This is a genomic window from Erythrobacter litoralis (genome assembly GCF_029760855.1).
GTDB classification, from domain to species: Bacteria; Pseudomonadota; Alphaproteobacteria; order Sphingomonadales; family Sphingomonadaceae; genus Qipengyuania; species Qipengyuania litoralis_A.
This window is the reverse complement of the sequence record NZ_SOSI01000003.1, coordinates 227,817-283,930: the sequence shown is the minus strand read 5'-3', so window position 1 is coordinate 283,930 and position 56,114 is coordinate 227,817. Positions and strand designations below refer to the sequence as shown.

The 56,114-nt window shown below is 59.3% G+C and carries 57 protein-coding genes, 1 tRNA gene, 1 pseudogene and 1 riboswitch (2 of these 60 cut by a window edge); of the genes and pseudogenes, 29 read left to right on the top strand and 30 right to left on the bottom strand.

The annotated features are described in order from the left end of the window. The 10 genes from E3U23_RS14340 to E3U23_RS07055 all read left to right on the top strand — a co-directional run. On the top strand, positions 1–531 hold the 3' portion of the coding sequence (locus E3U23_RS14340; RefSeq protein WP_431732666.1) for an NTP transferase domain-containing protein. The gene continues 273 nt to the left of window position 1, outside the view; 531 of the gene's 804 nt are visible here — the last part of the coding sequence; its start codon lies off the left edge, out of view; the stop codon is at positions 529–531. A 216-nt stretch (positions 532–747) separates the two neighbouring features. Next, positions 748–1,641, top strand: a complete 894-nt coding sequence (locus E3U23_RS07095; protein WP_279350530.1) for a sugar-transfer associated ATP-grasp domain-containing protein — start codon at positions 748–750, stop codon at positions 1,639–1,641. After that, positions 1,638–2,738, top strand: a complete 1,101-nt coding sequence (locus E3U23_RS07090; RefSeq protein WP_279350529.1) for a glycosyltransferase — start codon at positions 1,638–1,640, stop codon at positions 2,736–2,738. The genes E3U23_RS07095 and E3U23_RS07090 overlap by 4 nt, the downstream gene beginning before the upstream one ends. A gap of 1 nt (position 2,739) precedes the next feature. After that, a complete protein-coding gene (locus tag E3U23_RS07085) occupies positions 2,740–3,969 on the top strand; it encodes a lipopolysaccharide biosynthesis protein (protein WP_279350528.1) in 1,230 nt (409 codons plus the stop codon). Positions 3,970–4,122: 153 nt separating this feature from the next. After that, entirely contained in the window at positions 4,123–6,972 is a 2,850-nt protein-coding gene (locus E3U23_RS07080; protein WP_279350527.1) for a TonB-dependent receptor, read from the top strand. Continuing rightward, entirely contained in the window at positions 6,936–7,991 is a 1,056-nt protein-coding gene (locus E3U23_RS07075) for a phytase (protein ID WP_279350526.1), read from the top strand. Before E3U23_RS07080 ends, E3U23_RS07075 begins: the two co-directional genes overlap by 37 nt. Before the next feature lie 201 nt (positions 7,992–8,192). Further along, positions 8,193–12,818: an endonuclease/exonuclease/phosphatase family protein gene (locus E3U23_RS07070; protein WP_279350525.1), complete on the top strand. Its 4,626-nt coding sequence runs from the start codon at positions 8,193–8,195 to the stop codon at positions 12,816–12,818. A gap of 978 nt (positions 12,819–13,796) precedes the next feature. Further along, positions 13,797–14,030 (top strand): DUF3489 domain-containing protein, encoded by a 234-nt coding sequence (locus E3U23_RS07065; RefSeq protein ID WP_279350524.1) that lies wholly within the window; start codon positions 13,797–13,799, stop codon positions 14,028–14,030. 2 nt (positions 14,031–14,032) lie between these two features. Further along, complete coding sequence (locus tag E3U23_RS07060) at positions 14,033–14,449, top strand: DUF2924 domain-containing protein (protein ID WP_279350523.1); 417 nt, start codon at positions 14,033–14,035, stop codon at positions 14,447–14,449. Further along, complete coding sequence (locus E3U23_RS07055; RefSeq protein ID WP_279350522.1) at positions 14,446–16,110, top strand: recombinase family protein; 1,665 nt, start codon at positions 14,446–14,448, stop codon at positions 16,108–16,110. Before E3U23_RS07060 ends, E3U23_RS07055 begins: the two co-directional genes overlap by 4 nt. Positions 16,111–16,344: 234 nt before the next feature. Here E3U23_RS07055 and E3U23_RS07050 read toward each other — a convergent pair. Further along, positions 16,345–16,436 (bottom strand) — tRNA-Ser (locus E3U23_RS07050). A gap of 213 nt (positions 16,437–16,649) precedes the next feature. Here E3U23_RS07050 and E3U23_RS07045 point away from each other — a divergent pair. From E3U23_RS07045 to thiC, 4 genes are all read left to right on the top strand, one after another. Next, positions 16,650–17,429 (top strand): DUF1134 domain-containing protein, encoded by a 780-nt coding sequence (locus E3U23_RS07045; RefSeq protein ID WP_279350521.1) that lies wholly within the window; start codon positions 16,650–16,652, stop codon positions 17,427–17,429. 73 nt (positions 17,430–17,502) lie between these two features. After that, positions 17,503–18,681, top strand: a complete 1,179-nt coding sequence (locus tag E3U23_RS07040; RefSeq protein ID WP_279350520.1) for an aromatic amino acid transaminase — start codon at positions 17,503–17,505, stop codon at positions 18,679–18,681. A gap of 225 nt (positions 18,682–18,906) precedes the next feature. Then, positions 18,907–22,179 carry a calcium-binding protein gene (locus E3U23_RS07035; protein WP_279350519.1) on the top strand — a complete coding sequence of 1,091 codons (3,273 nt, stop codon included), beginning with the start codon at positions 18,907–18,909 and terminating at the stop codon, positions 22,177–22,179. A gap of 103 nt (positions 22,180–22,282) precedes the next feature. Continuing rightward, positions 22,283–22,392: riboswitch (TPP riboswitch) on the top strand. 38 nt (positions 22,393–22,430) lie between these two features. Then, positions 22,431–24,320, top strand: a complete 1,890-nt coding sequence (gene thiC, locus E3U23_RS07030) for a phosphomethylpyrimidine synthase ThiC (protein WP_279350518.1) — start codon at positions 22,431–22,433, stop codon at positions 24,318–24,320. 197 nt (positions 24,321–24,517) lie between these two features. Here the strand turns inward: thiC and E3U23_RS07025 are convergent, their stop codons facing one another. From E3U23_RS07025 to E3U23_RS07015, 3 genes are read right to left on the bottom strand one after another with little or no spacing between them, the layout of a single operon-like run. Beyond that, the gene (locus E3U23_RS07025) at positions 24,518–25,492 is read right to left on the bottom strand and encodes a hypothetical protein (protein WP_279350517.1); all 975 of its coding nucleotides are present in this window, start codon (positions 25,490–25,492) and stop codon (positions 24,518–24,520) included. A 32-nt stretch (positions 25,493–25,524) separates the two neighbouring features. Continuing rightward, on the bottom strand, positions 25,525–25,956 hold the full coding sequence (locus E3U23_RS07020; protein ID WP_279350516.1) for a hypothetical protein: 432 nt from the start codon (positions 25,954–25,956) through the stop codon (positions 25,525–25,527). Between the two features lie 53 nt (positions 25,957–26,009). Then, positions 26,010–26,687 carry a DUF2726 domain-containing protein gene (locus E3U23_RS07015; protein ID WP_279350515.1) on the bottom strand — a complete coding sequence of 226 codons (678 nt, stop codon included), beginning with the start codon at positions 26,685–26,687 and terminating at the stop codon, positions 26,010–26,012. 27 nt (positions 26,688–26,714) lie between these two features. On the opposite strand from E3U23_RS07015, the gene E3U23_RS07010 reads away from it, so the two are divergent. Next, positions 26,715–26,894, top strand: coding sequence for a hypothetical protein (locus E3U23_RS07010; RefSeq protein ID WP_279350514.1), 180 nt, complete (start codon positions 26,715–26,717; stop codon positions 26,892–26,894). A gap of 4 nt (positions 26,895–26,898) precedes the next feature. Here E3U23_RS07010 and E3U23_RS07005 read toward each other — a convergent pair whose 3' ends face one another. The 3 genes and pseudogenes from E3U23_RS07005 to E3U23_RS06995 form a co-directional block, all read right to left on the bottom strand. Then, positions 26,899–27,030, bottom strand: a complete 132-nt coding sequence (locus E3U23_RS07005; protein WP_279350513.1) for a hypothetical protein — start codon at positions 27,028–27,030, stop codon at positions 26,899–26,901. A gap of 85 nt (positions 27,031–27,115) precedes the next feature. Continuing rightward, a pseudogene (locus E3U23_RS07000) lies at positions 27,116–27,351 on the bottom strand (DUF188 domain-containing protein); the annotation flags it as partial. 29 nt (positions 27,352–27,380) lie between these two features. Beyond that, positions 27,381–29,270: a CshA/CshB family fibrillar adhesin-related protein gene (locus tag E3U23_RS06995; protein ID WP_279350512.1), complete on the bottom strand. Its 1,890-nt coding sequence runs from the start codon at positions 29,268–29,270 to the stop codon at positions 27,381–27,383. 209 nt (positions 29,271–29,479) lie between these two features. Between E3U23_RS06995 and E3U23_RS06990 the strand changes: the two genes are divergently transcribed. After that, positions 29,480–29,770: a hypothetical protein gene (locus E3U23_RS06990; RefSeq protein WP_279350511.1), complete on the top strand. Its 291-nt coding sequence runs from the start codon at positions 29,480–29,482 to the stop codon at positions 29,768–29,770. Between the two features lie 214 nt (positions 29,771–29,984). Here E3U23_RS06990 and E3U23_RS06985 read toward each other — a convergent pair whose 3' ends face one another. The 3 genes from E3U23_RS06985 to E3U23_RS06975 are packed head-to-tail and all read right to left on the bottom strand — an operon-like array spanning position 29,985 to position 31,293. Continuing rightward, complete coding sequence (locus E3U23_RS06985) at positions 29,985–30,410, bottom strand: hypothetical protein (RefSeq protein WP_279350510.1); 426 nt, start codon at positions 30,408–30,410, stop codon at positions 29,985–29,987. A gap of 3 nt (positions 30,411–30,413) precedes the next feature. Next, positions 30,414–30,761, bottom strand: coding sequence for a hypothetical protein (locus E3U23_RS06980; protein ID WP_279350509.1), 348 nt, complete (start codon positions 30,759–30,761; stop codon positions 30,414–30,416). A 52-nt stretch (positions 30,762–30,813) separates the two neighbouring features. After that, entirely contained in the window at positions 30,814–31,293 is a 480-nt protein-coding gene (locus E3U23_RS06975) for a response regulator transcription factor (protein ID WP_279350508.1), read from the bottom strand. A 175-nt stretch (positions 31,294–31,468) separates the two neighbouring features. On the opposite strand from E3U23_RS06975, the gene E3U23_RS06970 reads away from it, so the two are divergent. Then, positions 31,469–31,810, top strand: a complete 342-nt coding sequence (locus E3U23_RS06970) for an HPF/RaiA family ribosome-associated protein (RefSeq protein WP_279350507.1) — start codon at positions 31,469–31,471, stop codon at positions 31,808–31,810. A 21-nt stretch (positions 31,811–31,831) separates the two neighbouring features. On the opposite strand, the gene E3U23_RS06965 is transcribed toward E3U23_RS06970, so the two are convergent. Next, on the bottom strand, positions 31,832–32,281 hold the full coding sequence (locus tag E3U23_RS06965; RefSeq protein ID WP_279350506.1) for a pyridoxamine 5'-phosphate oxidase family protein: 450 nt from the start codon (positions 32,279–32,281) through the stop codon (positions 31,832–31,834). A gap of 803 nt (positions 32,282–33,084) precedes the next feature. On the opposite strand from E3U23_RS06965, the gene E3U23_RS06960 reads away from it, so the two are divergent. The 3 genes from E3U23_RS06960 to E3U23_RS06950 all read left to right on the top strand — a co-directional run bounded on the left by E3U23_RS06960 (position 33,085) and on the right by E3U23_RS06950 (position 35,148). Then, positions 33,085–33,537: a DUF3429 domain-containing protein gene (locus E3U23_RS06960; protein ID WP_279350505.1), complete on the top strand. Its 453-nt coding sequence runs from the start codon at positions 33,085–33,087 to the stop codon at positions 33,535–33,537. Between the two features lie 133 nt (positions 33,538–33,670). Further along, positions 33,671–34,738, top strand: a complete 1,068-nt coding sequence (locus E3U23_RS06955; RefSeq protein ID WP_279350504.1) for a PAS domain-containing protein — start codon at positions 33,671–33,673, stop codon at positions 34,736–34,738. A 2-nt stretch (positions 34,739–34,740) separates the two neighbouring features. Continuing rightward, positions 34,741–35,148, top strand: coding sequence for a response regulator (locus tag E3U23_RS06950; protein ID WP_279350503.1), 408 nt, complete (start codon positions 34,741–34,743; stop codon positions 35,146–35,148). Between the two features lie 6 nt (positions 35,149–35,154). On the opposite strand, the gene E3U23_RS06945 is transcribed toward E3U23_RS06950, so the two are convergent. Further along, positions 35,155–36,609 (bottom strand): S41 family peptidase, encoded by a 1,455-nt coding sequence (locus tag E3U23_RS06945; protein ID WP_279350502.1) that lies wholly within the window; start codon positions 36,607–36,609, stop codon positions 35,155–35,157. A 244-nt stretch (positions 36,610–36,853) separates the two neighbouring features. On the opposite strand from E3U23_RS06945, the gene E3U23_RS06940 reads away from it, so the two are divergent. Beyond that, on the top strand, positions 36,854–37,438 hold the full coding sequence (locus E3U23_RS06940; RefSeq protein ID WP_279350501.1) for a YbhB/YbcL family Raf kinase inhibitor-like protein: 585 nt from the start codon (positions 36,854–36,856) through the stop codon (positions 37,436–37,438). 27 nt (positions 37,439–37,465) lie between these two features. Further along, positions 37,466–37,723: an SWIB/MDM2 domain-containing protein gene (locus E3U23_RS06935; RefSeq protein WP_279350500.1), complete on the top strand. Its 258-nt coding sequence runs from the start codon at positions 37,466–37,468 to the stop codon at positions 37,721–37,723. Between the two features lie 5 nt (positions 37,724–37,728). On the opposite strand, the gene E3U23_RS06930 is transcribed toward E3U23_RS06935, so the two are convergent. The 14 genes from E3U23_RS06930 to E3U23_RS06865 all read right to left on the bottom strand — a co-directional run bounded on the left by E3U23_RS06930 (position 37,729) and on the right by E3U23_RS06865 (position 47,127). Beyond that, on the bottom strand, positions 37,729–38,130 hold the full coding sequence (locus E3U23_RS06930; protein WP_279350499.1) for a DoxX family protein: 402 nt from the start codon (positions 38,128–38,130) through the stop codon (positions 37,729–37,731). After that, on the bottom strand, positions 38,130–38,363 hold the full coding sequence (locus tag E3U23_RS06925) for a DUF3253 domain-containing protein (protein ID WP_279350498.1): 234 nt from the start codon (positions 38,361–38,363) through the stop codon (positions 38,130–38,132). Before E3U23_RS06925 ends, E3U23_RS06930 begins: the two co-directional genes overlap by 1 nt. Further along, positions 38,360–38,650 carry a DUF427 domain-containing protein gene (locus E3U23_RS06920; protein ID WP_279350497.1) on the bottom strand — a complete coding sequence of 97 codons (291 nt, stop codon included), beginning with the start codon at positions 38,648–38,650 and terminating at the stop codon, positions 38,360–38,362. Before E3U23_RS06920 ends, E3U23_RS06925 begins: the two co-directional genes overlap by 4 nt. After that, entirely contained in the window at positions 38,647–39,096 is a 450-nt protein-coding gene (locus E3U23_RS06915) for a DUF1810 domain-containing protein (RefSeq protein WP_279350496.1), read from the bottom strand. Before E3U23_RS06915 ends, E3U23_RS06920 begins: the two co-directional genes overlap by 4 nt. Further along, complete coding sequence (locus E3U23_RS06910; RefSeq protein WP_279350495.1) at positions 39,089–39,427, bottom strand: DUF3140 domain-containing protein; 339 nt, start codon at positions 39,425–39,427, stop codon at positions 39,089–39,091. Before E3U23_RS06910 ends, E3U23_RS06915 begins: the two co-directional genes overlap by 8 nt. Further along, a complete protein-coding gene (locus E3U23_RS06905) occupies positions 39,427–39,618 on the bottom strand; it encodes a DUF3008 family protein (RefSeq protein WP_279350494.1) in 192 nt (63 codons plus the stop codon). The genes E3U23_RS06910 and E3U23_RS06905 overlap by 1 nt, the downstream gene beginning before the upstream one ends. Continuing rightward, positions 39,618–39,848: a DUF2945 domain-containing protein gene (locus tag E3U23_RS06900; RefSeq protein WP_279350493.1), complete on the bottom strand. Its 231-nt coding sequence runs from the start codon at positions 39,846–39,848 to the stop codon at positions 39,618–39,620. Before E3U23_RS06900 ends, E3U23_RS06905 begins: the two co-directional genes overlap by 1 nt. A gap of 22 nt (positions 39,849–39,870) precedes the next feature. Then, positions 39,871–40,188, bottom strand: a complete 318-nt coding sequence (locus E3U23_RS06895) for a hypothetical protein (RefSeq protein WP_279350492.1) — start codon at positions 40,186–40,188, stop codon at positions 39,871–39,873. A 72-nt stretch (positions 40,189–40,260) separates the two neighbouring features. Next, the gene (gene dapD / locus E3U23_RS06890; RefSeq protein WP_279350491.1) at positions 40,261–41,085 is read right to left on the bottom strand and encodes a 2,3,4,5-tetrahydropyridine-2,6-dicarboxylate N-succinyltransferase; all 825 of its coding nucleotides are present in this window, start codon (positions 41,083–41,085) and stop codon (positions 40,261–40,263) included. Positions 41,086–41,133: 48 nt separating this feature from the next. Next, complete coding sequence (locus E3U23_RS06885) at positions 41,134–42,204, bottom strand: phosphotransferase family protein (RefSeq protein ID WP_279350490.1); 1,071 nt, start codon at positions 42,202–42,204, stop codon at positions 41,134–41,136. Further along, positions 42,204–43,292 (bottom strand): Zn-dependent alcohol dehydrogenase, encoded by a 1,089-nt coding sequence (locus tag E3U23_RS06880; RefSeq protein ID WP_279350489.1) that lies wholly within the window; start codon positions 43,290–43,292, stop codon positions 42,204–42,206. The genes E3U23_RS06885 and E3U23_RS06880 overlap by 1 nt, the downstream gene beginning before the upstream one ends. Before the next feature lie 125 nt (positions 43,293–43,417). Beyond that, positions 43,418–44,743 carry an acyl-CoA dehydrogenase family protein gene (locus E3U23_RS06875; protein ID WP_279350488.1) on the bottom strand — a complete coding sequence of 442 codons (1,326 nt, stop codon included), beginning with the start codon at positions 44,741–44,743 and terminating at the stop codon, positions 43,418–43,420. Positions 44,744–44,788: 45 nt separating this feature from the next. Beyond that, on the bottom strand, positions 44,789–46,264 hold the full coding sequence (locus tag E3U23_RS06870) for an MFS transporter (RefSeq protein WP_279350487.1): 1,476 nt from the start codon (positions 46,262–46,264) through the stop codon (positions 44,789–44,791). Then, a complete protein-coding gene (locus E3U23_RS06865; protein WP_279350787.1) occupies positions 46,264–47,127 on the bottom strand; it encodes an SDR family NAD(P)-dependent oxidoreductase in 864 nt (287 codons plus the stop codon). The genes E3U23_RS06870 and E3U23_RS06865 overlap by 1 nt, the downstream gene beginning before the upstream one ends. Positions 47,128–47,306: 179 nt before the next feature. Here E3U23_RS06865 and E3U23_RS06860 point away from each other — a divergent pair, with 179 nt between their 5' ends. The 4 genes from E3U23_RS06860 (at position 47,307) to E3U23_RS06845 (ending at position 51,664) form a co-directional block, all read left to right on the top strand. Further along, positions 47,307–48,491, top strand: a complete 1,185-nt coding sequence (locus E3U23_RS06860; protein ID WP_279350486.1) for an acyl-CoA dehydrogenase family protein — start codon at positions 47,307–47,309, stop codon at positions 48,489–48,491. Between the two features lie 112 nt (positions 48,492–48,603). Then, positions 48,604–49,743 carry an acyl-CoA dehydrogenase family protein gene (locus E3U23_RS06855; RefSeq protein ID WP_279350485.1) on the top strand — a complete coding sequence of 380 codons (1,140 nt, stop codon included), beginning with the start codon at positions 48,604–48,606 and terminating at the stop codon, positions 49,741–49,743. A gap of 46 nt (positions 49,744–49,789) precedes the next feature. Continuing rightward, complete coding sequence (locus E3U23_RS06850) at positions 49,790–50,596, top strand: SDR family oxidoreductase (RefSeq protein ID WP_279350484.1); 807 nt, start codon at positions 49,790–49,792, stop codon at positions 50,594–50,596. A 108-nt stretch (positions 50,597–50,704) separates the two neighbouring features. Next, complete coding sequence (locus E3U23_RS06845; RefSeq protein WP_279350483.1) at positions 50,705–51,664, top strand: hypothetical protein; 960 nt, start codon at positions 50,705–50,707, stop codon at positions 51,662–51,664. A 100-nt stretch (positions 51,665–51,764) separates the two neighbouring features. Here E3U23_RS06845 and E3U23_RS06840 read toward each other — a convergent pair whose 3' ends face one another. The 4 genes from E3U23_RS06840 to E3U23_RS06825 are packed head-to-tail and all read right to left on the bottom strand — an operon-like array spanning position 51,765 to position 54,184. After that, positions 51,765–52,532, bottom strand: a complete 768-nt coding sequence (locus E3U23_RS06840) for a helix-turn-helix domain-containing protein (protein WP_279350482.1) — start codon at positions 52,530–52,532, stop codon at positions 51,765–51,767. Continuing rightward, positions 52,532–53,191 (bottom strand): guanylate kinase, encoded by a 660-nt coding sequence (gene gmk / locus E3U23_RS06835; protein ID WP_279350481.1) that lies wholly within the window; start codon positions 53,189–53,191, stop codon positions 52,532–52,534. The genes E3U23_RS06840 and gmk overlap by 1 nt, the downstream gene beginning before the upstream one ends. 36 nt (positions 53,192–53,227) lie before the next feature. Then, complete coding sequence (locus E3U23_RS06830) at positions 53,228–53,641, bottom strand: hypothetical protein (RefSeq protein WP_279350480.1); 414 nt, start codon at positions 53,639–53,641, stop codon at positions 53,228–53,230. 39 nt (positions 53,642–53,680) lie between these two features. Further along, on the bottom strand, positions 53,681–54,184 hold the full coding sequence (locus E3U23_RS06825) for an SspB family protein (protein ID WP_279350479.1): 504 nt from the start codon (positions 54,182–54,184) through the stop codon (positions 53,681–53,683). A 104-nt stretch (positions 54,185–54,288) separates the two neighbouring features. Between E3U23_RS06825 and hisB the strand changes: the two genes are divergently transcribed. The 3 genes in view from hisB to hisA are tightly spaced (each overlapping or abutting the next) and all read left to right on the top strand, a layout consistent with a single transcriptional unit that may run on beyond the window. Continuing rightward, entirely contained in the window at positions 54,289–54,882 is a 594-nt protein-coding gene (gene hisB, locus E3U23_RS06820; protein ID WP_279350478.1) for an imidazoleglycerol-phosphate dehydratase HisB, read from the top strand. Next, positions 54,875–55,501, top strand: coding sequence for an imidazole glycerol phosphate synthase subunit HisH (gene hisH, locus E3U23_RS06815; protein WP_279350477.1), 627 nt, complete (start codon positions 54,875–54,877; stop codon positions 55,499–55,501). The genes hisB and hisH overlap by 8 nt, the downstream gene beginning before the upstream one ends. Further along, positions 55,498–56,114 carry the 5' portion of a 1-(5-phosphoribosyl)-5-[(5-phosphoribosylamino)methylideneamino]imidazole-4-carboxamide isomerase gene (gene hisA, locus E3U23_RS06810; RefSeq protein ID WP_279350476.1) on the top strand. Its footprint extends 112 nt past the window's final position, so only the first 617 of its 729 coding nucleotides appear in the window; the start codon lies at positions 55,498–55,500; its stop codon lies beyond the right edge, outside the window. Before hisH ends, hisA begins: the two co-directional genes overlap by 4 nt.

Sequence of the window (56,114 nt, the reverse complement as noted above, 5' to 3'; positions counted from 1 at the left end):
AGCGTGTTCCGCGGATGTATAGAGGGCGGGTTCCCGGCAATCGTAACGACCGCCGATAACGTTCTCCTTAGCCCTGCGAGCGTCAAGGAGTTCGTAGCGCGAACAGCAAGCATACCCGAGCCTGCGGCAGCCGTTGCGATGGTGCGGCGGGAAGCCGTGCTCGCTGTGCACCCTCAGGGCCAACGACGCTTTTATGAATTTTCCGACGGAGCATACTCCAACTGCAACCTCTACTGGATCGGTGACAAAGCTGCCTTGCGCGCCGCGGAAAGCTTTCGCGATGGTGGTCAATTCGTAAAATTCCCCCTGCGAATTGTCCGGGCTTTCGGGTTGGTGAATTTACTGCGTTTCCGGTTCGGAATCGGATCGACCGACCGTATCTTTTCCGGTATCTCTCGCCGAATGCGGGTCAATGTACGGATGATAGAGATCAGTGATGGGGCCTGCGCGATCGACGTCGATCATGAGCGATCCCACAGTGTCGCATCAGATGTCCTTGCTAAACGCAAAGGACAACCCACCGCAGCCTGATATTCGATAGCATTCTTGTTGACATTACGCCCGTTGCCGCCCCCATCCACTAAGGGGCAGAACGCTCTACTGACGCAGTATTTCGACGGCTTGCGTCGGAATTGGTCCCAGTCGGAAATGGCATTCGGCAGAGCATTGGACCTGGCGGGAAGCGGTCGTTGGTCGTGCGATGAAAAGCGAATGCTTTCACCTGACATTCGTCGGCACGGCGTCAGCATGGCAGACCGGCGCGGCATTCATCGCTTGTTGAACCCTGCAGCCATTCCCATGCGGACCAATGCCCTTCGCAACAAACAAGCATTTGCGCGGATCATGCGGGAATACGGCTTGCCAATCCCGTCGACCTTTTTCGAACCGAGGGCCAATTTGCCTGATTGGCTGAGCGAACGAACCCGCCTGATTGCCAAGCCCAGCTTCAGTTCCAAAGGGACAGGCGTAATTGCCTTCGAACGAAGGTCGGACGGATGGTACGATGGGCGCGTCCTCTTAAATGAGGAAGAACTTCTTACGGTCCTCGACCGTATCCTGCACAGGGGTGGGATCGTACAGGACCGCGCAACTACGCATCCCGAGTTTCGAGGCATTTCGCCAGGTGCGCTTCCAACCGTACGGGTAATGAGCTTCGCTTACCGTACCGGAGAGATCGTCGCCTTTGCACCTGTTGTGCGTTTGTCGAGAGATCAAACCGGCGCTGTCGACAATTTCAACGCCGGCAACCTTGTCAGTGCTATCAGCCCCGACAATCGGCTCGATGCCGCATGGGGTATAAGTTCCGGCCGGATCGAACGATTCTCGAACCATCCTCTTACCGGGCGACCGATTGCCGATTGCAAAGTGCCTTCCTTAGGGCAAATTCTGGAACTGGCGCGCCGCGCGCATGAACCTTTTGCGGCGGGTTTCGGAATGATCGGTTGGGATATCGGTTTGACCGACATGGGGCCATCAATCATCGAGGGAAACTGGAACCCTGGAACCGACATCATTCAACTGGCAATGCAGACCGGACTGGATGCGCTTCAAATCGGAGAGTGTTACCGTACCCTGCTGGACACCTTACCCGAGGAAGCCTGGCGCAATGCCAAACCGATCCAGTTCGACATTCTGAAATGATCGCAATCTACGTCCATCAGATCGGGGCGACTGGAGTAGCACGGCAGACATTATCACTCGTCGACTATTTGCGGAGCCGCGGTAGAGACGTGACTTTGGTCACGACCTTGCCTGGCGGCAATGCTGGCCCGGGAGCGTCTCACGTTGTCTTGCTGCCAAAACCGATGGGATCGCGCCTTGCTGAGAAAGCTCTCGGAGCGATCCGTCTGAGAAAATGGCTGTCTCGTACTATTCCTGACGTAATCATATCCATGGGCAATCACGGACATGCAACCGTCTTGAGCGCTGCGAATATGTGTTGCCCAAAGCCCAAAGTCGTAGTCCGGATCAGCAATGAACTTACTCGATCGAACGACCCTTCGACGTGGATCAGAAAGGTAGTCCGCGATTTCGGGGTGCGCATTATCGCACGTAGTGCGGACCGGATCGTCGCAGTCGCGGCCGATCTTCTGGGGCATCCGGCTTTTGAAAAGCTTCAAAGCCAGCGGCTATGGGTTATCGCGAATGGAGTCGATGTTTTCGATGCTCGTTCACGCGCGCAGGGTTTCGCGTCTCATCCGTGGTTCTTGAAAGATTTTCCGGTAGTACTCTCGGTCGGTCGCTTGGCAGCACAGAAAAATTTCGAACGGCTGCTCGAAGCGATGGCTATAGTGATGGACCGCAGTGACGCCCGTTTGATCGTTGTAGGCGCATCTCGCGATGGGAAATTACGAGAGCTGAAATCTTTGTCCGAAAAGCTGGATATTGCGGACCGCGTATCCTTTGTCGGAGAGACCGATAGCATATTTCCGTGGTACTCCCATGCCAATTGCTTCGTTCTTCCATCGCTTTGGGAGGGGGCTCCGAACGTTGTCTTAGAAGCTTTAGCTGTCGGTACGCCTGTCGCTGTATCGCGAACAGCGGGAAATGCTTGCGAAATGATCGATCACGGTCGGTTCGGAAGGGTTTTCGATCCGCGCGATGCCGATGATATGGCCAAGGCAATATGCGCGCAACTCGATCATTCGACGACAATTCGGCCAAAGGATCGCGCCCTGGCTTACGACAGCCGCCGAACGTTAAGCGAATGGGATCACGTGCTCAACGGTATAGTTTAGTATGCGCATTTGGCAGAACGCAGGGTGGTTGATCGGAGGAAAGTCGGTCAACGCCCTGCTAAGTTTAGGCTACCTGGCGCTGGCGACGCGGGCACTCGGACTGGAAGGGTTCGGCCAATTGGCTCTGATTGTCGCGCTGGGTCAGGGCATCAGCCAGTTGGTCAGTTTTCAAACCTGGCAGTTGGTTGTTCAATGGGGCGACGATACAAAAGCGGGGGCGGCGCTTGGCTTCGCTATCGCGCTCGATATCGCCAGCGCGGCTGTCGGCATCGCTCTTGCCGGTGCGGCATTCCTACTTCTGCCGAGCACGTTCGGTGTATTGTCTGATCTTGCTTGGCCGGCCTTTCTTTTCTGCGTCGTTTCGATGCTCACTATTCGATCGACGCCGATCGGCATCCTTCGTCTGCGCGACCGGTTTGCACATGCCGCGATGGCCGACACACTCACGCCGATCATCAGGTTGCTCGGAGCGATCGCCGCGTTCCTTGCCGGTGGGGGAGTAGTCGAATTCCTGGCAATATGGGGCGTTGCGGAAATCGTCACGGCTGCAGCCTATTGGTGGTTCGCGCTTAAAAACTACCCCCCAACCGCCGTCCCGATTTCGATGAAAGCCTTTCCCCGAAAGACCCCCGGGTCATGGACGTTCGTCGTCTCCACCAGCCTTACGGGCAGTTTGGGTGCGCTAAGCCGTCAGGGAATGCTTATCCTGGTAGGGATGTTTGGCGGCGCTGCCGCCGCAGGGATTTATCGCATCGCGGCGCAACTCGGCAATGCCTTGCTGAAATTGGCACAATCGATCCTGCGAGCCACCTATCCCGAGCTCGTACGTAATGACGTGCGTACTCACAACAGCATTGGACGGATTGTCGGTATATCTTCTGGCTTGTTCGCGATTGCTTTCCTCCTGGCTCTGCTGCTCGGGGGTCCGGCAATAAGACTCCTTGCAGGAGCGCAATTCAGTAATGCTTACCTACCAATGCTGATCCTGATTGCCGCAGCAGGCTGTGAACTGATCGGCGCTAGCATGGAAGCGCTGCTAATTGCTCGACAGCGGGTAACTCGTAACATGCTACTTCGGGCGGTTCCGCTCGGATTGTCGCTGTTTGCGCTACCGATGGCATTAAACTGGCAAGGTGTGACCGGAGCCGCGCTCTGCATCTTCGCCGCGAGCGCAACAACCTTGGGCGCTATGAGTTTGGAAACCTTTCGCACAAACTCCCCATCGGACTAGTTTTCTGCACAATTTTTCGGGCAGTGGTGCAATGCAAGTTCGTCAAAAAGGCCACCGTGAACAAAACCGCCAGACTGTAATTTACCAGCAACCTAGCCGACACGGAGCGGTCATTTCGTCGGCATAAGGACCCCTTCCAACAGGAGGGTTCCAATGAGAAAAGTTGCACGTTCGTATCTGTTTGTGGCCGGAAGCGTCGGAGCAATTTTGTCTGCAACGCCTCTATATGCGGGCGAAATTCAAGGTACGGTGACCGATGCTGGCGAGACAATCGCTTTGCGTTCCGCAGAAGTCCGGATCTTGGAACTAGATCGTACGGCAGTTACGGAACGCGACGGCTCGTTCCTGTTTGCGAGCGTCCCTGCCGGGATATATACCCTTCAAGTCCGCTATATCGGAGCGGATACCGTTACGCAGACCATCGAAGTGCCGGAGACGGGCATTGTTCGCGCCGATCTCAGTCTATCAGGCGTCAGCAGCGATGCCGAAATCTTGGTGATCGGACAGTCGGCCAACCTGTCCAGCGCTCTCTCTCGCAAGCGCGAGAGCGATACCGTGTCGGACGTTCTTACCAGAGACGCTATCGGGCAGTTTCCGGATCAGAACGTAGCGGAAAGTTTGCGCCGCCTGCCGGGGATCAATGTACTCAATGACCAGGGTGAAGGCCGCTTCGTTTCCATCCGCGGGCTCGATCCGAGCCTGAACGCAACCTCGCTGAACGGCGTGCGTTTGCCGTCGCCCGAGAGCGACGTGCGCGCAGTCGCGCTCGACGTTATTTCCAGCGACATCATCGAATCGATCGAGGTGAAGAAATCCCTTACGCCCGACATGGACGCCGATACGATCGGTGCCTCGGTCGAGATCGAAACCACCAGCGCATTCGACAGGAAGCGTGATTTGCTGAGCGTCAGGCTGGAAGGCAGTTACAACGATTACTCCGACGAGCTCACCCCAAAAGGCAGCGTAGATTTTTCATACAAGGTGTCCGACAATTTCGGCGTCTCGGGTGGTCTCGCGTATTACGATCGTAAGTTCGAAACCGACAATGTCGAAGCCGATGGCTGGAACGTTGACGATGACGGCTTGGCCTATTTCGAGGATTTCGAATATCGCGACTACGACGTCGAGCGCGAGCGGATCAGCGCGACGCTTGGTTTCGATTTTCGTGCAGGTGATTTTACCGATCTTTATGTGCGCGGAATATACAGCCAGTTCGACGACCAGGAATTTCGTCGCAGGCTAATCTTCGATTTTGGCGATGCAGCAGTTTCCGGCACGCGTGAGGCACTGGTTTTCAGTGCTGCGGGCGGCGACGAGGACGAAGTTATCACCATCGAGCGCGACGTGAAGGACCGCTTCGAAAGCCAGAAAATTCGCAGCATCGTCGCTGGCGGTGAAACCGATACCGGGGACTGGTTCGCCAACTATTCCGCAAGCTGGGCCAAGTCGACGGAGCGGGAAACCGGTAGTATCGATCCCGCCAGCTTCGAGCACGAATATGAAGAGGAAGACATCTCGATTGGCTTCGATGTCTCCGACTTGCGTGTTCCGCAGTATTCCGTACTCAGCGAGCCAGGAAACTTTTTCGATCCGACCGCTTACAGCCTCAACGACATCGAATTGACCGCCCTGTCCGACGCGCAGGATGAGGAATATTCGGCAGTGTTCGATTTTGGTCGTCGCTTCATCGGGGAAATCGGTACTTTCACCGTTCAGACCGGTTTCAAGGGTCGCTGGCGCGAAAAGGGTTTCGACGGCACTATAGAATTTTACGAGAACGATGACGTGTCGCTCGCCGATGTTCTCGGACGAGGGCCGACATACCACCTCGCCGATATCTCGCCGGTTCCGGGCTACGGTGAGGCGCGCGATCTGTTCGAAGCGAACCGCGGCGCCTTCGAGTTGCAGGAATTCGACAGCACTTTCGATTCCAATGTCGAGGATTTCACGGTGGAGGAGGACATTCTCGCCGGTTACCTGTTGGGGCGCTGGGACAGCGGCCTACTCACCGTAATCGGAGGGGTGCGTTACGAAGATACCTCGAATACGCTGATCGGCAATGATGTGTTAGCGTTCGAAGATGGAGGCACGCTCGACGGGCAAGTGATCGACGAAGGGACAATCCTCATCAGTCCGGTCTCTATCGAGAAGGACTACGATCACTGGCTGCCTAGCCTGAATATCCGTTATGAGCCGGCGAACAATATCGTTCTCCGGCTCGCCGGCTATCGAAGCATCGTGCGCCCCGGTCCGTTTCAACAGGCACCTACCGTCGCCGTGGAGGAGTCCGATGAGGGCGAACGCGAAGCTGCGTTCGGCAATCCAGAATTACGCCCGACCGAAGCCTGGAATATCGACGCCGCAGCCGAGTATTACATGAATAATAACGGCGCGATCTTCGCTTCGCTGTTTTACAAGAATGTCGAGGATTTCCTCGTCGAAACCGCGTTCGAAGCGGATGACGCTCCGTTTAATGGCGTGTTCCGCGGCGTTCCGTTCGATGAGGCCTCAATCTTTTTCAATGGAGACGAAGCCGACATTTTCGGGATCGAATTGGGTGTGGCACAGACCTTCACCGGCGCGCTCGACGGGTTCCTGGTGCAAGCCAATTATACTTTCACCGATGCGCAAGGTACGGTCACGCTCGTCGCTTCCGAAGGACCACGCGAGGTAGCACTGCCTGCCACCAGTCGGCACACCGGGAATATCTCGCTCGGGTATGACAAGGGGCCGCTGGATATCCGGCTATCGGGCACGTATCGCGATCGCTATCTCGACGAACTCGGGAGTGAACCCGGTCTTGATCGCTATGTCGACGACCATTTCCAGCTCGACCTTGCCGCGAAATACCGCTTCACCGATCGCGTACAAGTTTTCTACGAATGGGTGAATATTAATAATGCGAAATACTTCGCCTATAATAACCTTGGCGGACGTCGGAACCTATACCAGTATGAGGAATACAATTGGACGATGAAAGCAGGCGTGAGGCTTACGTTCTGATGCGTGACAAGCCATTGCTCGCCATCTCGATGTTGGGGTTCGTCGCTGCCTGTACGACGATGACCATTTCCGGTGCACCCACCGTTCCAGTTTATGCGGTAGCCGAAACCGAGCCCGTCGGGACCAACAACGAGGACGCCGCCGATGATCCAGCCATTTGGCGAAATGCCGAAAGGCCGGAGGACAGTCTGATCGTCGCGACGGACAAGAAAGGCGGTCTATACGTTTACGGGCTCGATGGTCGTATTCGTAGTTTTCATTCGCAACCTGGCCTCAACAATGTCGACCTCGCCGAAATACCAAGCCATGGTATAGTTGTTTTTGCCAGCGATCGCAGCGATTTGGCCAATGGCCGGATTGCCTTGTTCCGTTTGCTCCCCACAACCGGTGTGCTCGAACCTTTGGCTTCGCTGCCAGCGGGTACTGGCGAAGCGTACGGTATCTGTGGTTATGAACGAGAAGGTAGTTTGATCGTTTATACCGCGCCGAAGGAAGGCAATATTTCCGAGTGGAAAATTGGCTTCTCGCCCGCTCCGGACGCGAAGTTGCTTCGTTCGATGCAAGTTCCGAGTCAGCCCGAAGGCTGCGCAGTCGATCCCCGTAATGGTGACCTCTATATCGGGGAGGAAGCAAAAGGTATTTGGCGGTTCGGTAAGAACGAAACGGTCGGCGAAATCGTAGCGCCTGTCGACAATGTACATCTCGTCGCCGATCTCGAAGGACTGGCAATCATCACCGAAGGGCAGCGCGAAGGCTGGCTATATGCCTCAAGTCAGGGCGACAGTACCTACATGCGATATCGCCTTCCCGCAGTAACACCTGCTGGAAGATTCAGAGTTGCTGAGGGCACGTATGGCCGGACTGAAGAAACCGACGGAATAGAGGCAAAACGCGGTGATTTCGGCCCGATGTTTCCTCGCGGAATATTTGTTGCGCAAGATGGACAGAATGGCCGTGAAGCGCAGAATTTTAAATTGGTCCCGCTTGATGCAATCGAGGAAGTTCTTTCGAAACCATAATGTCAAAAAGACATTGAGAAGGTCATCGTTACAAAAAAGGTTGAAAAAAGGGGCATTGCGATGACGTCGCACGGCTTCTGACAGCGAACGTTCGGCCGCCGTTTAATTGCCGTGTGCGTCATCTAGATGTCTTAGGAACTCCTTAATGAACACGTGTTCCGCGGTAGCTGACCTGCCGCACGGTTTCAGATAGGATGATCAATGGTTGCCAATGCCAGCACGCGCGTGTTCGTGAACGAGTTCCATTATGACAATGTCGGCGCCGACATTGGCGAATTTTTCGAGATCGCGAATCTGGATGGCATCGACCTGTCGGGTTGGTCGCTTTTCCTCTACAACGGGTCGAACGGCACGAGCTACGGTACCATCGCGCTGAGCGGATCGGACATATTTTCCTCCTATTTCTACGAAGGAGTGCAGAACGGTTCGCCCGATGGCGTCGCACTGGTCGATAGCACGAACAATGTCGTGCAGTTCCTGTCCTACGAAGGATCCTTCACGGCGACCGATGGCCCTGCCTCCAGCCTCACCAGCAGCGATATCGGGGTGGCGGAAACATCGAGCACGCCAGAGGGTTTCTCACTTCAATTGACCGGATCGGGCGCATCCTACGGCGATTTCGCCTGGACCGAAGCGCAACAGAACACGTCTGCGACGGCCAATACTGGCCAGACGATTGAAGCAGCGGGCGAACCGATCGTTTTCATCAACGAATTTCATTACGACAATACCGGCGCCGATGTCGGCGAGTTCATCGAGATCGCTGGCACGGCGGGCGTCGATCTGACCGGCTATTCGCTGGTGCTCTACAATGGCAATGACAATGCGCCCTATGGGACGATCGCCTTGTCAGGGATAATCGACGACGAGGGCGAGGGTTTCGGCGCACTCGATTTCGCAAGCCCGGGGTTGCAGAATGGCTCGCCGGACGGGTTCGCCTTGGTCGATCCCGATGGCAATGTACTTGAGTTCCTGTCCTACGAAGGGTCGTTTGTCGCGGCGGGCGGCCCGGCCGATGGCATGAGCAGCACCGATGTCGGAGTTGCTGAAGAAAGCAATACGCAGGCCGGCCTTTCGCTGCAACGCACGGGTAGTGGCGAAGTGGCGGACGATTTTGCCTGGACCGGCCCGCTGCAGGAAAGCCGTGGCTCCCTTAATGATGCGCAGGATTTTGGTGGCACGCCCCCGCCCCCGCCGCCGCCGCCACCTCCGCCTCCCACCGATACCATCGTGTTCTTCAACGAATTTCACTACGACAATGCCGGATCAGACGAAGGCGAAGCGATCGAGATCGCGGGTACAGCGGGCACCGATGTTTCAGGCTGGAGCATCGTCTTTTACAACGGCAACGGCGGCGGTCAGTATGGTTCGGTCGCGCTCGACGGGATCATTCCCGATCAGGACGAGGGTTTCGGAACGCTTCGCTTCGCGACGCCCGGTCTCCAGAACGGATCGCCCGATGGTTTCGCGTTGGTCGATGCCGCCGGTGATGTCGTCCAATTCCTGTCCTACGAAGGAACGATGGTTGCAACCGATGGTCCCGCCAATGGCATGACCAGCACGGATGTCGGCGTTGAAGAAGCCGGTGGAACACCTGTCGGCTTTTCGCTTCAGCTGACCGGTACGGGATCGAACTACGAAGACTTCACCTGGGCCAGCCCCTCGGCCGACAGTTTCGGGACTGTCAATAGTCGACAGGATTTCGTAGCCCCCAATCCCAATGGCAGCCTATATGTTGGCGACGCAACTGTCTCTGAGGGCGATGCCGGAACCACCGACATGGTCTTCACTGTTCGTCGCACCGGCGGAACAGATGGTGAAGTGACCGTCGATTATGAAGTCGTTTTCTCGGGCCGCGCGCAGACTGCCGATCAAGATGATCTGAGCGGACCGCTTTCGGGAACGGTGAGTTTTGCATCCGGTCAGGCAACGGCCCAGATTATCGTGCAGGTCGCCGGCGATACCGTTTCGGAGCCGACAGAAACCTTCGAAATCGCCCTGTCGAACGCCACCGGCGGTGCCGATATTCGCGATGGCGTGGCAACCGGCTTGATCGAGAATGACGATGCGCTCGTTCTCAAGATCGGAGAAATTCAAGGCGAAACTCACGAATCGATCTACACCGGCAATATGGTCACCACTGCCGGCATCGTGACCGCTGTCGGACCCAATGGCTTTTATCTTCAGGATGGGGATGGCAATGCGGCCACCTCGGATGCGATTTACGTGTTCACCCGCTCGGCCCCCGAAGTGCTGGCCGGCGATGCCGTCACGGTGACCGGCACGGTTACGGAATTCCTGCCAGGCGGCGATGACAGCAATCTGACCATTACCGAGCTGATCGATCCTACTGTTACGGTCCAGAGCAGCGGCAATGCCCTGCCCGAAGCGATCGTGATTGGCCCCGACGGCATCCTTCCCCCGACCGAAACCATCGACGATGACGGATTGACGAGCTACGATCCGGCCACCGACGGTATCGATTTCTGGGAAAGCCTGGAAGGAATGCGCGTCACGGTGCAGAATCCGGTCGCTGTCGACAGCACGAATAATTTCGGCGAATTGTGGACGGTGGCCAGCGATGGAAACGGTAATCTTTCGGCCACGAACGTATCAGATACCGGTCTTGTCGTCGTCGAGGGCGGCGAAGGCGGTCTTGGTGTGTTCGACAGCGGCGCAGGTTCGGATTTCAATCCGGAACGCATCCAACTCGATGGCGGCTATACCTTCAACGGCATCACGGTCGAGACACCCGAAGCAACGCCGGGCGCGCTATTGACCGATGCAACCGGCATCGTCGATTACAGTTTCGGCAATTATGAAGTGCGCCTGACCGAAACGGTGAGCGTCGCGGCCCCCAGCACCAATATTGGCGAATTGTCCTCGCTGATAGGAACCGCTGGGCAACTGACCGTCGCCAATTACAATGTTCTGAACTTGGACATCAATGAGGCCGATGGGGACACCGACATTGCCGATGGCCGTTTCGACGCGATTGCGTTCGACATTGGCATCGCGATGAACGCGCCGGACATCGTCGTGCTCGAAGAAATTCAGGATGATAGCGGTTCGGCGAATGACGGAACGGTTTCATCTCAATTAACGCTGGAGATGCTGGCCGATCAGATCTTCTCGCAGACTGGGATACAATATTCGGTACAAGACAATCCGTTCGTTATCGATGGCGAGACTGGCGGGCAGCCTGGCGGCAATATTCGTGTTGCTTTCTTGTACCGTGAAGATCGCGTCGATCTTGACGAATCTTCTGTCTTCACCATCGATGACGGTTCGTTTGCGCGTGTTCCACTAGGCGCGACCTTCGCGTTTAACGGGGAAGACGTCACCGTAATCGGAAATCACTTCACTTCTCTGCTCGGGTCGGACAATACTTTCGCCGGCAATCAGCCCCCGGAGATGGCGGGCGCTCTGCGTCGTGCGGAACAGGCCGATGCGGTCAATCGCTACGTCTCCGGCTTGCTTGCAGATAATTCTGATGCCAACATTGTCGTGACTGGCGATTTCAACGATTTCCAGTTCGAGGAAACGTTGAATGTCCTGACGGGGCAGCTGGATTATGCAAATGGCGCGGTTACCGAGGGAGACTCGATCGAACTCGCCAACCTGACCTATTTCCTTGCGCCGAACGAGCGTTATTCCGCAGTATTTCAGGGCAACGCCCAGCAGCTCGATCATATCCTTGCGAGCAGGAACCTGCTTGACGGGGTCGAAATCGACATCGTGCATCGCAATATTCACACCGCTTCTGGCGTGTCCGATCACGATCCGGTTCTGGCCCGGTTCGATATCGGATCATCGATCATCAGCGGGTCCAGTGGGAACGACACGATCATCGGCACCGAACTCGACGATGTCATCGACGCGGGCGCTGGTAACGACATTGTCTACGGCGGTGGCGGAGACGACCAAATCCTTGGCGGAGATGGCGATGATGTGTTGTTCGGCGGTGCGGGTAATGACATGATTACTGGCGGCGAAGGATCGGATATTTTCGTGATCGACGGCAATCTGTCCGGCAATAGCTTCGATACGATCGTAGACTTCACGACAGAAGATGAGATCCGCCTCTCTAACGTCGCCGGCGAGCGCATAGTTTTCGAACAGTTCGGCGAGGATACTGTCATTTCAATCGACGGTGTCGAGGTGGCAGTCGTAAAGGATACCGCCGCTGCCGCTGCGCTTTCAGCCGCCGATTTCCGCAATTCGCCGAAATCGACGACATTGATCGTCGATGGAAAGGCCATTCCCTTGACGATTTCCGGGACTTCGGGCGACGACGATATCCGCAGCCCTGCTGGCGTCGAGGCGATTATTGCCGGAAATGCAGGTGATGACACGATCATGGGTCGCGGTAAGGACGATGTCCTGCTGGGTAATATGGGCGACGATATCCTGTACGGGGCTAATGGCCATGATACCCTGTTTGGCGGAGCCGACGATGACTATCTGTACGGCGGAAACGGCGGCGATATCTTAAGCGGTGATCGCGGAGATGATTATCTGTCGGGCGGTAATGGCAATGACATTCTGACCGGCGGATCGGGTGCGGATGTCTTCTACTTCGAAAATGGCAACGACAGAGCTGGCGTGGATACAATCACGGATTTCGACCTTTCGGATGATCGTATCGAATTTAGCAGCAATGTCGCAACGATTGGCTTCCGCGACGGTGCCGAGGGCGCGGAGATGGTTGTGGACGGCCAACTTATGGCCGTGTTCCAAGGTGTCGGCGCGCAAGATTTGGTCGATGCGTATGGGGCCGGTGAAACCCATCTGCTCGAGGATCTCGAATCCATTTATATCGTCTGAGGCCAGCAAGTTTTAAGAAAATTGGGAGAAGCGCGGGGAACCCCGCGCTTCTCTGAATTCGGAATGGGGTAAAGAATACGCTCTGTTTGCTCGCGGTGTCTGGCGTGCGCGCCGATGCTTCGGCTGGCGCGGTTTGCAGTGCCAGCATGTGGGACCCGCTTTGCCTGATTTACCCAAGAATTTCGGCGCGAGATGCCTCGAAGTGGTGGCCTCGCCCTTTAGCCGCTCGGACTTGCCGCCCTTGGCCGCCAGTTCGCAAAAAGGCATTTTGGTCGCTCTAGCCGGCAGGAACCGATTGTAGATTATCCTGTGGAGACCTTCGGAAGTTGGCGCATCAAGCCGGCGGGCTATTATAGATCAACGACCTAATAGCGGACTGGCGGCCGTTTAACGAGTGGGGCCAATACTGGAAATGAGGCTTACCAGCCATCGCGGATATGGACAACGCCCTCCTAAACTCCGGCTAGGACAAGCGTATTGGCAATAACGCGCCTCGTTTAACCGCCCCACAATCATGCTAGCGTTCTTCGCCTCATTCTGGGCGTTGAGTTATATCGGCAAACGAGGGTTCGACTTCGGATGATGGACTTCAGAGGATGCCGCCTTCAAATTCACGATTGCAGTGACTTCCCTATTCCACCGCAGACAGTCCGGATACAGATTAGTCTCACTGATTTTTTCGGACGCCTTTAGCATTTCCGTTCTACAATCAAACATCAGCAGGGTTTAACATAAGAGCAAAGCTGTCGGTCCGCTTCCAGGCTGTCAAAAAGAAAGCGTGAATGTCCGAGATGGGGCGCAAAGCCGACATTGGAAAGGTCTCTCACTTTCCATTCGACTTCGCGAGCAAAGCAAGCATTGGTGTTGGCAGTGAATCGCGGCCCTTGAATGAGAGCTGCCGCCCCGACGCAATACGCGAACCGGGGCCTTGGGTGGTGGCAGGCGGCACGGTGCTGCCTGCGATAAGGAGAGCCACCGATGACGAAGCAGACCGACACAGCAGCAGCACCCAAGCGCGAGACCAAGATCGACAAGGTCATCGCGCTGCTTAAACGCAAGCAGGGCGCCACCCTCGACGAGATGGTAAAGGCCACCGGCTGGCTGCCGCATACGACCCGAGCGGCGATGACTGGCCTCAAGAAGAAAGGGCATACGATAACGCGCGACAAGCGCGGCGAACTCTCCTGCTATCGCATCACGAAGAGTGCGTGAACATGGCAGAGCTATCAGACAAGCTGGCTGCCCTAACGACAATGGACAAATCAGCACTCGGCGACCGGTGGGCGAAGCTCACCGGTCGACCTATTCCGAAAGCTAGCGCGCAGATGCTGCGACTAGCAGTCGCATACGAGTTGCAGTCCAAAACCAGCCCCGGCCTGCCGCGGAAGATCAGGCAACGGCTCAATCAGGCCGCAAGCAGAAAAACGACGACGCAGGACATCCGGCCAGGCATGCGGCTGGCGCGCGAGTACGGCGGCAAGCTGCATGTGGTCGCAATCGGCGAGAAGGGCGAGATCATCTGGAACGAGCGTGAATGGCGCTCGCTCAGCGAAGTGGCCCGCGCGATTACCGGCACGCGCTGGTCCGGACCTGCCTTCTTCGGTCTGAAGAAGAAAGCGAGCGCAGCATGAGGAAGGTCCGCTGTGCTATCTACACCCGCAAGTCGAGCGAGGAGGGCCTGGAACAGGATTTCAATTCGCTCGATGCCCAGCGCGAGGCCTGCGGTGCCTATATCCTGAGCCAAGCCTCGGAAGGCTGGTCGCAGCTTTCCGAGGTCTACGACGATGGCGGTATCTCGGGCGGAACGATGGAGCGTCCTGCCCTCAAGCGACTGCTGGCTGATATTGCAGCAGGCACGATCGACATCGTTGTAGTCTACAAAGTCGATCGGCTGACCCGCTCGCTGCTCGACTTTGCAAAATTGGTCGAGGCGATGGACAAGGCCGAGGTGAGCTTCGTCTCGGTCACTCAGTCGTTCAACACCACCACCAGCATGGGACGGCTGACCCTCAACATGCTGCTCTCCTTCGCGCAGTTCGAGCGTGAGGTCACCGCCGAGCGTATCCGCGACAAAATCGCTGCCTCCAAGGCCAAGGGCATGTGGATGGGCGGTGTGGTACCGCTCGGCTATCAGGCGAACGGCAGGACGCTGGCGATCGATGAGGAGCAGGCTGCCCTTATCCGCTCCATCTTCCATCGCTATCTGCATGTCCGCAACGTTCGGCTGCTAACGGAGAAGCTCTCGCAGCAAGGTCTCAATGTGCCTGAGCGTGTCACCGGCGCTGGTCGAAAACTGGGCGGCAGTCCTTTCACGCGCGGGCAAATCTACAAGATTCTCTCCAACCCGATCTACTGCGGCAAGATCTGTCACAAGGGCGAGATTTACGAGGGCCAACATGACGCCATAGTCGATCGCGAGACGTGGGGCCGAGTTCAGTCGCAGCTCGAAGCCAATGCGCAAGGTCAGCAGCAGTCGCGTACGGCACGCTCGCCCTGTCTGCTGGCTGGGAAGGTATTCGACAGTCACGGCAATCCCCTGATCGCGAGCCATGCGACCAAGGGGACGACGCGCTATCGCTACTACATCGGAAAGTGCGACGAGGGCGACACCCCAAAAGTTAAGCGAGTCCTCCGCATTCCTGCGCTCGAACTGGAGAAGCTCGTGTGCGGTGGGCTCGCGCAGGAGATCGAACAGCCGCTTGGTTTGCTGGCGAAAGCGGGCGTCGACTTAACACCTGACACTGTTGCAGTTCTCGGTGATCGCGCGGCGAGCCTGGCGACCACGCTGCAAAAGCGTGAGCGAGCCGCGGCGCGAACTTGCATCGAAAAAGTCATCATCGCGCCGACGCAGATCTCGGTAGAGTTGGCTGCGACCGAGCTTTGCGGATTACTATCAATCGCGCCATCCTCGCCTGCGATAATCAATCCAACATTATCCATCGATGCGAGCCTTCGGCGCAGCGGTCGCGCTGTTCGATTGATCCAGCATGGCGTGTCGGAGTCGACCGAGGCCATGCCCCACGAGCATCTGCTGAAGCTGCTCCACCGCGCTCGCGCATGGTGGCATATGATGCTTGACCGCAAGCTGACGGTCTCGGCGCTCGCGCGCGAGCAGCAGGTGACCAGCTCCTACGCCTCCCGCGTGGTGCGGCTGAACTTCCTAGCGCCGAGGATCGTCGAAGCGATCGTCACCGGACAACAGCCGATCGATCTCGATGCAAAGAAACTGCTGGGGCTGAGCGATCTCCCGCTGGCGTGGAGCGAACAAGAAGAGCTTTTGGTCAGCGATTGATTCGCGAGAAGAGCGATTGACAAGCGGCGAGCGACTACCGCTTTTTCTCTATGCGGCGTGGGGCAGGCAACCTGAAACTGGTACCACCGAACAAGCCCGCAGAGAAAGTTGGCTGGTTTGGCTACTGAACGAGCTTCATTGCGCTCTCTGGCAGACCCTCTTCTGCCCGCAATGGCGCAGAACTGCGGGACGTTCCGAGACGATAAAAATCGTTCTCTATCAATGACTTATGGGTGGCGGAGACGGAGGGATTCGAACCCTCGATACCCGTTACCAGGTATGGCTCCTTAGCAGGGAGCTGGTTTCAGCCACTCACCCACGTCTCCGCATGTCGCATATTGGCTGCGAGCGGCGGGCTATAGCCAGCACGGTACAGGGCATCAAGCATAGATTGGCGCAAGCTTTATTCCCCCTTATCTCGGACTCGGTTCGGCGCAATTCGGATTCGGTTCATCGCCGTTTCATTCCCGCCGCGTGCATAAGGGGTGCACTTCGCCGCACAGCTTCGTAGAGGGCGGCGGAGCAGGGAAGGGTTATTGATGCGTATCGCAAGACAGTTCGCCGCCGCACTCGCCGCCGCCATCGGTTTGGCCGCAGCGCCGCTTTCTGCGCAGATTCAGAGCGTCGATCCCAACGACGCCTACGAGGCGCCGATCGACGGCGATCTGGAACTGCCGCCGCAGGATCCGGCCTATGACGTGCCCGCTACGCAGGGCGACAATACGAATTATCCCGATCCCGCTCCGGTGGAAGACTCTCAGCCGCAATGGTCCGAACAATCGGCCGAAGCCGCGGCCGAGCAGGCGGTCGACAACACGACCGTCGAGGACCCATCGACCACCTACCGCGAAGATGACCTGATCGGCGCCGCCGAAGGTGCATTCGGCAAAGGCGCGGAAGGCGTCGCCAAGATGATCCGCAAGCTGCTCGCCGAACAGGGCGAGCCCAATGCCTATATCGTCGGGCGAGAAGCGGGCGGGGCCTTCATCGTCGGCGCACGTTACGGATCGGGCACGATGTACCACAAGGTCGAAGGCGAATTGCCGGTCTACTGGACGGGTCCTTCGATTGGCTTCGATGCCGGGGCTAATGCGGGCAGCACCTTCGTGCTGGTCTATAATCTCTACGACACCGAAGAACTTTACGAGCGCTATCCCGCGGCCGAGGGGCAGCTTTACGCGGTCGGCGGACTTACCGCGAGTTATTTGCGCAAGGGCGACGTGGTGCTGATCCCCATTCGCGTGGGCGCAGGGCTCCGGCTCGGTGTGAATGCCGGCTATATGCGGTTTTCCAAGAAGCAGCGCTGGATCCCGTTCTAAACAACCCTGGTTAGTCTCGGGATAATCGGACTTGTCGCTTGCGGGCGAGCGCGGTTATCGACAAAGAGGCGCCATGCTCGACAGACTGAACGCCCAGGCGCCCGATGCGCTGCTCGCCCTGATCAAGATGCACGCCGCCGACGAACGGGCGGACAAGATCGATCTCGGCGTCGGCGTCTACCGCACCGATAGCGGCGATACGCCGGTGTTCCGCGCCGTGAAGGCGGCGGAGCGGGTGCTGGTCGACCGGCAGGACAGCAAAAGCTATCTCGGGCCGGAAGGCGACGGCGAATTCGTGCGCGCGCTGATGCCCTATATCTTCGGGCGCGACGACACGACATTACTCTCGCGGATCGAGGGGATGCAGACGCCAGGCGGCACGGGCGCTGTGCGGCTCGCGGTGTCGCTCGCGAAGCAGGCGGGCGTGCGGCGCATCCATCTGGGCGTACCGAGCTGGCCCAACCATGCGCAAATCCTGAAGGACGTCGGCGTCGAAATCGCTGAATTCGATCATGCGAACGCCGACGGGACAGCCAATGTCGAGGCGGCGCTGGATGCGATCCGCAATGCGGGCGAAGGCGAGGCGATCCTCCTTCACGGTTGCTGCCACAACCCTACCGGGATCGATTACTCTGCCGAGCAGTGGTCGGCGCTGGCGGATGCGTTGTCAGCAGGCACGGTGCTGCCGATACTCGATATCGCCTATCAGGGGCTCGGTCACGGAATGGAGGAGGACGTCGCAGGCGTGCGCACCGTTCTTGCCGCGGTCCCTGAAGCGCTGATCGCCTATAGCTGCGACAAGAATTTCGGCCTTTACCGCGACCGCGTCGGCGCGTTCTACATGATGGCGAAAGACGCGAGCCAGCTTGCCGCGATCGGGTCCAACGCCAATTCGCTGGCGCGAGCGAACTGGTCGATGCCGCCCGATCACGGCGGCGCGGCGGTGCGGATCATTCTTACCGATGATGCCATGACATCGCTCTGGCACGAGGAGCTCGACGACATGCGCGAGCGGATGCGGGGCGTGCGCCGGAAGCTGGCTGCGGCGGGCAATCGTGCGCCCGGGCTCAACCTTGAAGCGCTCGAAAACCAGAACGGCCTGTTCGCGATACTGCCGCTAAGCAAGGAGCAGATCGTCAAGCTGCGCGAAGACCACGGCATCTACATGGCCGGTTCGGGCCGGATCAACGTGGCTGGTCTGCATTCGGGCAATATCGAAAAATTCATCGAAGCCCTTGCCGAAGTGGCGTAAAAGCTGGTCAAAACAAACAGCCGGGGAAGCATCGTGCGTCTTCGGCTGAATGCTTCATTACTGCAGAGGCTATAGGGACGGAGCGTCCGGAAACGGAACACCTTTTTCGCACTGGGAACCGTAGTCTTGCGCTAGGGTTGCAGCGATGGTCAAACCTATTGTTTTTCAATCATATCATTTGATGCTGCGCTGAATATTAAAGCGCGCACCGTGGGAGGATAATCCATGCCGTTCATTCAAGTTCCGGCCAATCAATACCGCACTGATGGCTTCATCGTAAACGACCGGATAATCGGCCGCGATGAAGGTCCCAATCTGATCTACGCCGGGGCAGGCGATGACGAGATCGACAGCGGTGACATGTCCGACCTAATTTTTGGTGAAGGCGGGAACGACATCATTCGCGGCCGCCTTGGCGATGACACGATTTCCGGGGGAACCGGGAACGACATGCTGTATGGTCAGGAGGGCGACGATTATGTCTTCGATTCCGACGGCGGCAACGATTTTCTGGACGGCGGCGATGGCTCCGATCTCGTTTCCGTCGAACGCTTCCAGACGGCGGCAGCATCCAATGTCGAACTATATGGCGGCATCGGCAACGACACCCTGCAGTTCCTAACGGAAAACGGCTCCAGCGCCCTTCTGGATGGCGGCTCGGGTGCCGATACTGTATCGGTATCGGGAACGGCGGGGTCGGCCATGATCCTCGCGGGGGCAGGCAACGATATGCTTGACCTGACGGTGGAAGGCGTTTCGTATCGCATCACGCTTGGCAGCGGCCTCGACACGGTCACTCTTTCGGCGGATCGCGAATTCGTCGATCTGTCGTCGCCGCTGGTTTTTACCGATTTCGCAACCGGCACGAACGGGGATCGGTTGGTCCTCGCCGATATGCTGGGCGAGGTGCTGACCGATTGGAACGGCTCGACCAATCCGTTCGCGTCGGGCCACCTGCGTCTCTCGCAAAACGGCGCCAACGCGATTCTTTCGGTTGATCTGAACGGTGGCGGTGACAATTTCGTCGAATTGGCGAGGTTTCTCGACGCCGATGCGTCGGCTTTCAGCCTTGCCAATCTCGAATATTCGCCGAATGGAACGGTACCGGTGTCAACCGTGGTCACGGTCGGCGGCGTCACGACCGGCAGCGTGGCCGACGACAGTATCACGGTTGCGTCCGGCACGGTCTACGCCGGAGCCGGTGCCGACACGATCACCCTGACGGGCAGCGCGACCGTGTATGGCGGGCCGGGTAATAATACGATCAACGGCAGCGATTCCGTAAATCGCGACAATCTGTATGGCGGCGTCGATAACGACACCATTTACGGAAATGGGGGCGCCGACTTCATCTCGGATGTCGACGGCGGCGCCGATCGGCTCTTCGGTGGCGACGGCAATGACTACATTTATCTTGCGCGCTCGCAGGCCGATGCGGCTCTCTCATCGGAAGTCTATGGCGATGACGGCGACGATACGCTGCTGGCGGCGCTTTATAACGGTTCGACTGTCCTTCTGTCCGGTGGCATCGGCGACGACCAGATTATCGTTCGCGGCACGTCCGGTCTTGCCGATATCGTTGCAGGGTCGGGTGCCGATAGCGTCCAGGTACAATATGCGGGCGTTTCGGCCGACATCACGCTCGGGGCAGGGCGCGACACGCTTGCCCTGATCGGTGCGCTTGGCCAGTTCACGACTTCCGGCATGGTTACGGTGTCCGATTTCCAGTTCGGTACCAACGGTGACCGCGTCAATGTAAGCGATCTTCTGGCCAACATCGAAACCGATTGGGACGGTAATTCCAACCCGTTCTCGACCGGCATTCTCCGCCTGCAGCAGTCGGACGGCGACGTCGTCCTGCAGATCGACGTCGATGGAAACGGCGGGGCCAGCGGCTTTGAAACCATCGTGACTTTCGAAAACACGCAGACCGGCAATATCACCGATGCGAATTTCGATTTCGCCCCGTCGGGCGCCTTGGCTGCACCGTCGCAAATCACCGTAACAGGCGGCAATAGCCTTACCGGTACCGTCGGAGCAGACACGATTACGGTTGCGGGCACCTATAACTATGTCGGGTTCCTCAGCGTGGTTGCGGGCGCGGGGGAGGATATCTTCACCGGCGGCAACGGCATTGATGATGTACAGGGCGGTTCGGGCGATGACATCCTTTCCGGCTTCGGCGGCAATGACCGGCTCGACGGACAGGCCGGCAACGACCAGTTGTTCGGCGGCGACGGCAATGACACACTGCGCGACCAGACCGGCGGTGACGATGCGCTCTACGGTGAAGGCGGCGACGACGACATTCTCGTCCAGCGCTTCGGCTATAGCGCACAGAGCAATGTCGTGCTCGACGGCAGCTTCGGGCGCGATACGCTGACGTTTGATACGATGAACGGATCGAACGCGACGATATCCGGCGGCTCCAATAACGACACCATCACGGTAACCGGAACGGAGGGTTCCGCGACGATCGACGCCGGACGCGGTTTCGACACGGTGATCGTGTCCGCCACGGGCGTTCGCAGTGTCATCACGCTTGGCGAAGGCTCCGATGCCATCCAAGTGCTTGGCGATGCGTCGAACGTGGTGATCGACAATCAGATCATCGTCACCGATTTCGTCGGCAACCTCGGTGGAGACCGTATCGATCTCAGCAACTTCTTCGACACCGTGCTTCAAGGATATGACGGTACGGCCAGCCCCTTCATTTCGGGCTTCGCGCGGCTTGTGCAGTCGGGTAGCGACACCCTTATCCAGATCGACGTCGATGGTGGTGCGGACAGTTACCAGACGCTCGTTACCTTGCAGAACGTCGAAATCGGCACGGTCGCACGGCCTAATCTCGGCTTCTATTCCGGCGCCGAAACTCTGCTCGGCACCGGCGGTGCCGATCTGCGCGTCGGCAGTTTCGGGCAGAATCGCATCGAGACCTATGGTGGTAACGATCGCCTGCTCGGCCTCGGCGAAGACGACATCCTGATCGCGGGGGCGGGCAACGACCAGCTCAACGGCGGTGACGGGAACGATCGCCTGTTCGGCGAAGCCGGTAACGATGTTCTTCGCGGCCAAGCCGGTAGCGACTTCCTCGTCGGCGGTGCCGGCGCGGACCGCTTCGTATTCAGCACCGATCTCGGCCCGAACGAAGTCGATACGATCGACGACTTCAATCAGGGCGAGGGCGACCGGATGGTTCTCAACCTGAACTTCTTCGGAGCGCTGCAGAACCCCGGTGCGCTCAATGCGAACTTCTTCACCGATGCCGGTACCGCGCAGGATTCGAACGACTACATTGTTTACGACCGTGACACCGGCAACATCTTCTACGATGGCGACGGATCGGGCAGCGGCGAAGGCATTCTATTCGCCCGTGTCGACGCCGGTACGGATCTGGACGTGAACGCTTTCCTCGTCGGCGGCAGCAGCGATGCCAACATCCCGCTGGATGCGGACAAGGCGGAAGTGCTTCACGGCGCGGATCTGTTTATCGCCTGATCGGCTCCGGCATTGAATTTTAAAAAAGGGCGTGCGGTCGGAGGATCGCGCGCCCTTTTTGCATGACCGCGCTGGACGCAAGGCCCCCGGCCCTGTATCCCAACAGCCATCCCCGGGGAGCGAGCTTTCGCTGAGAGGGGCGGGGTAAGCGCCGCCCGACCCGTCGAACCTGAACCGATTAGCATCGGCGGAGGGAGTGGGCGGTCGTATCTGAGAAGCCGCGCGCCTTCCGCCAAACGGAGAGACAGCGCATGGCCGACATCAACAGCAAGCTCGAAATCGGCGTCACCACCGGACCCATTCGCGGCAGCCGCAAGGTCGAAATCGGGGCGCGCAGCGGCTCCGGCATTCAGGTCGCCATGCGCGAGATCGATCTCGAAGGCGGCGAGCCCTCGATCCGGGTGTACGACACCTCCGGCCCCTATACCGACCCGAACGCCAATATAGACATCCGCGCCGGCCTTGCCGCCAAGCGCCGCGAATGGATCATGGCGCGCGGCGATGTCGAGGAATATGCCGCGCGCGAAGTGAAGCCGGAAGACAACGGCCAACTCGGCCCCGACCGTAGCGGCGGCGTCCCCGCTTTCCCCAATGTCGCAAAGACGGTGCTGCGCGCCAAACCCGGCGCCAATGTCAGCCAGATGCACTACGCCCGCCGCGGCATCATCACCCCCGAGATGGAATACGTGGCGGAGCGCGAAAATGTCGGCCGCGCGAAGCTGGCCGAGCAGCCCGACGGCAATAGCTGGGGCGCGGCCATCCCGCTCGAGATCACGCCCGAATTCGTTCGCGACGAAGTGGCACGCGGCCGCGCGATCATCCCCAACAACATCAATCACCCCGAAACCGAGCCGATGGCGATCGGGCGCAACTTCCTCGTCAAGATCAACGCCAATATCGGCAACTCCGCCGTGGCCAGCGACGTCGCATCCGAGGTCGACAAGATGGTCTGGTCGATCCGCTGGGGCGCGGACACGGTCATGGACCTTTCGACGGGCCGCAACATCCACGACACGCGCGAATGGATCATCCGCAACTCGCCCGTCCCCATCGGTACCGTGCCGATCTACCAGGCGCTGGAAAAGGTCGGCGGCATTGCCGAGGACCTGACCTGGGAAATCTTCCGCGACACGCTGATCGAGCAGGCGGAACAGGGCGTCGACTATTTCACCATCCACGCCGGCGTACGCCTGCCCTATGTGCCCATGACCGCCAAGCGCGTCACCGGCATCGTCAGCCGCGGCGGCTCGATCATGGCGAAATGGTGCCTCGCGCATCACAAGGAGAGCTTCCTCTACGAGCGCTTCGACGAGATCACCGAGATCATGAAGGCCTATGACATCGCCTATTCGCTGGGCGACGGCCTGCGCCCCGGCAGTATCGCCGATGCAAACGACGAAGCCCAGTTCGCCGAGCTCTACACGCTGGGCGAGCTGACCAAGCGCGCCTGGGAGCAGGACGTGCAGGTGATGATCGAAGGCCCCGGCCACGTGCCGATGCACAAGATCAAGGAGAACATGGACAAGCAGCTGGAGGCCTGCGGCGAAGCGCCCTTCTACACGCTCGGCCCGCTCGTCACCGATATCGCGCCGGGATACGACCACATCACCAGCGGCATCGGCGCGGCGCAGATCGGCTGGTACGGCACCGCCATGCTCTGCTACGTCACGCCCAAGGAACACCTCGGCCTGCCCGACCGCGACGATGTGAAAGTGGGCGTGGTGACTTACAAGCTCGCCGCCCATGCCGCCGACCTAGCCAAGGGCCACCCGGCCGCGCAGGTCCGCGACGACGCTTTGAGCAAAGCCCGCTTCGAATTCCGCTGGCGCGACCAGTTCAACCTCAGCCTCGACCCCGACACGGCCGAGCAATATCACGACCAGACGCTGCCGGCGGAAGGCGCCAAGACCGCCCACTTCTGCTCCATGTGCGGCCCGAAATTCTGCTCGATGAAGATCACGCAGGAGGTGCGCGATTTTGCGGCGAAGCAGAATTCGGAGAGCTACCTCGCGAGCGAGAATATCAAACGCGAGACCTCAGCCGAAGAGGCCGAGGAAGCGCGCGAGGGGATGTCCGACATGGCCGAACTCTACAAGGCCAAGGGCGAGAGGCTTTACCTGCCCGAAAACGAGGCGGACTGATCCTCGAATGGGGGGGGGGGAGTCGGAGCGCTCTCCCGGAGCGTGCAGACATGCAACGCACAAAGGACTGAGGTTTACCGGGAGAAGGGCGAGAAGTTGTATTTGCCGGAGGGGTGAACGTTGGCGCGTCGCGATCGTTTTTCTGGATTTAGCAGCCTTCGTTGCGACTCACTTCTCTCATCATTGACGGCTTCCAATTAGAAGACATTGGATTTTGGAAGTAGGAATCTCGTCAAGTCTTCAATACCGAGCCTTTTCTCATTATTATCCTTATATGAAGAACAATAGAAAATTCTGAACTCACAATCCTGATTTGAGAAATAATCGATAAGAGGTTTGAAATAATTTTCAGTTTCCGTTGAAATGCCCCACAGGAGTTCTTTTCTGTCGAAGTTTATTTCTGCACTGGATGGGATCGTTTCATATCGGAAGTGCCACAGCACTTGCATCGTCTCTGATTGGCCTTCTGCCATCAAGTCTGCGTCAATCTTCCGCACGAAGGCGAGATCTGCTTTAGTGAATACCAATGCTACGCGGCTTTTTTGCTTCCCCTTTTCTGAGAAAACCTTCTCAGAAAGAATTTGCCACGTGCGCCGAATTTCTGACGAGCGTGCAGATGCAAAAGAACGCTTGTCCTCTGTTGCAAGGTATCCTGCCAAATCCACTGTAAATATATGCGCTTTGGACGATATGATCCACGTGTAGAAATCGCGATCAAATATCTCGATGTCATCGGAAAGGTCGCCGTCTCGTGAGCTTTCAAAAAGGCGATGCGACATCTCGCCGGGAAAATCGACAACTTCACCTTCATATTTAGTAGTGAGGAAAGGAAGAAAAAAACTTTTCACATAATAAAGAAATCGAAATAAAAATATATCTTGATCTCGGGTTCTATCAAAAGTCTTCCGTGATTCTATTAGTGAAATTTGTTGGTTTATCGATTTAATGGTTTTCTCACCGACCGGTGCGAAAGCTCGCCCAGCGGAAGACGAAAATATGTACTCAAATATTGCCGTAACCAAGGCAGTTTTTCCAGAAAGCGGTAATCCGAGCATCGCTATGCGGTAGCTGGCGGCGAAGTTATTCCGCACACGAAAGAAAAGTTGCGAAGTTACGAAGCCGAGCATTATTGCGACAAGGATCAAGATCGCCGCTTGGAGGTCACCGCTCAAGAATTTTTGGAAGTTTTGTATAACTCCCTCCATTAGAATCTAAATTGATATCGGGCGTCAGCGACAATCGCGGAACCGATTGAAAAGGTGACGACCACCAAAGACACAATGAGACAAATCGGCCAAACCATAGCGCGGAACATGGGGCTGCCATTCTTAACGTCGACAAGCTCCGCGAATGTCGTTGTGCCAAAAAGAATCGCCAAAGTTGCACCGGCCAAAATCATCCACACTCTAAATGTTTTTAGCCCATTTTGGTATTGCTCGTCGCTACGGATTTTGGGTTCATCATTCGCTTCAATAGCGATAAGAAAACAGAAGAATGCGCCTGCAATAGCGACGGTCTTCACATCCAGTATTTCCCACCATTGCAAAACATCGCGTGCGACGAGGATCCTCAAAAATAGATCGATTCCCACTGGGAAAAAGGGGACGATTACCCGAACTGTTAGCCATGAGAGCATCTAATTTGTCTCGTTAAAAGTGCTGACATGGTCAAGCATTATCATTCCATTATCTATTTGGCAGGAACCAGCTTCTCCACCAGCGCCCTGAGTTCGCTCGGCGTGGTGTGGCCGGCGACGATCTCGTGATAGCCGATCCCCGCCTTGCGGAGCGCTTCCTTCTTCACCGCATCGCGCGCGGCGGCGCTGGAGCCGGTGTGGTGGCCGCTGCCTTGGTATTCGAGCGCGTGAACCACGCAGCATTTCTCGTCCATCAACGCGAAATCGACGCGCTTTGAATTGACCGCGAAATAAGCGTCCTTGTCAGGGCTGGCGAGGAATTCTCCAAGGCTGACCTGCGCCATGACCTGCCAGCCAGAATTGCGCGCGGCCACAGTCTTGTCGAGTGCTTCGAATACCTTAGCTTCCGATCGATTCAGCAGTGCCCGCGATGTGAACTTTGCTTTGCTAACGCTTTTCAGTTGCTCAGCTGCAAAGTCCGCAGGGGTGTACCGCGCACCTTTGCGTCCGCTCCAATAGGCTCGTTTTTTAGAGAGCTTACTTTTCTCGTCGACAACGGTCATGGTGAGGAAAAGTGCGCCGACGCTAAGTACCAAGCCAAGTATCAACATGGTGGCCGGCCAAGGACTATTTAGAAGGATCTTCAAGAATTTCATAAAATCGGCATAAGATAATTGGAGTTGGCAAAACGTAAACCGAACTTGATCGGCGTTCAACGCCTCACTAGCCATCGCATCCCAACCCGCCCATAGCGGCGCATGGCCGATCTCTACCGCAAGAACCTCGAATCTGAACGTCGCAAGCTGTGGGGCGAGTGTCGTCTCAAGGGGTTAAAGCGCGATACGCCGCAGCGCATGCGGATTGCCGAGATCGACCGGTTGCTTGCGGAGCATGCGGCGAAACAGTCGCAGCCGCCGGTCGAGAGCGGGGAGGGCTAGGCCCTCAACTGTTCTTCATGTTCTCCAGCCCCTTGATGCTGCCGGGCTTGGTGCTGGGGTTGGACGCGTTGGTCTTGGGTTCTTCCTGTTTGGGTTTGCGGTTTTCGCGGCTCTTCTTCTGCTGGCCCTTGGCCATGGTCTTTTCCAATCGGGACGGAATGCCCCGGCGCGGCACTACACCCGATCGGCAGGCAACCCCGCATCAATTCGGCAGGGCGGCGCTAGCGCGTCAGCGACGTCATCACCCGGTCGAGCGCCTGCAGGAACCGCGAGCGGTCGGCCTTGCTGAACGGCGGGGGACCGTCTCCGACCCCGTCATCCCGGCGCGCAGGTCTTCCATGATCGCGCGGGTGGCCAGCGCGCTGCCGATGTCGAAGGGTTTGCCGTCGTGGCGCAGCACCGTCGCGCCCGCCTTGAGGCAGCGTTCGGCCAGCAGGATGTCGGCGGCGATCACCACGGGTGCTTGCCTGCTTCTTACGCGATTTTCTACTTTACAACGGCCCTGTATCTCAGGGTGAAGCTGGGATGCGCTGACCCATTCGAAGGGGAAAAGGTTCCAGTCGGCGAAAAGCGAATGCGTGCGACCGCGGGATCTTCGGGCGCCTTGGGCGTGTAGGAGTAAGTGCTTCCAGCGGCCTGGTCGGAAAAGGCCGTGTTGCTCGCCGCAACGTATGACAGTCCGCTCGGGGTCGTACCGTTGGTGAAAACGGGCGCGAAAGCGGTCTGCCACGCAGTATTGACACTAGGTCTGTCGAGCAGGCGCAGGGTATTGGCATCCGCGGGTGCGTCTCCGGTATTTGTAACGACCAGCGTGTATTCGACGACTGCGCCAGGTATGGCCTTCGGCTGCGAACTGCCCGTTGGGTCGGATACGATGCGCGAGGTTTTGCTTACCGATACGATTGCCTGCGCCGGCCCGCGGGTGTTGGTAATGGTACAGGTAATGACATCGCCAAGCTTCGGCACCACCAGTCCCGTATTCCCACCGGAAGGGAGGGCGGTAGACGAGCCTGTATTGCGGTTCGTGCAGGCAAGATTGGTCGTGTAGCGACCGAGCGTCGTCGTCCCGCTCGCTGTCTCGTTCAATCGGTAGGTCGTGCCGGCGGTGACGGCCAGCCTGCCGGTTGTCGACGGCGTCGCCGTGCTCCCCGTTCCGGCGGTGGTGAAGGCAGCCGTCTGCGCGCTTGCGTCCTGGTTGCGAACCTCCAACCGGAACTGATCTGTCGCGAAGATGCGTCCTGCCGCGGAAATGACGGTGCGAAGTTCCAGCTTGGGGTTCGGGGTATTGGTAAATACGCAATCGACGAAATCGCCGAATTGAAGCGTGCCGAAATTATATCGGTTGGTCACGGTGTCGCGCGGGAGAATGGTGGTGGAGCCCGTGTTGATGTTCGTACACGTCAGCGTGGCTCGATAATCCGCAAGCGTGCTGGTGCTTCCGCTGACCATTTCCTCGCGCAGAACAAGCGGAACGCCCGACGTGGAAGAAAACACTACGGCTTCGAAGGGGCCGCGATCCGTGCCGCTGGTTTGTCCGGACGCATACACGGTAGATCCGTTGCTGGATTCGATCAGGAAGCGGAACTGATCGTTATCGGCGATCCGCGCGGCTTCGATCTGTTTGCTGAGCGTTATCGAGGCGAAGCGGATTGCGAACATAACGCCCTGCAATCCCGCCCCTTGCAGTGTGACGCTTACGGTTCCGGGGTTGAGCGAACCCACAATATACGCACCCACGCGGCCGGTCAGGCCTCCGCCCGTCGAAAGGAACGTCGCCGTGCCGAGACCGCTGTTGGTGGGATACTGGCCGCCGCTGATCGGTGCCACGCGATCCAGCAATTGCCATGGTCCGCCATTGGTCGTGTAGCGGAGCGTTTCACTATTGTCGGTCGATTCCGCATCTGCAACCACGAAAGCGAACTGGTTCGTCTGACTGGCTCCGGGCGGTGGGGTGATGGTAATGTTCGAGAATGTAAGTGTCGTCTGCGAACCGGCGACGTTCTGATAGAGGATCGGACGGCCCGGAATATTCAGAAAACTGCTATTACCGACGGCCGCCCCGGTCCAACTCGGCGCGGCAGCACTCGATAGAATAGTAAGGGCCGTGGTCGGACTGTTTGTCACCTGCAGCCGAAATGTGAGCCTCGACCCATCAGGCAGCGTGTAACTGAGATTTTGTCCCGTGGTGCGGGCTACAGTATCGCTGTAATTGCTCATATTGAGCCAGCAATACGTCTGCCACGAAGCCGGAGCCGAACCGCGCGCACCGGCGCGAGAGCAATCCTGCGCAGAAAGGCCGGGCGCGAACCCTGCGAGGAACACGGCGCACAGCAAGGCGATTGCGCGGAGCCAGTAAGATTTGATGGGGAACGTCAATGAATCGGGCCGGCCTGCTTTCTCGATTACGCGGTAAAGGAAGAGCGTTAATTTTCGGTAGCATGACGCACGCTACTCACGGTGCAATTGTGGAGGGCTTCGCCATCTGAGCAGTTCGCTGCTGTTTCACATTCGCTCGGAGCAACCAAATCCCGTCCCAAGCATTTGTGCAGTGCAGCATTCCCGCTGTCGCGTAAGGAATTTCTGCCATGACCAGACCCGATCATACCGCCTGGGCGCAAATCGCGCTCGATAGCTGGTCACTCTCATTCGAAGCGGCCTCGGTCGTGTGGCTGCGCTCGATCCGAATGATGAGCGGCGGGAAGCTGGCCGAACGCGAGGCGGAGCGGATGGTACGCGAAAAGGTGGTCGCCAATATGATGTTGTGGCCCGCGCTGATGGCGGGCGGCTTCGGCCAATCGGCAGAGCAGCTCTCAGCGGCTGCGCTCAGCCATTACGGCAAGCCCGTGCGCGCCAATCGCCGGCGGCTTTCGCGCTGAATTGCATTACCTCCATTTCGGAGACGCTTTCCTACGCTTGCCGAAAAAGGGCAGTGGGGCATGATGGATTGTCAGGTCAGGGCGGCGCTTTTCGAGGTTGGTAGACTCGATTCGGACGAGGCGAAGTTTCACCCTTGGACGGTGTTCCATGTGTTCCATCGGATTGGGGCGGCGCGATGCCAGTCCCACATTCGTCCAACAGAACGGCGCTCGGTCAGGCGTCGTCCTGTTGGACCTTGCCGCGCTTGTCGGCGAGTAGCCCGATTGTCATCGCGAACAATGAGGGGAGGGTCCAGAAACCGGCCAGACGCCAAGGAATCATCCAGTACTGGCGCGGCGTCACGAATGTCATCAATTCGAACAGGACGGCGGCGCCAAGAAATCCGGCAAACCAGAGCGGCCAATGCCGCTGACTGGTCATGGCATAACGGTAGACCACGAAAAGAAGCGCTGTGTCGACCACAGTTACGGCCACGAGGGCCATCATCGGATCGAGAAACAGATAGATAGCGCCCGAAACCAGGGACGCAGCAAGGACCGTCGCGACAATCGGACGGTCCCGCTGGTCACCTACCTGCCAGCTGATCACGACCGCTCCGAGAACGAGCAGCCAGAAAGCGAGCAGGAAGAGCGAAGGCATGGTTCAGGCGGCCTCGCGCGCCGTTGCGGTATCCGTCGCCTGGCCGATAGCCTCGTACTCCGGAGGGCAGCCGAAACCCACGGTCTGCAGCGTGGAGGCGTCCTGAATACGGCGCAGTTCCTTGGTGGCATGGCCAAGATCCTGGCGCGTACCGATCATCTTGCTGAGCCCTTCGCCCGCATTGGCGAGCGCCAGCTGCGCCGTCTTGATCGGAAGGTTGGAAGCCTTGCTGACCTCCACGATGCTCGCGCACAGATGGGCTAGCGACATGACGGCCTGATCCACCGCGTCGACGGACTTCTGGGTGTCGCTGGCGACCACTTGGCCGGCTGCCTGTTCGATGTCGTACATGCAAATGTCCTTTTCATGCGCCGCGCGACATTGCGCGACGAGAGACAACACATCAGCGGCGGGCGGTGTTGGCCATTTCCGAAACACCCAGAATGGCGAGGACCATGAAACAACTGACCATGACGGAAAGCATGGCAATGCGCAGGACGATGGCGTTTCGCTCTTGGAGAGACAACTCGTTGGGCCGACCTCCGAATGGGGGGAAGATATCCCACCTGCGTTTCGGCAGACTATCCGTTTGCGCATTCTGCGGTACAGAGAAACACAGCGAAACATCCTCTTCCAGTTCCGGCTTGGTAAACATGAACGGAGTCGTACTCTCGCCGGCTTCATCTTCCGCCTCGAGCTCTTTAAGCTTGGCGACGGCCGCCATCCGGTTGTTGACCTGCAGGGCATCCAGCGCTGCGGCGATATGCTGATCGACCGTGCGCGGCGAAATACCCAGCTTGTGCGCCGCTTGCTTCGATGTCAGTCCTTGGCGGACCAAATCGAGGCATTCAAACTGTCGATCCGTCAGGAACGGATGTTTCATCTGTGCATGAGCCAAAAACCGCTTCTCCTATTAGACGATTTTTGCGACCGCTCCGACCTTTTTTGCCAGCATACATCATATGATACGGGTAGTGGAACAGCAAATTCAATTGGTTGAAGGGATAAAGCTACGGATTAAGCCGTTCTTGATGATACCCAAAGAGAGGTAGTTATCTATGCAAGTTCAGTTCAATTCCGACAGCTCCGTGATGGGGACCGAAAATGTCGCCACCCGTATCGAAGCCAGCGTACGCGAGAAGATTGCGCGGTTCGAAGACCGGCTGACCCGGCTTGAAATCCATGTGCGGGATGAAAACGGTGCCAAGGGCGGGGCGGACGATAAGGCGTGCACCCTCGAAGCGCGGCCCTCCGGCGGTAAGCCCATCGGGGTGACCGCGCATGCGAGCACGGTCGATGATGCGGCGCGCAAGGCGGCCGGCACAATGGCGCAGCGCCTCGAGCGGCATTTCGGGAAGGGCGACAAGCACCGCCACGATCCGCGCCCCGACAAGGCCTGAATCCTGCCGGGGCGGCGGGGGTCAGTCGATGTCGAAGTCGGCTTCGTCCTCGCCGTCCCAATAGGCGGCGCGAGTTGCATGAACATGCAGCAGGACCATGCCTTCGGATTCGATACCGTCTTCGAACCAGCGCTCGAGTTCATCGACCCAATGTTTCTTAAAGGCAGCCTTGTCGCGCACGATCTCGGCCGAACCTTCGAGCGAGATAAAGATGCCGGGGGCGCCGTTTTCGCCCTGCGCGCCCTGTAAGGAAAGGCCAACCTTCGGATTGCGCTTGATGTCGTCGACCATCAGGCAATCTTCCCAAGTGAAGTAGTAGCTGTCGCCATCGTAATCGACTTGGCGATTGTTGCTCATCGGGCGTGCGCCGATCTGGCCATCCTTGGTGTGGGTGTTGAGCATGACGAAGTCGATGTCCTTCATCGCTTCGGCAATGTGGGTGAGGTGCTGTTTCGGTGTCTTATCAGTCATCTCGGTGATCCTTTCACAGGCGTAACGCTTGAAAGGTCGAAAGTTCGATTAGAATCTTCACGAGGGGCAGAAGTTCAGCCGCTCTGAAATACCGGTGTCGGCGATGGACGCGTTGCAAATTTCAGGACGTATCAGAATAAGTGTCAAACAACCGGTCGTGGCGGCCAAGTTTGGCTGCTTTTCTTCATCGGAGTGTTTAGCAATCAACGCTGGGTAGATCGGGAGCACGGCTGAATTGCGAATGCGTTTCAACTGCTATCTGTAACGGCGGCAGCCGTCCTCCTTGCGGTGTGCCGCCAACACCTACATAGCGATGCGATGCTACGATCCGGGATATTGCGATAGTGCAGGCCTTACGAATGACTTTGCGAATGGCTGTAGTGCTAGCGGCGCCGGCTTTGGTCGCATGCCAGGGCAGCAGCCCCAGAAAGGAGCCGACCTTCTCTGCCATTGCCTCCGATGAACCTGTGTTTTTCACAGGTACCGAACCGTTCTGGAGTGGGGAGGCGGCAGCCGGCAGGGCTACCTGGATTACACCGGACAACATGGGTGGAACAGAATTCGCAGTGTCTCGGTTTGCAGGCAATAACGGTGTGAGTTTTTCAGGCGAGCTGGACTCGAAGCAATTTGACATGATGGTTACCCCCGGCGCCTGTTCCGACCAGATGAGCGATCGAACCTATCCCTATGTCGCGACGGCAACGATCGGGAATAGCCGGTATCATGGATGCGCTTGGACGGAACGTCAGCCGTTTTCAGGACCGCAAGCGCCATGACAGGTCTATTCGATGGACCGGTTAAGAATGGGTAGTATCCCTTTCTGGCCTCGCTTCCTCGGTTTCTCCGGGCTTCTGCCGCAAGCCGCCTGTGCTATCGTTGTGTGGGTCGGTCCTACCTCGTGGCATGGTGCGGCACTCGGCATCGCAGTTCTCTATGCCGGGCTGATACTTACCTTTCTCGGGGGGATGTGGTGGGGGATTGCCGCTGCGGCCCCAGCAGCGGAACGTCGGCGGACCCTGCGGTGGCTATGGATCGCCGCTGTCCTACCGAATTTTGTTGCCATGGCATGTTTGGGACCGTGGGCATTGGATATGGTCGGGGTGGAGCCTTCGCTGATCATGCTGGCGTCTGCCGTTTTATTGAGTCTGGGTATCGACGTGCGCCTGGATCAGCTTTCGCCCCGCTGGTGGATGGCATTGCGCGTTCCGCTTTCTATCGGACTGGCAACGGCGACGTTTCTGTGTGCTTTCGCCTGATAAAAATGTCACACGGTAGTACAGCTACCAAGCGCCTGACTTACGCGAGGGAACAACGATTAGCTCTGCACGCTTTCGCTCAAATGGGTGGCAATCGGGATCGCGTGCGACCGGTCGAAAAGACGGAACAGGAATGACGGATACCGACGAACGGAAAGTGCGCGATAGCGATCAAGCTCACACGGCTTTCGATACTAGTCCGAATGCATTTCGAGAAAGAAACCCCAGTGATACGTTCTCCGGCGTTTCCGGTGTTCTGTTCGAACGGGCAATGGCGCAAACCCGGATGGCTATTTGCCTGACCGATCCGCAGCAATCCGATAACCCGATCGTTTTCGCCAATCGCGCATTTCGTAAACTTACCGGCTACGACGAAGAAGAGATCATCGGCAGCAATTGCCGGTTTCTGCAAGGTCCGGAAACCGATCCCGAACAATTGGATCGAGTACGGCAGTCGATCGAAGACGAGCAGGTCATCGTCGTTGAACTGCTGAACTACCGCAAGGATGGCAGCACGTTCTGGAACGCTCTGCATGTTGGCCCCATCTACGACGACAGCGGCAAACTGATTTATTTTTTCGGAAGCCAGTGGGACGTTTCGGAAGTCAGGGCGTCCCGCGCGGAAAAACTGCACGCAAAGGAAATGGCGCGCGAGCTTTCGCATCGGATGAAGAACATGTTCGCCGTCATTGCCGGGATCGTAAACGTCACCGGCAGGGTACGCGGAGTTGAGAGCGAAGCATCGGAAATGGTGCAGCGGATCCAGGCTCTCGGTCGCGCCTATGAGACGACACTGGATGAGGCGTCGACCGGGTACATAGAGGTCAGCGGTGCGATCGAAGCGATCCTAGCGCCTTATGCGGAACAGAACGATCTCGATCTGGTAGGTCCTGAAGCTCTGGTAAGTTTCAGTACGATTTCGATGATGGGCCTGATGCTGCACGAATTGGCGGACAATGCCGAGCGCTTTGGCGCATGGAGCAATGGGTCAGGACGGGTGCGGATATCGTGGGACCGCGTCGACGAAGACGTTCTGGAGCTCCATTGGACGGAACTGGGAGGGCCGCCAATTTTGGACAGTGACCCTGCGAAAGGGGCGGGCACGCAAATCGTCGATCGTCTCCTGCGTGCTGGCAATGGATCGATAGAACGTCGCTGGAATGCCTCCGGGTTCGAGGCCGATGTTAGATTGAAAGCGTAAAGATGGTCGGAGAAGATGGTATCAAGAAAATCCTTTTGGTCGACGACGAACCTTTGATCCTCATGGATTTGGAATTTGCGGCAGAAGATGCGGGTTTATCGTGCCTTGCGGCGACCAATGTCGAAACTGCGCTACAAATGATCGAACGAGATCGTCCTGACTGTGCAGTCCTTGATGTCAGCCTTACGGGAAACGATACATGCGTTCCGATCGCCCGCGAACTGGATCTGCGTGGAATCCCATATATCATTCACTCTGGCGATCTTGACCGCCAGAACGAACGCATTCGTTCCTTGGACGCGCCGCGCGTCGCGAAGCCATGCAATTCCGACACGGTTATTCGTAAGGCGCTCGATCATGCTTCGGGCACGGCGAGCCAGACCGACGATAGCGCTGAAGCGGCGGAGTAACGCTATCTAGAACAGCCCTGGTATTTCCGACTGCGCCGCGCTTGGTCGGGCCGAGAGCAACAGCTCTCTGCGAGGCACCGCCTGAGCGGTTACGCCCTTCTTTGTTGCGGTGACCGTGATCGGCCGGCAAGTCCGCCCGGCAAGATAATCTAGCGCGGTACTGATCGATTCCTCACTCGGATCGCCCAACTGGCGGGTAAGCTGGTCGTCCGCAGCGCACGTCGCCTGCATGACGCTTGCAAGGCCCCGATAATATTCGCCTTCGCCATCGGCATTCTCGGTCTGCAAGGCGACGACGCGCAAGCGATCGTCGCATGCCGAACGGTCCAGCGCGATCTGCCCGACCGGTTTACCGAATGTGTTCGTGCCGATGAGGCCGATGTTCTCATCGAGATAGGCGAGCATCGAATTCGTGACGAGTTCGCTGGCAGACGCCGTTCCCTCCCGCCCGATGACGGCGATTTTCGTCGCCGATATCGCTTGTGGCTGGGATGAGAAAAGGGTCGTTTCGTTATTCTCGGATTTGGATGGCCGGAACACAGTACGGCTGAAAACTTGGCCCGTCTTATCGGCGGATAGAAGGTCCCCGAGCAAATCCGCGATCGAAATCAGGCCACCGCCATTATAGCGAAGATCCAGTATGACCTGATCGACATTCTGGTTCTGGAAGCGCTGGAACGCTTCGCGAAGATCCTGTTCGGCGGATTGGATGATGAACGTACGAAGATTTATGTAGCCGACGCGCTTGCCATCCACATCCAGGATTTTCGCTCCATAACGATCGGACACCGGATCGAGCGAATATTCGGTTTTCTGGATGGTGACTGTCCGCTCGACCCCGCCAACGGTGCGTATGCGAAGTGCGCGTGAAACCCCGGGGTCGCTCGGCCCTAAAGCATTGCTTACCGCGAACGATCCACCCTGCGCGAACAAGCTGGAGACGGTCTGACCGTCGATTGCGAGGATCTCCGTGCCTCGATCGACGCCGGCGGCGAAGGCAGGCGCGCTCTCGAACGCTTCGACCACGAAGAGCCGGCCGGCACCCTGATCATAAGAAAGGCGGACACCGAAACCCGCGTTCGATCCGGTGCGAATAAGATCGTTCTCTTCTTCGATCGACGTGATGTACGTGAAGAACCGGTCTCGTTCCTGGGCGCGGGCCGGGGCGACCAACGCATCAATGTAATCCTGCACCGTATCGTAGCTGGCCTGATTGATCCCGGTATTGAGCAAGTCGGGGAACAGGTACCATTCGCGCATCTGGCCCAGAACCCAATCCTTGCGTGCGCCGATCGAGCAATCGGCCGCGCTTCCGCCTGTGCCACCGCCGCCTGAGCCGCCCCCTCCGCCCGTATTGCCGCCGCCAATGGTTCCGCCGGTGGAACCCGAACCGCCCCCACCTCCGCAAGCTGTAAGTGCCACGGCCAGCGTTGCCGACAGGATGGTGCGAAATTTCGACATGTCTGCGTCCCCTCCGGTGCCACGAGTCGGCGACCGTTCATCTCCTTGTATAGATGACGATTAATCGTGGCTGAGCCAAGGGAAGAGGGTGAATGGAACGTGGAACGCTCTTTTTCGCTGCGCCGAAGGGTGAGAAAATCGGTGCAAACAGTGCGGAAAGGCATAGTGCAGACCGCGTTCGCCCCGCTAGACCGGTTCGAACACAGCGGAGCGTTTGTCCGCGAACAGAAATGCAGGAGTGAAAATGGCAGGTTCGGATACCGACTGGATCGGTCGAGCAATCGGCGGCGAAACCATCTCGGCTGAGCTTACGGCGGGGAAGATTTCGAACGAGAAGCAACTCGGCAAGGCGGGCTTCGCATTGTCGAGCCCCGCCTTCCAAGCAGGACGGGAACTCGATCCGAGTTTTACTGCGATCGAGGAAGACGCCGTCGCGCCGCCGCTGGAATGGACCGCGCCGCCCCCCGGCACGCAGGAACTCGTGCTTGTAGTCGAGGATGCGGCGTCGGGCGAGATCCATTGGCTCGTCTGGGGCCTGGCCGGGCAGCGGGGCCAATTGCTCGAAGGCGAGGCGCCGCCCCGGGTCGGCAAGAACGCCAAGGGCAATTCGGAGTGGCTGCTGCCAAATCCGCCGGTCGGCGTGCAGCACCTTTACGTCTTCCAGCTTTTTGCGCTCGATCTGCCGCTCACCCTGATGCCGGGTGCGACCTACGATGACCTCCTTGCCATGATGAAGGATCATGTCACGGCGGTCGCTTTGCTGTCGGCCAAATTCGAAGGCCACGTGGTCGAGGATCTCGACATGGCCGATCTCGACGATAACGAATAATGCACAACCACCAGAAAGGATTTCGCAATGGCTGGTAAGAACAATGCTCTGCAAAAACCGGTGAACCTCTCGCCGGAACTTGAAAACGTGGTCGGTAAGGGCCCGATGACGCGCGCTCAGGTCACCTCCAAAGTGTGGGACTATATCAAGGCGAACGACCTTCAGAACGCGAAGGACAAGCGTATGATCGATCCCGATCAGAAGCTTGGCGAAGTCATCGGCAAGGAACAGATTTCGATGTTCAAGATGACCGGCGCGGTTTCGAAGCACATGACCGCGACCTGATTTCACTATTGCCGGCGGCGGAACGGCCAGTCCGTGACGCCGCCGGACCACAGGGCAAGCCATACCAGGATCGGCTGCAAGACCATCCGCGGTACGTGATAGGCGAGACCAAGCCCTTGATCGGATTTGGCCATATCCAGCGCGAAATGATTGATGTTCGCCGGAAACACGCACACCGCATAGGCTGCCAGGCCGATAGCGCCCGCCTTTCGCAAACCGGGCGACAGCGGTTGGAGCAAGGCGACCGCTCCCAGCACCTCCGCAATACCCGTCGCAAAAATGACGAACTCGGGTGCAGGCACCCAGTCCGGCATGATCGAGAGGAAGGGGGCCGGTGCTGCAATATGCAGAACACCCGCCGCGAGATAGGCCAAACCCAGCACTATGCGGAATGCCGTACGGATCATTATTCTGCTTCGGCGATGCGATAGGGGCCGGAGCGCTTGGTCATCGCCTCGCCCTTCCAGGAAAGGGTGATCCTTTCCCGCGCGTGGAGACAATCGACGGCGGAGTGAACCTCCGTCATTCTATCGCGCCATTTATCCGGATCGATCCTTCTGGCGACTTCGCTCGGACAGATCGTGGCACCGATGTCGCGTTCCGCAAGCAAGGTGAGGATCGCCGCCTCGGTTTGGTTCACTCGTCGACGACTTCGACGCCGTTCCAGAATGCGATGCGATCCTTGATTTCAGCGGCTTCGGGCTTGGGATCGGGATAATACCAGGCGGCATCCGGATTGATCTTTCCCCCGGCATTGATCGATTGATACTGTGCGGTTCCTTTCCAAGGGCAGACCGTCGTCTTGTCGCTTGGCGCAAGTGCACTACGGGCGACATCGTGCGCCGGAAAATAGTGATTGCCTTCGACGACTACCGTATCGTCGCTGCGGGCGATTTCCTCGCCATTCCATCGTGCCACAACCGTCATGCGTTTACCTTTCCGGAAGATTGGATGGCGTCCAGCGTGCGTGCGCATCGTTCGCCATCGTAAAATGCATCGAGCGCGTCGGCGAACACCTGATCGTCTTCGCACGCAGCCTCGAACAAGGTCATCGAACTGCGAAATTTTATCGCGTCCACTTGGCCAAGGATATCGTGGGCAGGCATGGTGCCGGCCCATTCCAGCATTGCCTCGCTAGCCTCGATTAGCCGGGGCCCGAGCTCTTCGTGCGCCGCATAGGAACCGGCCTCGGCGATGCCGGACAACGCGTATTTACGGGCGGTCGGACTCGATCCCAACCCCTCGAGTTGCGGGAAAACGAACCACATCCAATGGCTGCGTTTCTCTCCCTGTTGCAATTCCTCGATCGCTTTTTCGAACACGCCGCCATCCTGGGCGGCGAGGAAGCGATCGAAATCGAAGGTCTCAGCCATCGTCCTTCATCGGATCGTGGCCCCAATTCATCAGGCTGTACCGCCAATCGCTGTGCTCGATATCGCCATCGGGTTTCTGCGACAAATGGCGATGCACGTAACCGACAACCTTCTCCATTTGCTCGTACTGAGTATCGGTCAGATCGTCTTTCTTGGTGTTTTTGATATCGACGATATGGCGGCCCATCTCGTGGCCTGTGCTCTCTCCGCTATCGCTGTCGCCGACCGATTTGGAGTCTTCGGTATCCAGCCACTCGTCGAGTTCCTTGGGCTGCATGTTCACACAGTCGTAGAACTCGTCGTAGACCTCGTCTTTCTTGTCGTCATCCATCAGTCGTCGTCCTCAACACGATCCGGCAGACCGTTGAGATCGGTGGAGGCATATTCCTCCAGTTCGTCCTCGCTCATGCTGTCGTACATTTGCTTCGACGCGCCCTGCAGGTCGCCGACCTTGGTCTCGCCGCGCTTGGCGGAAAGAGCCGCGCCAGCGGCCTTTTGCTGTGCCTTCGATTTTGCCGGCATCAGTCGTTCTGGGCCGACAGTTCGGAACCGCGCTTCAGAACTTCGTCACCATCTTCCTGCTCGATGAGGTAGGCAGGATTATCCTCGGTGCCGTCCTTGGTGACTTCGCTGCCCTGCAATTTGCGGGTCACTTCCTTTTCGAAGCGTTCCTTGATCTGGCCTTTACCCTTGCCGTTGCCCCATTCCCATTCGACGTATTGATTGGTCTGGAAGCTGTTCGAATTGCTCATGGGGGATACTCCTGATCGGGCCTTAATTCTCAACGGTGCTAAGACCGTCTTCCATCTCGGTCTGGTCGCCGATTTCCTGCTCGTCGCCGGACATCGGTTCCGCAGCGCCGACGATGCTGTCGGTGCTGTCGCCATCGCTTTCGCGCGACTGTATTTCGCCGGAAACGGTCGCCTCTTCCTCGACGTCCCCTTCCATGATCGCAGGAATGATCCAGACGATCGAAAGAAGGATGATCGCGAGCAGCGTTCCGCCGAGCAGCACCCAGCGCCCGACCCCCTCTTTCGAGCCGCCGCTGGCTTCGACTTCGCTGACATGGACTTCGTTATTACGGTTTTCCAAGATACGCTCCCTGCGGATGGTGTGCAGGTTTTACGCAGCTTGGCGGCGAATGTTCCGCCGGAAAGGCGCGCCTCAGTCGCGCAGCAGCTCGTTGATCCCGGTCTTCTCGCGCGTTTGAGCATCCACCGTCTTCACGATGACGGCGCAGGCGAGGCCGGGGCCGCCATCCTTGCCGGGTAGCGAACCGGGAACGACCACGGAAAAGGGCGGAATATGGCCGCGGATCACTTCGCCGCTGTCTCGATAGACGATCTTGGTCGACTGGGTGATGAAGACGCCCATCGCCACCACGCAACCTTCGCCTACGATCACCCCTTCCACGATCTCGGACCGTGCGCCGATGAAGCAATTGTCGCCGATGATGGTGGGGTTGGCCTGCATCGGTTCGAGGACGCCGCCAATGCCCGCGCCCGCGGAGATATGGCAATTCTCGCCGATCTGGGCGCAGCTGCCGATGCTGGCGAAGGTATCGACCATCGTCCCCCTGCCGACATAGGCCCCGATATTGACGAAGCTGGGCATCAGGACGCAGCCGGGCGCGATATAGGCACCTTCGCGGGCGACGGCCCCCGGTACGACGCGGAAGCCCGCCTCGCGGAAGCGGGCTTCGTCCCAACCGGCGAACTTGCTCGGAACCTTGTCGAATGCGGGGTGGCCGGCGCTGCCGCCCTCCATCACCCGGTTATCGTTGAGGCGGAAGGAGAGCAGGACGGCTTTTTTCAGCCACTGGTTGACCGTCCAGCCGCCTTGCCCGTCGGGCTCCGCGACCCGGCCTTCACCGCTATCGAGCATGGCGAGCGCGCGTTCGACCGCCGCGCGCACATCGGAGGAGGCCTTGCCCACATTCGCACGGTCTTCCCATGCGGCTTCGATAGTGCGGGCAAGGTCGGCGCTCATGTCGTTCTCCGGATTGATATCGCGTGGGCTGTTAGCAGCAGCGCCGCCTCAGTCCATCCCTGCCTTCTGCGCGAATTCGTAGGCGCGATCGACCAGCGGTCCGACCCGTTCGCTCATCTGCTTGGCATGGGCGGAGGACGCGGTACCGTCGATCACGCGCTTCTTGATGCCCTGGATGATACCGGCAAGGCGGAACAGGTTGTACGAGAAGTACCAGTCCATCGGCGGGACCGGATAGCCGGTGCGCGCGACATAGCGGTCCACCGCTTCCTGTTGCGTCGGGATGCCCAGCGCTTCGAGACCTTTCCCGCCGAGGCCGGCGCGACCGTCGCTTTCGTTCTGCCAGTTTAGCATGAGGTAACTGAAGTCGGCGATCGGATCGCCCAGCGTCGACAGCTCCCAGTCGAGCACAGCGAGCACATTCGGCGTGTTTTTCTCGAAAATAAGGTTGTCGAGCCGGTAGTCGCCATGAACCACACTGCTTTCGTGCTGGGGCGGGATGGTCTGCGGCAACCATTCGATCAGCCGCTCCATCTTTTCCATATGCTCGGTTTCGGAGAGTTTGTACTGCTTCGACCAGCGGGCGATCTGCCGCGCGCAATAATCCATCGACTTGCCGTAATCGCCGAGGCCGATGGCTTCGGGATCCTTCAAGTGGAGGTCCGCCATCGTATCGATCATGGAATTGTAGATCGCACGGCGCTCCTCGGGCTCGATGCCGGGGAGGGCGCCGTTCCACAGGTTGCGCCCATCGGCGAGACCCATGACGAAGAACTTGGAGCCGATAACGTCCGGATCCTCGCACAGTCCGTAGGTCTTCGGCACGGGGAAACCGGTCGGCCCCAAAGCGGACATCGCCGTATATTCGCGATCGACTGCATGGGCGGACGGCAAGAGCTTGCCGAACGGCTGGCGGCGCAGGACATAGGCTCGTGATGGCGTATCGATCCGGTAGGTCGGGTTCGACTGTCCGCCCTTGAACTTCGAATACTCGATCGGGCCTTCGAACCCTTCGACATTCGCTTCGAACCACGCGGTCAGCGCATCGAGGTCCATCGCGTCCTTGTCCGACACCTCCACCGTGCCGACCATGGCCTCATCGTAGTCGATCCCCGCCATCAGTCGAACACCACGACGCTGCGGGCGGAATGGCCGCCCTTCATCTTCTCGAAGCCTTCGTTGATGTCTTCGAGCGCAATCCGTTCGGCGATGATGGTGTCGAGATCGAGCAAGCCGCGCATGTAGAAATCGACGAGACGCGGCAGGTCCACCGGGAAGCGGTTGTTGCCCATGATGGCGCCTTGCAGCTTCTTGCTGGCAAGAAGGTCCATCGCGCCGAGACCGACCTTGCAATCGAGCGGCATCATACCGAGGATCGTCGCGGTACCGCCGCGGCGCAGCAGCCTTACGGCGAGATCGGCTGAAGCCTGCCTCCCGACGGCCTCGATGGCGTGATGCACGCCGCCGCCGGTAATTTTCATTACCTGCTCCACCGCGTCGTCCGCCATCGCATCGACCGTGTGGGTCGCACCGAGCGTTTCTGCGAGTTCGCGCTTTTCCGGCAAAGGATCGAGTGCGATCACCTTGCCTGCGCCGGCGATCTTGGCCGCGTTGATCGCAGCGAGACCGACACCGCCGCAACCGATTACCGCCACCGCTTCGCCCGGCACGACCGAGCAGGCATTGAAGATCGCGCCCGCTCCCGTCGTTACCGCACAGCCGATTACCGCCGCACGGTCGAAGGGCATTTCCTTGTCGATCGAAACGCATGCGTGTTCGTGGATCAGCATTTGTTCGCAAAAAGCCGAAAGGTTGAGCATCTGCGCAACCGTTTCATCGCTCTGAGCGCGAGTGATCCGCGGAGCCTGTGTTTGCGAGCGTCGAACCTCGCTGCTTACGCACAGCGCCATGCGGCCCGTGACGCAGAACTCGCAATGCCCGCAGAAGGCGGAAAGGCAGGAAACGACGTGATCGCCGACCTTTACCGTCTTTACCTCGCTGCCGACCGCTCTCACGACGCCCGCCGCTTCGTGGCCCGGAATGGCGGGGAGGGGGTGGGGGTAAGAGCCGTTGATGAAATGCAGATCCGAATGACACAGGCCGCAGGCCTTCGTATCGATCAGGACTTCGTGCGGTGCGGGGTCGGCCAGCTCGACCTCACCGATGGTGAGCGAACCGACCTGTTCGAGGATTGCTGCCTTGGCCATACGTTTTCAATTCCAATTCTGCCGAGCCTGTCGAAGCACTGCCTTTCTTCGCGTGCAGCGCAAAACAAGAAAAGACAGCCCTTCGACAAGCTCAGGGCGAAGGGCTGTCTCTTGTCGATCAATATTTATTGGGCCGCAGCCGTCGCCGCCGCGCTGCCGGCGCTTGCGGCTTCGGCGTTGTTGCTCTGCTGGCCCATGCTGTCCTCGTCGGGCGTGTGCCGACCGATTTCCATCCGCGAAATCGAGCGGGCATGAACCTCATCCGGTCCGTCGGCGAGCCGCAAGGTGCGCATCGAGGCATAGGACTTGGCGAGGCCGTAATCGTCGGACACGCCGCCGCCGCCATGCGCCTGGATCGCATCGTCGATGATGCGCAGGGCCATGTTCGGCGCCTGCACCTTGATCATGGCGATTTCCTGCTTGGCCGCCTTGTTGCCGACCTTGTCCATCATGTCGGCCGCCTTCAGGCAGAGGAGGCGCGTCATGTCGATATCGATGCGGGCGCGGGCGATGCGTTCTTCCCAGACCGAATGCTTGTAGATCGGCTTGCCGAATGCTTCGCGGCTCTGGAGGCGCTTGCACATCTTGGCGAGCGCTTCTTCCGCGACGCCGATGGTGCGCATGCAGTGGTGGATACGACCCGGCCCGAGGCGGCCCTGCGCGATCTCGAAGCCGCGTCCTTCGCCCAGCAGCATGGCGTCTTCCGCCTTCACGCGGACGTTGTTGAGTTCGATTTCCATGTGGCCGTGCGGCGCATCGTCGTACCCGAAGACGGGCAGGTGGCGCAGCACCTTCACGCCATCCGCATCGAGCGGCATCAGGATCATGGATTGCTGCTGGTGACGGTTCGCCTCGGTATCGGTCTTGCCCATGACGATCGCGAACTTGCAGCGCGGATCACCCGCGCCGGAGGACCACCATTTACGGCCGTTGATGACGTAATCGTCGCCGTCACGTTCGATCCGGCATTCGATGTTCGTGGCGTCCGAACTCGCCACCTGCGGTTCGGTCATCAGGAAGGCGGAGCGGATCTCGCCGTTCATCAGCGGGGTGAGCCACTTGTCCTTCTGTGCGCGGGTGCCGTAGCGGTGCAGCACTTCCATGTTGCCGGTGTCGGGCGCGGAGCAGTTGAAGGTTTCTGACGCGAAGCCGATGCGGCCCATTTCCTCGGCGCACAAGGCGTATTCGAGATTGGTCAGGCCCGGGCCTTCGAACTCGAAACTCTCCTCCACATGATTGTGGCTCTCGTTGCGTGGCGGCATGAAGAGGTTCCAGATGCCCTCGCCCTTGGCCTTCTTCTTCAGGTCTTCAACGACGTCGATCACCTTCCAGCGTTCGCCCTGCTCGTCCTGCTTCTTGTAAGTCGAGATCGCGGGGCGGACGTTCTGTTCGATGAATGTCTTCACCCGGTCGCGCCAGTAGACTTGCCTCTCGGTCGGTTCGAAATCCATGGGTTCGGTCCTTTCTTTCTCGTCGGTCTTGTCGTTGAATTGGAACTAATATTTGATCGAATGCGCATCGGGGTCGATGCGGGAGACTTCGTCCAGCGGATCGGGTTCCGGCGCGTGCTTGATGTTAGCCTCGCGCCGGGCGACCCTTGCTTCGTGATCCTCGCGCGAAATCGGGAAGCGGGCCAGCCAGAACGCCGCTGCCAGCGCCAGCACCGTGGTCGCCAGAAGATACAGCAGCACAAGCCGCGACACCGTGCCGCCCGCGACCGCGTCCTGCGGGGTTCCGGGTGTTAGCGAAAGCGACTGGATGATCAGGCTGGTGAGCAGGATGCCCCCGCCGGTCGCGCATTTCTGCACCAGCCAGTTGCCGGAATAGAACGTCCCTTCCGCGCGCCGCCCGGTCCGCTCCTCGAAGGATTCGACGATCTCGGCCACCATCGAGGTCGCCGAAATGCTGGCCACAACACTCGACGTGTTACCCAAAACGAGGAACACGTAATACAGCGCGGTCGATGCCGTCCCGCCGGTTTGCGGCCACAGGCCGGCAAGCAGCAGGAGATAGGGAATGGCAAAGAAGACCAGCCCGGCGACCGCGCCATACGCCGCAGCTTTCGGCTTGCCGAGCGCGCGATGCAGCGGGCCGACAATCACGAACATCAGCACGACCGACACGAACAGCGCAGCCGGGAACAGTTTGAACGCAAGTTCGGAGAACTGCCAGACGTAGAGATTGACGTATTGCGTAATCGAGAACGTCATTCCTTGCAGGACATAGGCGGCCAGTCCGCCCAGCGCGTAGATCACGAACGCTTTCTCGCTGAAGGCATCGAAGATTTCCGAGAAGGCATTGCGCAGCGAGAAGGGCGGGGGGCGCTCGGCCGGACGATGGGCTACTAAGCGGTGCTGCAACACCGCCGATCCGATTACCGCGAACGCGATCAGGAACGCGCCGAACAGCCCGTATTGCGCATAGCCTTCGGGCCGCAATTGCGATTCCGGGGTCGGCAGAAACACGGTGAAGGTCAGCACCATCATCAGCAGTCCGCCGAGCCAGCCGGAGAGGAAGCGATAGCGGAACAGCGTCGTGCGTTCGTCGTAATCGTCGGTGATTTCGGGCACGAGACTGATCGAAGGTACCTCGCACGCCGACAGCAGCAGGCGCACGCCGACGGCGAGGGCAAGAATTTCCCAATAGCTCGGCGTGCCGGTGAAAGGCGGCGACCAGAGCAGCGCCCACATCAGGGCAAGGGGGATTGGTGCGAAATAGAGCCACGGAAGCCTGCGCCCCCATTTCGTATAGGTCCGGTCCGACAGATGCCCGATCAGCGGATCGACGAAGGCGTCGATCACCAGTGCGGTCGCAAGAGCGGCGCCCACCACGCTCGCTTCCACCCCGAGAACGAGGTTGTAGAACGGCAGCAGGAAAAAGCTGAAGCCACCGTCCTTCACGCCGAACGCGACGGCTCCGAAGCCGTGCGACAGCTTCAGGCGCTGGGACAGGGGGCCGGTGGTGAAAGGCATCAGTCGGCGGTCGGCTCCTGCCCCTGCTGTGCGTTCGCCATCGTATCGAGCGCGTCGAACAGGCCGGGCTCTTCGGGGTCCCAGCTATGCCGCGGGCCGAGCGTGATGCCGCCATCGACCAGGATCGAGGTGCCGGTAACGAAACCCGCTGCCTCGCTCGCGAGATAGGCGACCGCCTCGGCGATGTCGCTGGCCTGCCCGCCGCGCGGCACAGGCTGCGCGTTGGCGGACATCTGGGCGATGGCGTTGTTGGCCATGCGCTGCATAACGCCGCCGATGCCCAGCGACGCTGTAAATATATTGGTGTTGATGAAGCCCGGCTGCACCGCGTTCACCCTAATGCCGAATTGCGCCAGATCGGTCGCTGCGACCTTCGTGAGATGCAAAACCCCCGCCTTTGCGACCGAATAAGCGGTCGGCGCATAGCCTGGGCCGACGGCGGCGACGCTGCTGGTGTTGACGATGCTTGCGCCTTTGCGATCCTTCATGTGCGGCACGGCGTAGCGGATGCCGAATGCGACCGAGCGGAGCAGCAGATCCATCGTCCGGTCCCACTCGTCCGGCTCGATCTCCGCGATGGATGCCCGCGCTCCGCCTGCACCGGCATTGTTGAACACGGTGTCGATTCCGCCAGATGCCTCGGCCGCGACATTCATCAGCGCTTCGATATCGGCAGGGTCGGTCACGTCGCAGCGTACGAACCGTACCTCACCTTCGCATTCTTCCGCGATGCGGCGACCGGTATCCTCGTCGATGTCGGCGCTCACCACGTCCGCCCCTTCGCCTGCGAACAGGCGAACGGTTTCGGCTCCGATGCCGGATGCGCCGCCGGTGACGACGACGGTTTTGCCGGAGAATCGCACGGCTCTCTCTCCCATGTTCTCGGCTCCCATGCTTAGGGGAGCACAGGGTCACGTCAACGTAAACCGTGGATGCGCCACGCCGACGTTACGGCATGGCGAAATGCAGCGGAAAGGCTTGCAGGGGGCGGGCTTTTCGCCATACCGTGTTCTTGAAATACGCGATACGAGAGGAACCGATCATGGCCGAAACCGATCTTGAAAGCTTCCGCGCCGAAGCGCGCGAGTGGCTCGAAGCCAATTGCCCCCCCGAGATGCGCGAACCCGTGCGCGACGAAGGCGACGTCTATTGGGGCGGCCGCAACGGCAGCTTCAAGAACGATGCGCAAAAAGCATGGTTCGAAGCCTGCCGCGATAAGGGCTACACCGTACCCGAATGGCCGAAACCCTATGGCGGCGCCGGCCTCTCGCCTGCCGAGGGCAAGATCCTGCGGCAGGAAATGGCGCGAATCAACGCGCGCCCGCCGCTCTCCAGCTTCGGGATCTGGATGCTCGGCCCCGCGCTTTTGCATTTCGGCACGGAAGGTCAGAAGCAGAAGTTTCTCAACGAAATCGCGCGCGGCGAAATCCGCTGGTGCCAGGGCTATAGCGAGCCGGGTAGCGGCAGCGACCTTGTTTCGATGCAGACCTATGGCGAGGACAAGGGCGATCACTGGATCGTCAATGGTCAGAAGATCTGGACCTCCTATGCCGACGAAGCCGACTGGATCTTCTGCCTCGTCCGCACGGACAAGGAGAACAAGTACCAGGGCATTACCTTCATGCTGTTCGACATGGCGAACGAAGGCGTCAGCACCAAGCCGATCAAGCTGATCAGCGGATACAGTCCGTTCTGCGAAACCTTCATGGACGACGTTATGGTCCCCAAGAGCTATGGCGAGGATATCCCTGGCTATGTCGGCGAGATCAATCGCGGCTGGGATGTGGCAAAGTACCTCCTCGGCCACGAGCGCGAGATGATTTCGGCGACCGGCGGCGGCGACCGGGCAAGCTCCTTGGGCGCGGTGTCGGCGCGGCAGGGCGAGCTCGATCCGGTGCTGCGCGCAGAGATGGCGATGTTCGATGTCGACGCGCTTTCGTTCACCGCCATGAGCGAGAAGTTCATGGACGAGCTGAAGGCGAATAAGGGGCATCCGGCACAGCCGAACATGCTCAAATATGCCGGCACCGAACTCAACAAGCGCCGCCACGAACTGATCATGGCGGCGGGCGGCAGCCGGGCTCTCGAATGGGAGAGCGAGGAGACGCAAGGCGGCAAGACCGCGCGCGGTTGGCTGCGCACCAAGGCCAACAGCATCGAGGGCGGCACCAGCGAAGTGATGCTGAACGTCATTTCCAAGCGCATCCTGGAACTGCCGGGCTCTTAAAGCAAAAGGATCAAACCCCCGTCATCCCGGCGCAGGCCGGGATCCATTTGCGACGATCGCACACTGGACCCCGGCCTGCGCCGGGTTGGCGGTTCGGGAAAAGGAACGAGAAATGCCACTTTATCATGACGACGATCAGGCGATGCTCGCCGATACCGCCAGCCAGTTCATGGGCGAGGAAGGCGCGATCGGCAAACAGCTGCGCCATTGGCGCGACCGCGATTGCAAGGACGGCTTTGGCCACGATCTGTGGAAGCAGATGGCCGAAATGGGCTTCACCGGAATGCTGGTGGGTGAAGACGACGGCGGCCTCGGCATGGGGCAGGTCGAGGCGAATATCGTGCTCGAGGAAATCGGCCGCAATCTTACGCCCTCGCCGTTTCTCGCCAGTTCCGTGCTGGCGGCGACTGCGCTGAAGCATGCCGACGGTGCGGTACGTGAACGCTGGCTCCCGGGCCTCGTTTCGGGCGATCACGTCTATTCGGTCGCGCTCGACGAAGGGCCGAAGCATCGGCCTGAAAAGATCGCGGCGAAGGCGGAGAAGTCGGGCAACGGCTTCCGCCTGACCGGCTCCAAGGATTTCGTCATTCACGGCGCCAGCGCCGACATGCTGATCGTCGCCGCGCGCACCTCGGGCAGCGACAGCGACGCGGACGGCGTGACCTTGTTCGCCGTGCCGAAGGATGCCGCCAATATGAGCCACGAAGCCGTGCGGTTGGTGGATAGTTCGATGGCGACGCACACCAAATTCGACGGCGTCGAGCTGGACGGCGACGCGGTGATCGGCGAGGTCGACGGCGGGCGCGAAATCCTGAACGCCATGCTGCGCGCCGGCCGCGTCGGCGCGGCGGCGGAAGGCGTCGGCGTTGCGCGCGGGGCGATGGACATGACGGTCGACTACCTCAAGCAGCGCAAGCAGTTCGGCCAGCTGATCGGCGAGTTTCAAGCATTGCAGCACCGCGCCGCGCATCTCTATTCCGAAGTCGAGATCGCCAAGGCGGTCACCATCAAGGCCGCGCAACTGGTCGATGGCGGCAGCGAGAAAGCCGACCTCATGGCCAGCGTCGCCAAGGCGAAAGTCGCCAAGGCGGCTGGCCTCGCCGTTCGCGAGGGCGTGCAGATGCACGGCGGCATCGGCATGACGGACGAATACGACATCGGCCTCTACATGAAGCGCGACCGCGCGCTGCAGGAGTTTCTGGGCGACCAGTACTACCATGCCGGCCGGGTGGCGGAATTGAGCGGGTATTGAGCGGGCAGCGCGGCCGCGCACAGCCTGTGATGCAAGGAGTAACCAGATGAACCTCGAAGACCTTTTCAGCCTCAAGGGCCGCGTCGCGCTTGTAACCGGGGGCAGCCGCGGGATCGGGCGTATGATCGTCGAAGGGTTCCTCGCCGCCGGGATCGAGCGGGTGTACATCACCGCCCGAAAGGAAGACGAGCTCAACGCCACCGCCGACGAGCTCGGCGAGAAGGTCATCGGCATCCAGGGCGACATTTCGACGCTGGAAGGCTGCGATCAGCTGGTTGCCGCAATCTGTGACAAGGAAGACCGGCTCGATATTCTCGTCAACAATGCGGGTGCGGCGTGGGGGGCGGACTATACCGAGTTCCCCGAAGCCGGGTGGGACAAGGTCATGGACCTCAACGTCAAGACACCGTTCTTCCTCACCCAGAAGCTGCATACATTGCTTACCGCTGCCGCCAGTGCGGACCGGCCGGCGAAGGTCATCAACATCACTTCGGTCGACGGGCAGCGGGTGAACCCGTGGGAGACGTACAGCTATCAAGCCTCCAAGGCCGCGCTGATCCACCTCACCCGCCGGATGGCCGCACGTTTGGTCAAGGATCACATCTACGTCAGCAGCATCGCGCCAGGCGCTTTCCCGTCCAACATGAACCGCGTCGCGCGAGACATGGAGGACGAGAGCGCGAAAGGCATTCCCAGCAAGCGCGTCGGCGATGCGTTCGATATGGGTGGCAGCGCCGTTTACCTCGCCAGCCGTGCCGGCGACTACACGATCGGCGAGACGTTGACCGTCGATGGCGGGATCGTCAACGCGCACCTGCCCACGCATTTCGCGGATCCCGCCGGCGGCCGCTAACCTCTTACCGGATCGGCGAATTCGCTTGCGGGGGGCAGGCGGTCGCCGCTATCCGGGCTTACCGGGGGCTGCGCCGTTGCGCGTGTATCTGGACCGGAAGGGATTGTTTTGCGCCGTAATCTTGGATTTTTCGTCAGTGCGGCGGCTTGCTGCGCTTTGCTGGTCGCTTGCGGTGGAGATGACGACGAGGGAACGCCTTCGCCGACCCCGACGCCCACTCCGACCGATTCACCGGCTCCCAGCCCGAGCCCCACGCCTACTCCGACTTCCACCGAGTTCGACTTCGCGCAGGACTTTACGGCAAGCTTCAACGGCACGTCGTACAGCTTCGCCTATTTCACGCCAACCGGTGGCACGGAGGTCTGGAACAGCCGTGCCCGGCGTGCGGGCACAAGTTCCATTACCTACGAGACATCGCCCGAAGCGGTGACCTTCACCTTCCCCGATGCGGCAGAGCTGCCGACCTTCGGCGGGGAAGATCTGGAGACATCGTCCGATAGTCAGCGCAGCTATCTGGCGGACGGCAACCGGTTGGTGCTGGAACGGCCGTATGAGGAAATCCTGCGCGTCTTCTATCGCACAAGTCAGAGCTTCGTGCGCGAAACGGTGCCCGGCAATTTGCGCAGCTTCCGCTATGCGCTGTTCTTCAATCCGGTGACGACCGCCGCCGCCCTTACCGCCGGGCTCACCTATAGCGGAACCGCGCAGATCGCAGGCGGGATTCCGGGCGAGACGGCTGCAGGCGTCTTCGCGGCAGACACCTCGACGCTTAGCGTTGTTGCCGGGACGGGCGACAATGCAAATGCCCTGCGCATTTCTGGAGACATTCGGATCGTAAGGCAGAACAACGGCACGACCGAACTCGTGACGACCATTCCGGTTTTGGCGGTGATTGCCGATAGCGGCGGTTTTGCCGGCGGCGTCACCGATGAGGATGCCGCGTTCCAAGGCCAGTATATCGGATCGCTCGCCGGGGCGAACCGCGAGGAAATATTTGTGATCTTCTCGTTCAGCGGACCGGACGATCTCGAATTGATCGGCTCCTATATTGGACGCCGGACCAACTGAGCCAGCTTATCGGTATTCGGCTGCGCTGGGCGCGGAGCTTTGTGTGAAGAGATAATAGGTCAGGCGCCCGTCGCGGAGCCTGACCGTTCGCATGTCCGGATTACCGGATGAAGTAGCCGACGACTTTCCACGCACCGTCTTCCTTGACGAGTATGGCCGTCTCGACCGCCCCTGGAGCTTTTGCAAACGACGTGGCAAATTGGGCGATCCGATAATCGCCTTCCGGAGCGCCCGGTAAAGCGCCGGGCGCTTCGATCGAGACGAGCTTGCGGCTCTTCACCGCACCGAGGGGCGAACGTACCGGATCGACTTGTGCCGCCCACTGGTCCACCGTGACTGCGGTGCGAAATGCCGTTCCGGCCGCTTCCCAACTTTGCGTATAGTTGCCTGCATCGACCAGCGCGATCCACGAACGCGCGGCCTGCTCTGCAACCGAACTTTCCTGAACCGAAGCTTCGACGTCCTCTACTGAAGGATTAGACGATTGCGTGCCCGAGAGGGCGAGGACGGCGGCGATTGCTGTGGCCAACATGATAAGTGCTCCTATGATCCAGAGCCAGATCTTGCGTGACCCCGGCGTTGCTGATGGTTTCGCATATTCGGGAGGGAACGGGGCATCGGCCATCCCGATTTGTTCGGTCGCATCCTTTTGGGGGGCCGTTTCTTCCTGCTCCCCCAAGATTCGTGCGGCCTCCCTGCTGCTGGACACCCCGAGTTTCTTGCGGGCTTCGCGCAAGTAATCGTTGACGGTATGGACGGACAGATCGAGTTCGGCGGCGGCGGATTTTGCCGTGTGGCCGCCGAGGAGCAAACGCAGCGTCTCCTTTTCGCGGTCGGTCAGCGCCTCGGTTCCGTCCGCGTCCGCCATCAGGCCATTAGCTCGCGGACGAAGGGAATGAGGCCGGTCTGCCGTTGGCGTTTCATGCGTTCGGCGTCGAGTATTTCGCGAACCTTGGCGAAGCAGGCGTCGACGTCCTCGTTAATGACGACATAATCGTAAGCGTCCCAGTGGCTGATCTCGGCTCGGGCGCGGTCCATGCGGGCATCGATCACTTCCGGCTCGTCGGTGTTGCGCGATTCCAGACGGCGGCGCAGTTCGGCGATGCTGGGCGGCAGGATGAAGACCCGCACCACGTCCTGCTGGTCTTTCTGGTAAAGCTGCTGAGTGCCCTGCCAATCGATATCGAACAGGAAATCCTGACCGTCCTTCAGTGCGGCGCGGATGCGGCCTTTGGGCGTGCCGTAGCGATAGCCGAAGACCGGCGCCCATTCGTAGAAGTCGTCTTCTTCGACCAGACGGTCGAATTCCGCATCGTCGACGAAGTAGTAATGAACGCCATCGATTTCGCCGGGGCGGGGCGGCCTTGTGGTTACGCTGACCGAGAGGCGGATCGCATCATCGGCTTCGAGAAGCATCCGGGAAATGGTCGTCTTCCCCGCGCCGCTGGGCGAGGAAAGAATGAACAGGACGCCGCGCCGTGCGAGTGCATCGGAGCCCTTGGGAGGAACGCTTTCGGTATCGGCCATGCCCGCCTTTGCAACGGAGCAGCGGGGCAAATCAAGTCAGTCGTCTTTTGTCGCCTGTTCGATAAGCTCGCGATCGCCTTCGTGCTGCTGGCCCTTTTTGCTTTGCCGGCGGTCATACAGCGTCTTCGCCAAGGCACCGCCGCCCACGATCACTGCGCCGGGAAGATTCTTGGTCGCAAGCTTGGCAAGCCCGAAACTCATCAGGGTGGCACCGAGCGACTTGTTTTTTACGATGTCTTTCGCGGTCGATTTGCCGTAGCGGCCGCGCAACATCCCCTTTTCGATCGCACGCCGCACGACATAGGAACCGGCGCGGATTGCCACGTCGGCCATCATGAGATTGGTGGCGGGATTGTGAGTTGGCCCGGGCATCTTTGCGGTCTTGCCGGGCGTCTTCGAACGCGCCTTTTGGACCGCCTTGGCGCCGTATGCGGAAACGTGCTTCACCATTCTGCTGCCCCTGTCCGGCGCAGCGTCGAGGCGATGCGCCTATTTCTTTCGGCCGAAATCCACGGTGACGACGTTCGAGCCGTCGTCTGCTCCCTCAACGGGTTCGCTGCCGCCCTGTTCCGCTTCGTCGTTCCCGGCCGTATCCGTGGAAGCGGGCGCCATGTCGGCGACGGTCGCCTGGAACTGCAAACCGAAGTCGACTGCCGGATCGACGAATTGGGTGATCGCGGCATAGGGAATGTCGAGCGCGGCGGGAATCTGGTTGAACGAGAGGCCGACCGAAAAGCCGTCTTCGCGCACGTTCAGGTCCCAGAACTTGTTCTGGAGGACGATGGTCATCTCGTCCGGGAAGCGCTCGCGCAGACTGTCCGGCACCGATACGCCGGGCGCCTGGGTCTTGAACGTGATGTAGAAATGGTGCGGACCGGGCAGGGTGCTGCCATTCGCCTCGATCTCGCCGAGCACACGGCCGACGACCGCGCGCAGCGCCTCCTGCACGATGCTGTCGTAAGGGATAAGGCTGTCGGGCGTCTCGTCGCTCATAGGCGCACAGGTGGAACCCGATGCCGCCGGGGTCAAGCGGTTTGACGCATGTGCGAGATGCATCCGCTTGCGTGAAGGCGGCGTTTGCCTATAGGCGCACAGCCATGCGAACCGGCCGGATCACCCGCAACACCGCCGAAACCAAGATCGAGATCGAGGTGAATCTCGACGGGTCCGGCGCATACGATATTTCGACCGGGATCGGCTTTCTCGACCACATGGTCGAACAGTTCGCCAAACATTCGCTGATCGACGTAACGATGAAGGTCGATGGCGACCTGCATATCGACCAGCACCATACGACCGAGGACAGCGCCCTCGCGCTGGGACAGGCGCTGTCGCAGGCGCTGGGCGACAAGGGCGGGATCGCGCGGTACGGCACCGCCTTCTCGCCGATGGACGAGACGCTGGCGCGTGTGGCGCTCGACATTTCGGGCCGGCCCTATCTCGTATGGCGCGCGGGCTTCAGCCAGGAAAAGCTCGGCGAATGGGACACCGAACTCATCGAGCACTGGTTCCATTCCGTCGCCCAGACCTGCGGGCTGACGCTGCATGTCGAGCTCGTCTACGGCACCAACAATCACCACATCTGCGAGGCGATCTATAAGGGCTTCGCCCGCGCCATGCGCCAGGCGGTGGAGATCGACCCGCGCAAGGGCGGCGCCATCCCCAGCACCAAGGGGCAATTGGGTGGCTGAGGTGATCGCGCTGGTTGATTATGGCGCGGGCAATCTCCATTCGGTCGAGAATGCGCTGCGCAAGGTCGGCGCGAACGTAAAAGTCACCGCCGATCCTGACGTTTTGCGCGCAGCGGACCGGATCGTTCTGCCCGGCGTCGGCAGCTTCGGGGCCTGTGCCAAGGGCTTGCGCGAAGCGACCGGTGCGATTGAGGCGATGACCGAGCGCGTGATGGTCGGCGGTGCGCCGTTCATCGGCATCTGTGTCGGCATGCAACTGCTCGCGACGCGCGGGCTGGAATATGGCGAGACCGAGGGGCTGAACTGGATCGAAGGCACGGTGCGTCTGATCGAGCCGACCGACAGCAGCGTAAAAGTGCCGCATATGGGCTGGAACGACGTCGCGCCAACGCCCCATGCCAAACACCACTGGGTAATCGAAGAGGGCGAGGCTTATTTCCTCCATTCCTACCATTTCGACGCGGATAGCGGGAAGGATGTGCTGGCAATGACCGATCACGGCGGCGGATTGGTGGCGGCGGTTGGGCGTGGCAACATGCTCGGCGTGCAATTCCATCCTGAGAAAAGCCAGAGCTACGGTCTCTCGCTGCTGCAGAACTTCCTGGAGTGGCGGCCGTGATCGTCTTTCCCGCGATCGACTTGAAGGGCGGGCAAGTGGTGCGCCTCGCGGAAGGCGATATGGACCGCGCGACCGTTTATGGCGACGATCCCGCCGCGCAGGCCATGCGGTTTGCAGAAGCCGGGGCACAGCATCTACACGTCGTAGATCTCGACGGATCATTCGCAGGATCGGCGCGTAATCGCGAGGCGGTGGACAGCATCGTCGAGGCCTTTCCGGGGCACGTGCAGCTAGGCGGCGGCATCCGAAAGCGCGAAGATGTGGAGGGCTGGTTCGAAGCCGGGGTCTCGCGCATCGTCATGGGTTCGGCGGCGTTGAAGGACCCGGAATTCGTCAAGGACATGGCGCGCGAATTCGAAGGCGGCATCGTCGTGGCGGTTGACGCGAAGGACGGCATGGTCGCCACCGAGGGCTGGGCCGAAGTGTCCGATGTCGGCGTTGTCGACCTCGCGCGAAGGTTCGAGGATGCGGGCGTCGCCGCGCTGCTGTTCACCGATATCGGACGCGATGGCTTGCTGAAAGGCGTGAACATCGATGCGACGGTGAATCTTGCGCGGCGGGTCGACATCCCGGTGATCGCCAGCGGCGGCGTAAAGGGGATCGACGATATCTA

Coding starts and splice junctions, on each gene's coding strand:
- E3U23_RS07010 (WP_279350514.1), top strand. CDS start 26,715: ATGGCCGATCTCTACCGCAAGAACCTCGAATCTGAACGTCGCAAGCTG.
- E3U23_RS06850 (WP_279350484.1), top strand. CDS start 49,790: ATGAACCTCGAAGACCTTTTCAGCCTCAAGGGCCGCGTCGCGCTTGTA.
- E3U23_RS06920 (WP_279350497.1), bottom strand. CDS start 38,650: ATGACGGTTGTGGCACGATGGAATGGCGAGGAAATCGCCCGCAGCGAC.
- E3U23_RS07080 (WP_279350527.1), top strand. CDS start 4,123: ATGAGAAAAGTTGCACGTTCGTATCTGTTTGTGGCCGGAAGCGTCGGA.
- E3U23_RS06950 (WP_279350503.1), top strand. CDS start 34,741: ATGGTCGGAGAAGATGGTATCAAGAAAATCCTTTTGGTCGACGACGAA.
- E3U23_RS06830 (WP_279350480.1), bottom strand. CDS start 53,641: ATGGTGAAGCACGTTTCCGCATACGGCGCCAAGGCGGTCCAAAAGGCG.
- E3U23_RS07055 (WP_279350522.1), top strand. CDS start 14,446: ATGAGGAAGGTCCGCTGTGCTATCTACACCCGCAAGTCGAGCGAGGAG.
- E3U23_RS07005 (WP_279350513.1), bottom strand. CDS start 27,030: ATGGCCAAGGGCCAGCAGAAGAAGAGCCGCGAAAACCGCAAACCCAAA.
- E3U23_RS06915 (WP_279350496.1), bottom strand. CDS start 39,096: ATGGCTGAGACCTTCGATTTCGATCGCTTCCTCGCCGCCCAGGATGGC.
- E3U23_RS06855 (WP_279350485.1), top strand. CDS start 48,604: ATGCCACTTTATCATGACGACGATCAGGCGATGCTCGCCGATACCGCC.
- E3U23_RS06960 (WP_279350505.1), top strand. CDS start 33,085: ATGGGTAGTATCCCTTTCTGGCCTCGCTTCCTCGGTTTCTCCGGGCTT.
- E3U23_RS07060 (WP_279350523.1), top strand. CDS start 14,033: ATGGCAGAGCTATCAGACAAGCTGGCTGCCCTAACGACAATGGACAAA.
- E3U23_RS06825 (WP_279350479.1), bottom strand. CDS start 54,184: ATGAGCGACGAGACGCCCGACAGCCTTATCCCTTACGACAGCATCGTG.
- E3U23_RS06885 (WP_279350490.1), bottom strand. CDS start 42,204: ATGGCGGGGATCGACTACGATGAGGCCATGGTCGGCACGGTGGAGGTG.
- E3U23_RS06900 (WP_279350493.1), bottom strand. CDS start 39,848: ATGAGCAATTCGAACAGCTTCCAGACCAATCAATACGTCGAATGGGAA.
- E3U23_RS07090 (WP_279350529.1), top strand. CDS start 1,638: ATGATCGCAATCTACGTCCATCAGATCGGGGCGACTGGAGTAGCACGG.
- E3U23_RS06965 (WP_279350506.1), bottom strand. CDS start 32,281: ATGACTGATAAGACACCGAAACAGCACCTCACCCACATTGCCGAAGCG.
- E3U23_RS07020 (WP_279350516.1), bottom strand. CDS start 25,956: ATGCTCTCATGGCTAACAGTTCGGGTAATCGTCCCCTTTTTCCCAGTG.
- E3U23_RS06985 (WP_279350510.1), bottom strand. CDS start 30,410: ATGCCTTCGCTCTTCCTGCTCGCTTTCTGGCTGCTCGTTCTCGGAGCG.
- E3U23_RS06990 (WP_279350511.1), top strand. CDS start 29,480: ATGACCAGACCCGATCATACCGCCTGGGCGCAAATCGCGCTCGATAGC.
- E3U23_RS06930 (WP_279350499.1), bottom strand. CDS start 38,130: ATGATCCGTACGGCATTCCGCATAGTGCTGGGTTTGGCCTATCTCGCG.
- E3U23_RS07085 (WP_279350528.1), top strand. CDS start 2,740: ATGCGCATTTGGCAGAACGCAGGGTGGTTGATCGGAGGAAAGTCGGTC.
- E3U23_RS06975 (WP_279350508.1), bottom strand. CDS start 31,293: ATGAAACATCCGTTCCTGACGGATCGACAGTTTGAATGCCTCGATTTG.
- E3U23_RS06860 (WP_279350486.1), top strand. CDS start 47,307: ATGGCCGAAACCGATCTTGAAAGCTTCCGCGCCGAAGCGCGCGAGTGG.
- E3U23_RS06840 (WP_279350482.1), bottom strand. CDS start 52,532: ATGGCGGACGCGGACGGAACCGAGGCGCTGACCGACCGCGAAAAGGAG.
- E3U23_RS07070 (WP_279350525.1), top strand. CDS start 8,193: ATGGTTGCCAATGCCAGCACGCGCGTGTTCGTGAACGAGTTCCATTAT.
- E3U23_RS07065 (WP_279350524.1), top strand. CDS start 13,797: ATGACGAAGCAGACCGACACAGCAGCAGCACCCAAGCGCGAGACCAAG.
- E3U23_RS06875 (WP_279350488.1), bottom strand. CDS start 44,743: ATGGATTTCGAACCGACCGAGAGGCAAGTCTACTGGCGCGACCGGGTG.
- E3U23_RS07095 (WP_279350530.1), top strand. CDS start 748: ATGGCAGACCGGCGCGGCATTCATCGCTTGTTGAACCCTGCAGCCATT.
- hisB (WP_279350478.1), top strand. CDS start 54,289: ATGCGAACCGGCCGGATCACCCGCAACACCGCCGAAACCAAGATCGAG.
- E3U23_RS06980 (WP_279350509.1), bottom strand. CDS start 30,761: ATGTACGACATCGAACAGGCAGCCGGCCAAGTGGTCGCCAGCGACACC.
- E3U23_RS06870 (WP_279350487.1), bottom strand. CDS start 46,264: ATGCCTTTCACCACCGGCCCCCTGTCCCAGCGCCTGAAGCTGTCGCAC.
- E3U23_RS06970 (WP_279350507.1), top strand. CDS start 31,469: ATGCAAGTTCAGTTCAATTCCGACAGCTCCGTGATGGGGACCGAAAAT.
- E3U23_RS07015 (WP_279350515.1), bottom strand. CDS start 26,687: ATGGCTAGTGAGGCGTTGAACGCCGATCAAGTTCGGTTTACGTTTTGC.
- E3U23_RS06905 (WP_279350494.1), bottom strand. CDS start 39,618: ATGCCGGCAAAATCGAAGGCACAGCAAAAGGCCGCTGGCGCGGCTCTT.
- E3U23_RS06940 (WP_279350501.1), top strand. CDS start 36,854: ATGGCAGGTTCGGATACCGACTGGATCGGTCGAGCAATCGGCGGCGAA.
- E3U23_RS06935 (WP_279350500.1), top strand. CDS start 37,466: ATGGCTGGTAAGAACAATGCTCTGCAAAAACCGGTGAACCTCTCGCCG.
- E3U23_RS07045 (WP_279350521.1), top strand. CDS start 16,650: ATGCGTATCGCAAGACAGTTCGCCGCCGCACTCGCCGCCGCCATCGGT.
- E3U23_RS07035 (WP_279350519.1), top strand. CDS start 18,907: ATGCCGTTCATTCAAGTTCCGGCCAATCAATACCGCACTGATGGCTTC.
- E3U23_RS06955 (WP_279350504.1), top strand. CDS start 33,671: ATGACGGATACCGACGAACGGAAAGTGCGCGATAGCGATCAAGCTCAC.
- dapD (WP_279350491.1), bottom strand. CDS start 41,085: ATGAGCGCCGACCTTGCCCGCACTATCGAAGCCGCATGGGAAGACCGT.
- gmk (WP_279350481.1), bottom strand. CDS start 53,191: ATGGCCGATACCGAAAGCGTTCCTCCCAAGGGCTCCGATGCACTCGCA.
- E3U23_RS06910 (WP_279350495.1), bottom strand. CDS start 39,427: ATGGATGACGACAAGAAAGACGAGGTCTACGACGAGTTCTACGACTGT.
- E3U23_RS06945 (WP_279350502.1), bottom strand. CDS start 36,609: ATGTCGAAATTTCGCACCATCCTGTCGGCAACGCTGGCCGTGGCACTT.
- E3U23_RS07040 (WP_279350520.1), top strand. CDS start 17,503: ATGCTCGACAGACTGAACGCCCAGGCGCCCGATGCGCTGCTCGCCCTG.
- E3U23_RS06880 (WP_279350489.1), bottom strand. CDS start 43,292: ATGGCCAAGGCAGCAATCCTCGAACAGGTCGGTTCGCTCACCATCGGT.
- thiC (WP_279350518.1), top strand. CDS start 22,431: ATGGCCGACATCAACAGCAAGCTCGAAATCGGCGTCACCACCGGACCC.